Below are 43461 nucleotides of genomic sequence, written 5' to 3' on the forward strand. Positions count from 1 at the left end.
CGGCGGTGAGCCCGAGCAGGCCCACGACCACGAACGGGAGGTTGGACAGGACGTCGAGGCCGTTGGGGATGCCGAGCAGCGTGCGCCGGTCGGCGAACTGATGGAAGGCGGGGTCCTGATGGATCGGCGGCACGAGCAGGAACACGCCGGCCACGACGAGACCCGCGGCGCCCGCCAGCGCGCCCGGCCCGATTCCCCGTGAACCCGTCTTCATCCCCATCTCACGCGGACCTCTCCGTCCCCCGGGTATCATGACGCGGGCCCATCAACGAGGCGACCCATGAACCGCTTCACCCGCACCGATGCACTGCACATCGGCACCCAGCTCGGGATCGACTGGCGGCGCGTGGACGTGGATGAGTTCACCGCCGGCCTGAACGTCGAGCTCGAGCACGGGCAGCGCGATCCGGCGACCGACGTGACGCACGACGACCCGCTCGTCACCGGGAAGATCGCCCTGGCACACCTGAACGAGCTACCCGACTACTACACGCGGCTGGCCAGGATCGAAGCGGAAGCGGTCTCGTAGCCCCCGCCCCTGCGGGCTACATTCCCGGCATGGAGAACCTCCTGGCCGGGGAAGCATCGGCGTACCTCCGCTCGGCGGCGCACCAGCCGGTGCACTGGCTGCCCTGGGGGGACGCGGCGTTCGCCCGCGCCCGCGCCGAAGACAAGCCCATCCTGCTCGATATCGGCGCGGTGTGGTGCCACTGGTGCCACGTGATGGACCGCGAGTCGTACGAGAACCCGAAGCTCGCCGAGCTGATCAACGAGAAGTTCGTCGCCATCAAGGTGGACCGCGACGAGCGCCCCGACGTGGACAGCCGCTACCAGGCGGCGGTGCAGGCCATCAGCGGGCAGGGGGGCTGGCCGCTGACCGTGTTCCTCACGCCGGAAGGCAAACCGTTCTACGGTGGAACGTACTTTCCTCCCGCCGACCACTACGGCCGCCCGGGCTTCGAGCGCGTCCTGCTGGCGATCGCGGACGCCTTCCACAACAAGCACGACGAGGTGAAGCAGTCGGCCGAGCAGTTGCTCTCGGTGATGTCGCAGGCGGAGACGTTCGCCGGGCGCTCGAAAGATTTTTCGCCGGCGGTCGTCGACGCCATCGTGCGCTCGGCGGAGAAGATGTACGACGCGCAGAACGGCGGCTTCGGCTCCGCGCCGAAGTTCCCGCATCCGGCGGCGGTCGAGCTGCTGCTCGACCGCTACGCGCGCGGCGAGACGAAGCTGCGCGACATCCTGATGGGCACGCTGGTGCGCATGGCGCAGGGCGGCGTGTACGACCAGATCGCCGGCGGCTTCCACCGCTACTCGGTGGACGCGCAGTGGATCGTGCCGCACTTCGAGAAGATGTCGTACGACAACTCGGAGCTGCTGAAGAACTACGTGCACGGCTACCAGGCGCTGAACGAGCCGTTCTTCGCAGCGGTCGCGCAGGACATCATCCGCTGGATGGACGCGTGGCTCTCGGACCGGGAGCGCGGCGGATTTTACGGGTCGCAGGACGCCGACATCTCGCTCGACGACGACGGCGACCATTTCACCTGGACGCTGGCGGAGGCGCAGGAGGTGCTGCGCGGCGACGAGCTGGCGGTCGCGGCGCTGCGCTACGACATCAACGAGACCGGCGAGATGCATCACAACCCGGCGAAGAACGTCTTGTACGTGGACGCGTCGCTTGACCAGATCGCGGAGAAGCTGGCGAAGACGCGCGAGCAGGTGGCGGAGATCCTGGAGCGTGCCAAGCAGAAGATGTATGAAGCGAGGACGAAGCGCCCGATCCCGTACATCGACAAGACGGTGTACACGAACTGGAACGCGCTGTGCATCTCGGCGTACCTGGGCGCGTCGCGCATCCTCATGCTCGACGACGCGAAGCACTTCGCGCTGCGCTCGCTCGACCGCATCCTGGCGGAGGCGTGGTCGAACTCGGGCGGGCTCGCGCACGTGGTGGCGTACTCCGATCCGGCGGCGCCGAAGCGGCATGTTCCGGGAATGCTGGACGACCACGCGTTCACGGTGAGCGCGTGCCTCGACGCCTACGAGGCGACCGCGGACCTGAGCTACTTCAACTTCGCGCGCAAGATCGCCGGCCGCATGGTGGAGAAGTTCTTCGACCCCGTGGGCGGCGGATTCTTCGACACCGCGACGGGCGAGCAGGGCGCGCTCGGCGCGCTCAGCACGCGCCGGAAGCCGTTCCAGGATTCGCCGACTCCCGCCGGCGACCCGGCGGCGGCCATCGCTCTGCTGCGGCTGCACGCGTACACCAACGAGGCGAGCGATCGGGACAACGCTGAAGCGACACTTGAGGTATTCGCCGGAATCGCCGAGCAGTACGGCATCTTCGCCGGGACGTACGGGGTGGCGTCGGTGCTGTTCTCGGAGCCGCATACGCTGGTCGTGGTGATCGGGGAGGACCAGCGCGCGCTGGAACTGGAAGCGGCGGCGCTGGCGCCGTTCGCGTTGAACAAGTCGGTGGTACGGATCGCGCACAACGAGGTCGTGCCGCAGAACCTGCCGCCGGCGCTGGCGGAAACGGTGGCGAACCTGCCGGCAGTGAAGGAGTCGCGCAGCGTGGCGGTCGTCTGCTCGAACTTCACGTGCCGCCCGCCGATCGGAGAGCCGGACGAACTGGAGCGGGTGCTGCGGGAGACACTCGCAAGCAGGTAAGTCAAAGTCAAAGGCCGCGGCCGAGGGCGGCCGCGCCACAGAGAACCCAGGTGACGGCGGTCACTGCGGCACGCTGACAAGTTCTGCATCCTCGATGATGGCGAACCATCGAATCTCCCAGGAGAAGCCATCATGACGACAGCGACCCAACATACCTTCCGCACGAACATCGACATCCCCGAGAAGCAGCGGCACGAGATCATCGAGCTTCTGAACCAGCGGCTGGCGGACGCCGCGGACCTGAAGTCGCAGACCAAGTACGCGCACTGGAACGTGAAGGGCATGCACTTCCAGCAGTTGCACGAGCTGTTCGACGAGATCGCGGCGCACCTCGAGGCGCACACCGACCTGATCGCCGAGCGCATCACGGCGCTGGGCGGGGTGGCGCGCGGCACGGTGCGCCAGGCGGCGGCGGATTCGAACCTGCCGGAGTACCAGCTCGAGGCGGTGGACGGCGAGGAACACGTCTCGGCACTGGTGACGCGGCTGGGCAAGTTCGCGAACGAGATCCGCGCGGGCATCGACGCGGCCGACCGCCAGAACGACAAGGCGACCGCCGACCTGCTGACCGAGGTCGTGCGCGAGGCCGACAAGGACCTGTGGTTCCTCGAGGCGCACCTGCAGCACTAGATGAAAACAGGAGGAGAGGAGGAGAGGAGGAATTCTCTTCTTCTTTTTCCGGATCATGCGCCGGCGAAAGCCGGCGCTTTGTTCTTGTGCCGTCGGCGAAAGCCGACTCGCAGTCTCACTGCGCATGCTCCCAGGGCTTACGCCCTGGGCTAACGAATACCGTCCTTCGGACTGGCTTCGTTGCGCCTGCGGCTCGCTTCCCGGAGCCAGCGTTCGTCGCACACCGAGGTTCAGTTCCGCGCAGCGGGACGGCATTCGTTAGCCCAGCACGTCAGTGCCGGGTGCGAAGCAGGGAGAAGATGAGTCGGCTTTAGCCGACGGCACGCCTCCGATAGAATGCTGCCCTTGCCCGGAGGGACCTGTGGACCAGAACGAAGTCTTCCAGCCACCGAAGGAGTTCGCCGAGAAGGCCGCGATCCGCTCGATGGCGGAGTACGAGCGCCTGTACCAGGCCGCAGCCGACGATCCGGAAAAGTTCTGGGGCGAGCAGGCGGAGCAGCTCGCGTGGTTCACCAAGTGGACGAAGGTGCTCGACTGGACGAACCCGCCGTTCGCGAAGTGGTTCGCCGGTGGCACGCTCAACGTCGCGTACAACTGCCTCGACCGTCACCTGGGGACGTGGCGGCGGAACAAGGCGGCGATCATCTGGGAAGGCGAGAACTTCGAGCAGCGCATCCTGACGTACATCGAGCTGCACCGCAAGGTCGCGAAGCTGGCGAACGCGCTGAAGAAGCTGGGGTGCAAGAAGGGCGACCGCTCGATCATCTACATGCCGATGATCCCGGAGGCGGCGGTCGCGATGCTGGCGTGCGCGCGCCTCGGCATCACGCATTCGGTGGTGTTCGGGGGGTTCTCGGCGGAGGCGCTGAAGACGCGCATCCAGGACCTGCAGGCGTCGCTGGTGCTGACGGCGGACGCCAGCCTGCGGCGCGGCAAGGAAGTGCTGCTGAAGCAGAACGTGGACGAGGCTCTCCAGGACTGCCCTTCGGTGAAGCACGTGGTCGTGTACAAGCGGCTGGGGCGGCTGATCGAGATGCGCGAGGGCCGCGACCACTGGTGGGACGACCTCACGCTCGGCATCAGCGAGACCTGCGAGCCGGAGAAGCTCGACAGCGAGCATCCGCTGTTCGTGCTGTACACCTCGGGCACGACCGGCAAGCCGAAGGGCGTGGTGCACACCACGGGCGGCTACCTGACGCAGGTGGTGGCGACGATGAAATGGGTGTTCGACCTCAAGGACGAGGACACCTACTGGTGCACGGCGGACATCGGGTGGGTGACCGGGCACAGCTACATCGTGTACGGGCCGCTGGCGGCTGGGACGAGCGTGCTGATGTACGAAGGCGCGCCGGACTGGCCGAAGCCCGACCGCTTCTGGCGGATCATCGAGAAGTACCGCGTCACCATCTTCTATACGTCGCCAACGGCGATCCGCGCGTTCATCCGGATGGGCGACGAGTGGCCGAACGGTCGCGACCTCTCGTCGCTGCGGCTGATCGGCTCGGTCGGCGAGCCCATCAATCCGGCGGCGTGGAAGTGGTACCACAAGACCATCGGGAAGGAGCGCTGCCCGATCGTCGACACGTGGTGGCAGACCGAGACTGGCTCCATCCTTATTTCTCCGATCCCGGGCGCGACGCCGACCAAGCCCGGCTCGGCGACCAGGCCCCTGCCGGGAGTGGCCGCCGAACTGGTGGACGACGCCGGCAAGCCGGTGAAGAGCGGCAAAGGGTATCTCACGATCTCGAAGCCGTGGCCGAGCATCATGCGGACCATCTATGGCGACCCGGAGCGCTTCCAGGAGAACTACTGGTCGCGCTTCCCCGGGCGCTACTTCGCGGGCGACGCGGCGACGCTGGACGACGACGGGTACATCTGGATCCTGGGGCGCGTGGACGACGTGATCAACGTGAGCGGCCACCGGCTGTCGACGATGGAGATCGAGTCGGCGCTGGTAAAGCACAAGGCGGTGGCGGAGGCCGCGGTCGTCGGCGCGCCACACGAACTGAAGGGCCAGGCGGTGCACGCCTACGTCACGCTGAAGAAGGAAGTGGAGCCGAGTGACGCGATGGGCGACGAGCTGCGGGAGTGGGTGGCGCGCGAGATCGGGTCACTGGCGCGGCCGGAACGCGTGCACTTCGTCGCCGCGCTGCCCAAGACGCGCAGCGGCAAGATCATGCGGCGGCTGCTGCGCGAGATCGTGACCTCGCACCGCGTCGAGGGCGATACCACCACGCTCGAGGACTACAACGTGATCCTCCAGCTCAGCCAGCAAGGGAAAGAGGAAGAAGAGATCCTGGGCGGGAAGAAGGGCTAGTAGGCTTCGTCGAGCACTTCGAGGACGTGCTTGACCTCGAGGTTGAGCCCGCGGCGCGCGGCGCCGGCGCGCAGTTGCAGCATGCAGCCGGTGTTCGCGGTCACCACCACGTCCACGCCGGTCGAAGCGACGTCGTCCATCTTCGAATCCAGGATCTGCATGGAGAGCTCGTGCTCGGTGACGTTGTAGACGCCGGCCGAGCCGCAGCAGTGATCGGGGTGCTGCATCTCGATGAGCTGCATCCCCGCCTGCTTCAGCAGGTCGCGCGGAGCCGAGCGGACCTTCTGCGCGTGCGCGAGGTGGCAGGGATCCTGGTAGGTGACGCGCCCGGGAACCGAGCGGCTGGGCGCGCGCAGGCCGATCTCGGCGAGGTATTCCGTCACGTCGCGCACCTTGGACGCAAACCGGCGCGCGTCGTCGTGGTGCTCCGGATCGTCGGCGAGCAGGTTCGCGTAGTCCTTCATCGTGGAGCCGCATCCCGCTGAACTGGTGAGGATGGCGTCGACGCTCCCATCATCGAGGAAAGCGCGCAGGTTGCGGCGGGCGAGCGTGCGCGCGTCGTCGAGGCGTCCGGCGTGCGCGTGCAGCGCGCCGCAACACCCCTGGGTGGCCGGCAGGAGGACCTCCAGGCCATTCGCCTGCAGCACGCGAATGGTCGCCTGGTTCAGGTCGTCGAAGGCGACGCTCCCGATGCATCCCGCAAGCAGCGCAACGCGGCCGCGCGGGGTGCCCTTGGGCGGGAAGATGTGGCCGAGTCCCTGAAAGGTGAAGCTGTCGCTGACGGCGGGCGCCAACTTTTCGATCTCTTCGACGCCCAGGAACCTCAGCACGCCCGACGAGCGCGCGACCTTAGCGAGCGGCGAGCGCTGGTACCAGCGCAGGCGCCTGGCCCACAATGCAAGCTTCCGGTAGTCCGCGAGCAGGCGCCCGTAAACGAAGTCGCGGATGCGGCGCGCGAGCCACGGCCGGCGGTAGTGCTGCTCGATCTGCGCGCGGGCGCGCTCGACGATGTGCCCGTACTGCACGCCCGACGGGCAGGCGGTCTGGCAGGCGAGGCACCCGAGGCAGCGGTCGATGTGCGTGACGAACGAGTCGCCGATGGGCAAGCGGCCGTCGTCGGCCAGGAGCACCTGGTAGATGCGGCCGCGCGGCGAATCCATCTCGGTGCCGAGCACGCGGTACGTGGGGCACTGCTGCAGGCACAGCCCGCAGTGGACGCAGGTGGAGTAGAGCTCCCACGTAGGGCGGTCGTGGGCGGAGAAGTTGGACTGCTCGGGTTGGCGCGCGATCGGCATTTGTTAATTTGTTAACTTGTCAATTTGTCAATTCGCGGCGACTGTCGTCCTTTGCTCCACCAATCAACAAGTTAACCAGTTACCCAGCTAACCAATCGTCAGACCAGGAATCTCCCTCGATTCAAGATGTCACCGGCATCCATCGCGCGCTTGACTGCCAGCATCATGGAGCGGTCGGTCGGCGTCGAGCCCCAGACGTCGAAATGCTCCTTGGCTTCGATGGGACACTGCAGGACGTAGGCGCTGCCGTCGTGCGGAAGCGCGGCGCGGATCGCGGAGGCGGCGTTGGCGTACTGCATCGCCGACGGCGGGTCGACGGAGAGCGGGATCAGCGCGACGAGGAGCGAGCCGGCGCCGGCGCGTCCCAGCGTGGCGCAGAGGCAGTTCTGCTCGACCGCCGCGTGCTCGGCGCCGGCAAGCGCATGCGCGAGGCCCGCGGGCGGCAGGTTGAGCTGCATCAGCATGGCGTTGCGATGGCGCGTGGCGACGTTGGCATGGAAGTCGCGCAGGCCGCTCCAGAACTCGTCCTCTTCCCTGCCGGTCAGCTCGCGCGCGTCGCCCAGCTCGCGGCGATAGCGGGCGAGCACGGCGTCGGAACCGGAGGCGGTCAGCGCGAGGCGCCAGGCGGTCTCGTGCGCGGGCACGGGCGCCGGCGGGTGGTAGTGGTCGGGATCACGAGGGTCCCCGTGCGGCACGATGTACTCGGTCGCGCGCGGCGAGATGATCTCCAGCCGGATGGGCGTGAGCGCGGATCGCACGATGCGGTCACGAAAAGCGGCCGCTTCGGTGAGCGACGCGAACCGCGCGACGTAGGTCGCGGTCTGGCGTGGGCCCGGGAAGACCTTGAAGCTCGCGCCGGTGATGACCGCGAGTGTCCCGAAGCTGCCGATCATCAGCTTCATCAGGTCGAAGCCGGCGACGTTCTTGACGACGCGCCCACCGCCCTTGCCGACGACTCCGTCGCCGGTGACGAAGTGGATGCCGATGCAGAAATCGCGCAGGCTGCCGTAGCCGTGGCGCAGCGGCGCCGAGGCGTTGGTCGCGAGCAGGCCGCCGATGGTGGCGCGCTCGGCGAAGGCGACGTCGAGCGGCAGGAACTGGTGGTGCTGGGTGAGTTGCGCGGCGACGGAAGCGAGCGTGGCGCCCGCGCCGACGCCGAACGTCAGGTCGCCCGGGTCGTAGTGGATGAGCGCGGAGAGGCGCGAGGTGTCGAGCAGGAATTCCGCGCGCTCGGGCGGATCGCCGACCTGCTGCTGCGTGAAGCCGCCGGCGATGGCGACCGCGAGCCGCCGCTCCGCCGCTTTGCGCAGCACCGCCGCGACCTCTTCCGCGGAACCGGGCGAGACCCTGATCGCGGGCTGCGTGCCCTGGATGTCGTAGCGCAGGAGCGTGGGCACGTCTTCGATGAGGTGTGCTTCGCCGACGATGGCGGCGAGTTCCGAGAAGACGCTGGTATCGGCGGCGGCGGCGCTCATGAGTCCAGTCCGGCGGCGGGATGCCGCGCCGCGTCGGTCTCGCGGCAACTGCGCGCCATGGGAAATATTTTTTGCGGATTGAGGAGCGCGTTGGGATTGAAGGCGTCGTGCAGGCGCTGCATGACGTCGAGGTCGGACGCGGCGAACATGAGCGGCAGGATCTCGCTCTTCTCCATGCCGACGCCGTGCTCGCCGGTGATGGAGCCGCCGACGGAGAGGCAGTACTCGAGGATCTGGCGGCCGGCGACGCGGGTGCGCTCGAGCTGGTCGTGGTCGCGGGCGTCGAACAGGATGAGCGGGTGCAGGTTGCCGTCGCCGGCGTGGAAAACGTTGCCGATGGTCAAGCGCTGCTGCGCGGCGATCTCGGCGATGCGGCGGAGGGTGTCGGGAATGCGCGTGCGCGGGATGACGCCGTCCTGCGTGTAGTACGAGGGCGAGACGCGGCCGATGGCGCCGAAGGCATTCTTGCGGCCGGCCCAGAGGCGCTGTCGCTCGGCTTCGTCCTTCGCGACGCGGGTCTCGCGCGCGAGGCGGTCGCAGACCGCGACCACCGCGGCCTTCTGGCCGTCGACGGCTTCGCGCATGCCCTCGAGCTCGATGAGCAAGACCGCGCCGGCGTCGAGTGGATATCCGGCGTGCACGGCTTCCTCGACCGTGCGCAGCGTCCAGCCGTCGAGCAGCTCGAGCGCCGCGGGCGTGATGCCCGCGGCGGTGAGCGCGACGACGGTCTGCGCAGCGGCGTCGACGGAGTCGAAGATGGCGAGCAGCGTGGCGACGGCTTCCGGCAGCCGCGTGAGCTTCACGGTGATGGCGGTAGCGATACCGAGCGTCCCTTCCGAGCCGACGAAGAAGCCGGTGAGGTCGTAGCCGAGGGTCTCGGCGGACTTGCCGCCGAAGTTCACGACGCGGCCGTCGGCGAGCACGACCTCAAGGCCAGTCACGTGGTTCACCGTCACGCCGTAGGCCAGCGTGTGCGGGCCACCCGAATTTTCCGCCACGTTGCCGCCGATGGTGCAGGCCTTCTGGCTGGAGGGGTCGGGCGCGAAGTAGAGGCCGTGTTTCGCCATCGCCTGCGACAGCTCCCAGTTGACGAGGCCGGGCTGCACGACGGCGCGCTGGTTGGCGACGTCGACCTCGAGGATCCTGTTCATCCGCGAGAAGCCGAGGATGACGCCGCCGGTGCGCGCGAGGGCGCCGCCGCTTAATCCGGTGCCGGCGCCGCGCGGAACGATGGGCACCTTCTCCTTCGCGCAGAGCCGGACGATGCGCGAGACCTGCTCGGTGGTGGTCGGGAAGGCGACGGCCTGGGGCAGGGCGCGCTGCACGCCGCCGTCGTATTCGTAGAGCATCAGGTCGGCGCGGTCGGAGAGGACGGCGTCCTTCCCGACGATCTTCTTCAGCCGCCGGGCGATGGAGAACAGGGCCATGGGGGATGAGTGGGCGGGATTCTACACTGAAAAACAAGCGCCGGCGGGATGGCCGGCGGCCCGCCAGGAACGGCCGACTAGCTCTCGCCCGGCATGGAGTGCATGTAGGCGCGCATCATCTTGACCTCGCCGTCCTTCTCGTCGACCTCGTGCAGCAGCAGGTCGCGCAGCGAGACCAGGCCGAGCAGCTTGGCGCCATCAAGGATGGGCAGGTGGCGGAAGCCATGCTGCTTCATCAGGATCATGCAGTTGTCGAAGGATTCGTCGGCGGTGACGACCAGCGGGTTGGGCGTCATGACGTCGGAGACCTTGGCCTTCTTCGGGTCCTTGCCCTCGACCAGGACGCGCTTCATGATGTCGCGCTCGGAGAAGATGCCGACCAGCTTGCCGCCTTCGAGCACCGGCACGGCGCCGATGTTGCGCTCGACCATGAACTTGGCGACGTCGAGCACGGATTGCTGCCCCTCGACGGTGTACGTCTGGCGGTCCTTCAGCAGTTGCCGGATCGTGCCCATGCTGTACCTCCTCGCCTATCACCCACTGCGATGCATCTTCCCTCCCACCCTTTGCTCCGCCAAAGACGGGCGTCGCAAAGGATGGGGCACCCACAGCCCTGGCTACTCGTCGATGTCGAAGGCGTCGAGGATGCGGTATTCGCGGTCGAGCAGCATCACGCGGCGCATGTAGACGACGCGCTCCAGTTCGCGCGGCAGCGTGGGCAGCTGGCGCTCGCAGACCTCGGGCAGATCGTGGACGCGCCGCTGCAGCCCCGGCGGCAGCGTGCCGTTCTTCTGGAGCTGCTTCTCCAGGCCCGGGGGCAGGTTCTCGCGCTTGGCGAGTCCCGGCGGCAGGTCGCCGGCGTGGTCCTCGTAGCAGGTGCGGACCGTCGCGCGGTCGCGCGCGGTGAAGCTGCGCAACGACGCCGGGTCGCGCTGCTCGACCTCGCGCGCGGAGGCGGGGCGCACGCTGCCCGAGCCGGCGGCGCGGCCGACGACCGCGTCGGTGGCCGTATTCCAGTTCAGGACGGCTTCCGAGTCGACGCTGGCGTTCTTCTTTCCCGTGGCCGCCGCGACGCCGGTGCCGGCCGCCGCGCCCGCGCCCGCGCCGATGGCCGCGCCCTTGCCGCCGCCGGCGATGCCGCCGATGATGGCGCCCAGCGCCGCGCCGCCGCCGATCTTGGTCACGTTGCTCTTGGTGTGCGATTCGCCCTTGATGACGAAGCGCTCGGTGGCGATCTCGGTCTTCTTCGTGCCGGAACCGACCGACGTCAGCTCGAGCTCGAGCACGCCGGGGTCGCTCAGGCGCCCGGACTTGTGGGCCGCGATGACGCGGCCTTCCACGTCGGCGCCGCGCGGCAGCACTTCCCTGCCGCTCACCAGGATGGGGTACTCGAGCGAGCCGCGGAAGGTCTGGCCGGGCTGCGCGGTCTCGCTGGTCAGCTTGTCGATCATGCGGACCGTGATCTGGGTCCCGGCGGGGATGGTGACGGCGCTGGCGGTGCGGCGCTGGGCGGCCGCGAGCGCGGGCACCAGAACAAGGAGTAGGAGGGCAAGCTGGCGTTTCATGCAGACACCTTCCCGACCGTGGAATGGGTACCTATAGCAGGCGCATCGTACTCCCGCCCGCAAGCAGAGTACAAGCCTCAGTCCGCGCCGGTCCGCAGGCCGGCCGGCTCGATGAAGACGAAGTACGACGAGGCCCAGAGCTGCGTGGGGATGCTGCCGCGCGGCCGCGCCGTCAGGATGACGTTGTAGTCGCTGGTCAGGGGCAGGGTCTCCAGCCCCACGGGCGAGGCGCCCGGCTGCACCAGGGCGAGATAGCGCAGGAACTCGTAGATGTCGGGCGCGCCGGAGTAGCCCGGCGCGACGAAGGTGAGCTCGGTGTCTTCCGCGGCGAAGTGCCAGGCAAGCGAGGCGGCGAGCTCGACGGCCGACTCGTAAGCCGCGAGCGTGACCTGGCCAGCGGCGGGATTGTCGAACACGATGCGCAGCTTGCGCTCGTCCTCGCGCGTGTACTCGCGCACCTTCAGCGACATGGACTTCGCGGTCGCCTTCCAGTCGACGTGGCGGGCGGAATCCTCGGGCATGTACTCGCGGATGCGATAGAGGTCATAGCCACGCCCGCGGACGAACGCCTCGAACTCGCCGCGGATCATCGGCAGCACCTCGAAGAGCTCGTCGGTCTGGTCGACCCGCGGGTAGACGATCACCTTCTCGCGCATGGCGATGTGGCGCGTCTTCTCGAGGAAGCTGAAGGGGAAGCGGGTGCGGACGCCGAATTCATCCTGCTGGTACTCGCCGCGCCGCTCGAACAGCAGCTCGACGTCGGCGGAGACCGAGCCGCCGCCGGGAATGTATGCGAAGTACACGGCGCCGGAGTAGATCTGCTGCGGGTCCGGCGGGTCGGGATCGCGCCGCAATGCGAGATCGGGAACGCGGATCCACTGGCGCTCCGGGGGACGGCCGAACGGGAAGCCAAGATGCGACTTCTGCCAGCGCCAGCGACGCTCCGGCTTTTGCCCGCTTTGCCCGGTGAGCACGATGGAGAACGACGGCAGGAAGCGGCGGGTGTTCTGCAGCGTGAAGCGCGCCAGGGTCTTGCGCCCGGCAAACAGCTGCATGGGCAGGGCGAGCTCCAGGTCGAGCCCGCGCAGCACCCCGGCCGAGGCGACACCGGAGACGAGGATGGCCGCCAGCATGGCGGAGACCACGATGAACAGGAGGTTGTTGCCGGTGTTCAGCGCGGCGACGCCGATGAGGAGGATGACGCCCAGGTAGACGAGGCCTTCGCGCGTGACGTCGTAATGGAAGGCGTCGCGGACGCGCGCGACCAGGACGCGCCGCGCCAGGTACGGCACCACCGTGAGCGCCACGAACCCGGCCATCAGCAAGGCAGAAGTCGCGAGCATCGCCGAGACCCAGAGGTGCCCTTGTTCGCGGAAGACGGTGGAGAACAGCGCCGCCATGAACGCGAAGGTGAGCCCGGCAAGCGCGATGAAGAAGCGTATCCAGGCGGCGCGATCCACGTGCCGGAGCTGCGACTTGAAGAAGTCCCACATCCGTATGCGGAGCGTAGCAGCGGGCGGCGCGCCAGGCAACGAGGCTAATCGTCGGCGCGCGAGCCGGCGTGGCGGTCGGAGTGGATCCAGCGGCGCGCCTTTTCGCGCGCGATCTCCAGCGGCCGCGCCAGCTTCGGGAAGCGCTGGTGCAGGCGGTGCAGCAGGTGGTGTGCCCAGATGTACTCGGTCGAGAGGATGACCAGGCCGATCAGGATGAACAGAACGCCCTGCAGGACGGGCAAGAACAGCCCGGCGATGCCGAGCAGGAGGAATCCCCACCCGACCACGAGGACCAGCACGCGCCTGGCTGACATTTTCACGTTGGGGATTGGATGAGGATAGTAGTGCTCAGGAGGCGAGAAAGTCGAGGACGGCGCGATTGAACTCCTCCGGGGCCTCCTCATACGGGAGGTGGCCGACACCCGGGAGCAGCACCAATCGCGCCCGCTCGAGGCGCCGGCGCAGCTCTTCCGCGGACGACGCGAAGACGGCGCGGTCTTCGGAGCCCCAGAGCAGCAAGGTAGGCAGGTGACGCACGCGCTGGAGAAGCGCTTCGTAGGCCGCGAGGTCGGCCTGCCAGGAGTTCAGGATGCCGCGGGCGTGCTCGATGGTGCCGCCGAGCCGGAGCGGCGCGGTGTAGCCCGCGAGCGTGCCGGCGGAGATGCGGCGCTTGTCGGCGTACTGCCGGCCCAGCCAGTAGGACTGGCTCCACGAGAAGGTGCGGATGGCCCAGGGGAGCGCCCAGCCCATGCGCGCCATGAAGGGCACCAGGATGCGGCCGTGCGCCGACCAGGGATTGACGGCGTCGACCAGCAGCAGGCGGCGGATGCGCCGGCCACCCTGCTCCTGGTCCAGCGCGGCGGCGGCAACGGCGACCGCGCCGCCGTAAGAGGTTCCCAGCAGGTCGGCTTCCCTGACCCCCAGCTGGTCCATGAATTCGAGCGCGCGCGCGGCGGCGCCCCGGACGCTGCAATCGAGCTCGGGATCGCGGTCGGAGAAGCCGCAGCCGAGCGCGTCGGGCGCGTAGAGCGTCGCGACTTTGCCGAGCGCTTCGAAGTTGAAGCGCCAGGAGAACGAGTAGCCCAGCAGCCCGTGCAGCAGGACCAGCGGCGGGCCGGAGCCGGCGGTCAGGTACCGCATGCGGCGGCCGGCGACGGTCGCGAAGCGCTCCTCGGCGCAGCGGATCTCAGGCGGACGAGTCATTCTTTGTCGAATGTACAACCGAACCGCGCGGGCGCGCGTCGAAGTGAGTAGATATCGCCTCTGTCGCTTTTCTGTGAGGGGACCTTCCGGTCCCCTCGTTTTCGTTTTCTTCCAGGGTCGCCGCAACGCAGTCGCCTCGTCCGCCACCGCGGACCCGGCTCGGCTGCATCGCCCCTCGGCCTCTGCTCGCGCGATCCGGCGCTCGCTCCGGCCTCACCCTTCTTCCAGGGTCGCCGCAACGCCGTCGCCTTTCGCGACGGCGGACTAGCCGTTGGCGCCGCGGACCCAGGTCGCCGACGACGGGATAATGCGCCCTTCCAGTACTTCGCGCACGCGCCGCTGCAGAGCCGCGGGCGTGAACGGCTTCTCGAGGAAGGCGATGCCGCTCTTGATGTCGGTCCCCTGCAGCGCCTGGTCGGTGTATCCGGACATGTAGAGGACCTTCATGCCGGGACGCTTGCCGGCGACCTTCTGCACCAGTTCGTGCCCGCTGAGCCCGGGCATCACGACGTCGGTGATGAGCAGGTGGATGACGCCGTCGTACTCGATGCAGATCTTCTCCGCTTCGTCGCCGCGGCTGGCGAGCAGCACCTTGTAGCCGGAGGTCACGAGGATGCGGTTGGCGAGCTGGCGCACCACGTCTTCGTCCTCGACCAGCAGGATGGTCTCGAAGCCGACGCGGCGCGTGCCGCTCTCGCTCGGGTCGCCGTCGGCCACCGGCTGGTCGACGCGCGGCAGGTAGATGCGGAAGGTGGCGCCCGCGCCCGGCGAGCTCTCGACCGCGATGTATCCCTCGCTCTGCTTGACGATGCCGTAGACGGTGGAGAGGCCGAGGCCGGTGCCGCGCCCCAGCTCCTTGGTGGTGAAGAAGGGCTCGAAGATGTGGCGCTGCGTCTCGGCGTCCATGCCGTGGCCGGTGTCGGAGACCTCGAGCAGGACGCAGCGGCCCGGGCGGATGCCGAGGTGCTCGCGGGCGAAGGCCTCGTCGATCACGACGTTGCTGGTGGTGAAGGTCAGCCGGCCGCCGGTGGGCATGGCGTCGCGCGCGTTGACGGCGAGGTTGAGGATGACCTGCTCGATCTGGCTGGGGTCGGCGCGCACGGTGCCGACGTCGGGCGCGAAGCGGTTCACGATCTCGATGTGCTCGCCGATGACGCGGCGCAGCATGTTGTCGACGCTGGCCACGATGGCGTTGAGGTTGATGTTGCGCGGCTGCAGCACCTGGCGACGGCTGAATGCCAGCAGCTGGCGGGTCAGCGTCGCGGCTTTTTCCGCGGCTTTCTCGATCTGGCCGACCTCGCGCGCCAGCTGCTCATCCTCTTTCACGCGGTCGAGCACCAGGCAGCTGTAGCCCTTGATGACGGTCAGCAGGTTGTTGAAGTCGTGCGCGATGCCGCCGGCGAGCGTGCCGACGGCTTCCATCTTCTGCGACTGGCGCAGCTGCTCCTCCAGTCGCTGGCGCTCGGTCAGGTCCTGGCTGAGGACGAGCATGGCGTTGTGGCCGGCGAATTGGATGGGCTCGGCGTGGATCTCGACGGTGACGATCTCGCCGTTCTTGCAGGCGTGCTTCCAGACGCCGAACTCGCGGATGCCGGTCTCGTCGGCGAGCGATTCGAGCAGCTTGGGGACTTCGTCGGGCGGCCGGATCTGCGTGAGCCGCATGGAGAGGAACTCGTCGCGCGAGTAGCCGTAGCGGCGGACGGCGGCGTCGTTCACTTCCAGGAAGCGCAGCGTCTCGAGGTCCACCACCCACATGGGGTGGGGATTGGCGGCGAACAGCAGCCGGAAGCGTCCCTCGGTCTCGCGCAGCGCCGTGACGGCGCGCCGCTGCTTGTCCTGGCTGACGGCGAGCCGCAGGCTGTAGCAGGCGAACGAGAACAGCATCAGCAGCGAGGCCAGCACCGTCTGCTCTTTCAGGATCTGGCTGGAGAGGAACAGGACGGTGAACGGGATGAGCGTGGGCAGCAGATGCACGCTGAGCACGGTGCGCACGTTGGGAATGCGCTCGATGACGGGCTCGGGCTCCTGCTGCCGCCAGGTCAGCACGACGATGGTCAGCACCGTGAAGCCCATCGTCCAGCCGGCGCTGGACCAGTGCCCCGACCCCGCATCCCACTGGAAGCGCGCCAGGTTCGCCAGCCCGGTGCATATGGCGTAGGCGAACAGGAACGCCGAGAGCCGCATGAACAGCTCGCGCACCTGGCGCGAGCGGCTCAGCGTGGCGCGCAGCAGGCTCCCGATGATCAGGAATGCGTTGCGCGCGTTGAACAGGATCCCCAGCCGCCGCCACGCCAGCTGCTGCGGCGCCTCCGGGTGCGGCATATAGAAGAAGTACATGTAGGCCGCGAACAGCACGATGCCGAACTGGACAAGATCGAGGGTGCGCTCCCAGTCGATGCGGCGCCGCTCCGGGTCGATCTCCATCAGCAAGGTGAGCGCGATCGGGGTGTAGGCAAAAAAGAACAGGACGTCGGTCCGCGCGCGTATCTGGTCCGGCGTGTCGAACAGGTCGTACCACGTCCAGAATCCCTGCGCGATCGCCCAAGCCGCCATCGACGCCGCAACCAGCCACCAGAAGTGGCGCGCGAAACCGGCCGAGCCGCGCGCCACCGCCACGCAGGCCACCCCTGCCAGCAGGCAAGCGCCGAGCTGGATCAGGTTCGAGGCAGTCGTGCGCGCATATTCGCTGGGCAGCGCCAGGGTCAGCAGCACGTGCGCCCACAACAGCAGCAGCGCGCCGACGAACAGGATCCGATTTGTCCGCTGAGAGACCACGACGGGTGGGGGACAGCCGGAGTCTATGAACATCCGCTGGGAGGGTCAAACGAAATGTTCCGCAAGGGGTTACCGGGCAGGAGCGGCACCGGATTCTTGTATCTCGGCTACGGGAAACCACAAGGTAAATACAAAAAATGGTATGATTTCAAGGTTCTCCTGACGGTAGCCGTCTAAGCCCTGTGGTCCCAGAGAGTTGAAGGGAAGCACTTGTCCCAAAACATGGAAGCCGGCTTGCAATCAAGACAAGGCGCGAACGGGGCTGAGGCCCCGACCGCACGCCCCCGCCGGCCCATGAAGAGCGAGTCGCAGTTCCGCTTTGCCGCCATCCTGCTGGCGGTGCTCACCGTGACGGCGGCGATCTTCGCCTTCATCAACTTCCAGAAAGAGCGCGAGGTCGAGACCGCGACCGACGGCGTGTGGTGGGTGGAGCACGAGGGCTGGCTGCGCGCCGAGCGCATCGAGGCCGGCGGGCCGGCTGACAAGGGCGGCATCAAGGTGGGCGACACGCTGACGGCCATCAACGGCCGCACCGTGAGCAGCGTCGCCGCGGTGCAGCGGCAGATCTACCGCACCGGCATCTACAAGGACTCCACCTACTCGCTGGTCCGCAACGAAGTCCCGGTCGACGTGAAGGTGATCCTGGAGCCGACGGACCGGTCGGTGAACTCCGGGTTGCGGCTGATCGCGCTCATCTACCTGGGCATCGGGCTCTACGTGCTGCTGCGGCGCTGGACGGCGCCGAAGTCCATGCACTTCTACGTGTTCTGCCTGGTGTCGTTCGTCTTCTACTCGTTCAAGTACACCGGCAAGCTCAACGCGTTCGACGAGATGATCTACTGGTCGAACGTGGTGGCGTGGCTGCTGCAGCCGGCGCTGTTCCTGCACTTCTCGCTCACCTTCCCCGAGGACAAGCCGTTGGTGCGGCGGCATCGCTGGACGATCGTGGCGGCGTACGTGCCGGCGGTGGTGCTGCTGGCGCTGCACGTGGCGGCGCTGCTGGTGCTGGCGCCTTCGGCGGTGCTGATGTGGAACCTCGACCGCCTGGCGATGCTGTACCTCGCGCTCTATTTCGTGGCCGCGGCCTTCGTCTTCTGGAACACCTACACCAAGGCCGACACGCCGCTGCTGCGCCAGCAAATGAAGTGGGTGACGCGCGGGACGATTCTGGCCATCGCGCCGTTTACCGCGCTGTACGTGATCCCGTTCCTCATCGGGAACCTGCCGACCGGCCTGCAGAAGGTGTCGGTGCTGTCGCTGGTGTTCCTACCGCTGACGTTCGGCTACGCCATCGTGCGCTACCGGCTGATGGACGTGGACATCATCTTCAAGCGTGGCATGACGTACACGCTGGCCGCGGCGGCCATCGTCGGCATGTTCTACGGCGCGGTGGCGGTGGTGGCCACGCTGGCGCAGAAGGCCTTCCCTTCCACCGGGCCGGCGGGCCTGGTGGCGGCCGTCATCGTGACGGCGCTGCTGTTCGAGCCCATCAAGAATTTCACGCAGCAGAAGCTCATCGACCCGCTCTTCTATCGCAAGCGCTACGACTACCGGCGGACGCTGATCGAGTTCGGCCGCGAGCTGAACTCCGTCACCGACCTGGCGAAGATGCTCACCATGGTCATCGACCGGCTCTCGCGCACGCTGCTGGTCGACAAGCTGGCCGTCTTCCTGGAAGACGACGGGCACTTTTACATGGCGCGCTCGTTCGGCATCGGGAACGTCGGCGCGCTCGACCTCGGCTTCCTGGCGACGCACCAGGAAGAGTTCGCCACGGGCCACCTGTTCTACGACAACACGCGGCTGGTGCCGCGCGAGACGCCGACCGAGCAGGAGACCATCGCGAAGCTCGACCTGAACTACTACATCCCGTGCACCATCCAGAACCGCGTGATCGCGGTGCTCGGGCTGGGCAAGACGATGGAAGGCGACTTCCTCTCGTCCGAAGACGTGGAGCTGCTCGAGACCCTGGCCGGGTACATCGGCATCGCCATCCAGAACGCGGTGCTGTACGCCTCGCTGGAGCAGAAGGTCAGCGAGTACGAGCGGCTGAAGGAATTCAACGAGAACATCGTGGAGTCCATCTCGGTGGGCGTGCTGGCGGTGGACCTGGAAGACCGCATCGAGAGCTGGAACTCGCAGATGGAAGTGATGTACGCGATGCCGCGCGTCGAGGTGCTGGGCAAGCCGCTGAGCGAGGTCTTCCCTGCTGCCTTCAACGAGGAGTTCTACCGCGTGCGGCAGAACGCGGGCATCCACAACCTGTACAAGTTCCGGCTGCAGACGCCGGCGGGCGACGCGCGGGTCACGAACGTGGCCATCGCGCCGCTGGTGACGAAGAAGTTCCACGTCATCGGCCGGCTCATCATCGTCGACGACATCACCGAGCGCATCGGGCTGGAATCGCAGCTCACGCAGGCGGAGAAGATGTCGTCCATCGGCCTGCTGGCCGCGGGCGTGGCGCACGAGGTCAACACGCCGCTCGCCGTCATCTCCAGCTACGCGCAGATGCTCGCCAAGCAAGTGGCGGGCGACGAGAAGAAGAGCAGCCTGCTGGAGAAGATCACGGCGCAGACCTTCCGCGCCTCCGAGATCGTCAACAACCTGCTGAACTTCTCGCGCACTTCCGGCACCGAGTTCTCGGACATCAGCCTGAACAAGGTCATCGGCGACACGCTCTCGCTGCTCGACCACCAGATGAAGGTGGCGAAGGTGAAGGTGGTGCACGAGCTCGCCGAGGACCTGCCGCTCATCCACGGCAACGCCGGCAAGTTGCAGCAGGTGTTCCTGAACCTGTTCCTGAACGCGAAGGACGCGATGCCGCACGGCGGCACGCTGACGGTGAGCACCGCGAACGGCTCGGGCGTGAACGTCGCGATCAAGGACACCGGCACCGGCATCGAGCCGGAGAACCTGCGGCGCATCTACGACCCGTTCTTCACCACCAAGAACAACGTGCGCGAAGGCGAGCGCCGCGGCACCGGGCTGGGACTGGCCGTGAGCTACGGCATCATCCAGGAGCACGCCGGCAAGATCCACGTGGAGAGCGAGCCGGGCAAGGGCACCACGTTCTATCTGGAATTCCCCATGGTCCGCAAGGCCGTGGGCGTTTAGTCGGGAGAGAGTATGTCGAATGCTGCCGTTCTACCGCGCCGCGCGAGCACCGAACAGGTGTCGGGCGTGGGCGCCATCCTGATCATCGACGACGAAGCGGCCATCCGCGAGTCGCTGGAGACGCTGCTCGACCTGGAAGGCTACGCGGTCGAGAGCGCCGAGACCGGCGAAGACGGGCTGAGCGCGCTGGCCGCGCGCCCCTTCGACCTGGTGCTGCTCGATTTCGCGCTGCCCGACATGAACGGGCTCGAGGTGCTGGCCGAGATCCGCGAGCGCGACCCGCAGCTCTCCGTCATCATGATCACCGCGTACGGCACGGTGGAGAACGCCGTGAAGGCGGTGCAGGCGGGCGCCACCAACTTCATCCAGAAGCCGTGGGACAACGAGAAGCTGCTGGCGGACGTGCGCGCCGCGGTCGCGCGCCGCAAGGCGGAGGAAGAGAACGTCCAGCTCAAGCGCGCGCTCAAGCAGCGCTACAACTTCGAGCACATCGTGGGCAAGAGCGAGCCGATGCTGAAGATCTTCGACCTGGTCGGCCAGGTGGCGCCCTCGCGCTCCACCGTGCTCATTCAGGGCGAGAGCGGGACGGGCAAGGAGCTGATCGCGAAGGCCATCCACGCGAACTCCCCGCGCAAGGACCGCGCGTTCGTGCCGGTGAACACCGGCTCCATGCCGCCGGACCTGCTCGAATCCACGCTCTTCGGCCACGTGAAGGGCGCGTTCACCAGCGCCATCGCGTCGAAGAAAGGCCTGTTCGAGGTGGCGCACGGCGGCACGCTGTTCCTCGACGAGATCGGCACCATGTCGCTCGACACCCAGGCGAAGATCCTGCGCGTGCTGCAGGACAAGAAGTTCATGCACCTGGGCGGCGTGCAGGAGATCCAGGTCGACGTGCGCATCATCGCCGCCACCAACGTGGACCTAAAGAAGCAGGTGGACGAGGGCAGGTTCCGCGAGGACCTTTACTACCGGCTGAACGTGATCTCCATCGAGCTGCCGGCGTTGCGGCAGCGCCGCGAAGATGTCGCGCTGCTCACTCACCACTTCCTGGAGAAGTTCTCCAAGGAGAACGGGAAGCACGTGCACAACATCACCACGGACGCGCTGCGAGCGCTGATGGACTACAACTGGCCGGGCAACGTGCGCGAACTGGAGAACGTGATCGAGCGCGCGGTCGTGCTGGCGCCGGGCGAGAGCGTGACCAGCGACCTGCTGCCGGCGGGCGTGGTCGGGCGCGACGTCGTGGGCAAGATCCTGGCCGACCGGCCGGACGCCTCGCTGTTCGAGATCATCGAGGAGTGCGAGCGGCGCGTCATCGGCGACATGCTGGAGAAGTGCAACGGGAACCAGACCGACGCCGCCGAGCGCTTCCACATCCCGCTCTCGACCCTGAACCAGAAGATCAAGCGGCTGAACATCGAGATCAAGAGGAAGGCGAAGGAAGCGTAGGGGTGTTTCCGGGTCCCGGTTTCCAGTTTCCCGCGTCGAGGGGAGGCTGATTGCTGACTGCGGTCCTCGCGCTGTGGTTTCTGCAGCTCCCCGCTGCGCATAAGCTCCCAGCGCCCGTGTGTCCGCACGAGATGGTGCCGCGGTACTGGCTCCAGCCCGTCTATCCCAGAGACGCGGTGAAGAAGAACTTCGGCGGCAAAGTGCGGCTGGAAGCGCTGGTCGCCGCCGACGGGCACGTGAAGAAAGTCGTCACGCTCTCCGGCGACGAGGATCTGGCAGACGCGGCGGACGACGCGCTGAAGGAATGGAAGTTCCAGCCGTGCATCGTGGATGGCGCCGCCCGCGAGGTGGCGGCGGCCATGGAGTTCGATTTTCACGCCGAAACCTGGCACGTGACCTACTCGGCGACGCTGCCGCCCTTCCCCAAGGACCCGAACCATCGGGAGCAGGCGCTGCGACGAGTGCGTGTGAATCCGGGAGTGACTTCGGGCAACGTGCGTTACCGTCCGAAACCGGGATATCCGCTCAAGGCGGACCTGCTTCGCATTCAGGGCGCCGTTCTACTTCGGATCGTCATCGGCAGAGATGGTGGGGTCGAGGTTCTCGAAGTGGAGAGCGGTCCGCCCGAACTGGCGGAGGAAGCGGTCCATTCCGTGCGCCAATGGCGCTACAGACCTTATCTCCTCAACGGCGAGCCGGTCGAGGTTGAAACGGCCGTTACGATCCGCTTCCGGATCCAGGATTGAGGTAGTTCCAGCTTTTACGCACCTCTGCTACACTCCCCCTTCCGCATGGAACTCATTTCCCCGGTCGATTTCGCCAAGCAGACCGTATTGGCGGTGCAGGACTATTCCCAGCTCGCCTGGCGGTCGGTGTCGAACGTCTTCCGCAAGCCGCGCTACGTCGCGGACACCCTGCAGCAGATGGACTTGATCGGCGTGGGCTCGCTGCCCATCGTGGTGCTGACGGGCTTCTTCACCGGCGCGGTGCTGGCGCTGCAAGGCTCGAACACGCTGCAGCGCTTCGGATCGCTCTCGCTCATCGGGCAGCTGGTGTCGATCTCGATGGTGCGTGAGCTGGGCCCGGTGCTGACCAGCCTGATGGTCGCCGGCCGCAACTCCAGCGGCATGGCTTCGGAACTCGGCTCCATGAAGGTGACCGAGCAGATCGACGCCATGCGCGCGCTCGGCACCGACCCGTCGAAGAAGCTGGTGACGCCGCGCGTGGTCTCCACCGTGAGCATGCTGTTCTTCCTCACCGTCATCTCGGACCTGGTCGGCCTGGCGGGCGGCGCCATGGTCTCCACCCTGATGCTGGGGCTGAACTCCTACGAGTACTGGAACAAGGCGTGGCAGTCGCTGGTGTGGCAGGACGTGGCGATGGGCCTGACCAAGCCCATCATCTTCGGCTTCATCGTGGCGACGGTGGGCTGCTACTACGGCATGGCCACCAAGGGCGGCACGCAGGGCGTGGGCCGCTCGACCACGCAGGCGGTGGTGGCGGCCTCGGTGCTCATCCTGGTCGTCGACTTCTTCTGGACGCGCCTGCTCATGACCATGCTCGGCGGCGGTTAAACGTGTCGCTCACCGCGCCCATTCCCGGCAACCTGGCTGCGCAGGACACGCAGCACGTCGCCATCGTGTTCGAAGACGTCGCGCTCGCCTTCGACGACATCGTGGTGCTCGACGGCATCTCGTTCGAGCTCAAGCGGGGCGAGACCAAGGCCATCTTCGGCGTCGCGGGCTCGGGCAAGACCACGCTGCTCAAGCTGGCGCTCGGCCTGATCAAGCCCGACCGCGGGCACATCTGGGTGCTGGGCCACGACGTCACCGAGATGCGCGAAGAGGACCTGTTCGACCTGCGCCGCAAGGTCGGCATGGTGTTCCAGGAAAGCGCGTTGTTCGACTCGATGACCGTGCGCGACAACGTGGCGTTCCGCCTGATCGAGGAGGGCGGCATCGCGGACGACGAGATCGACAACCGCGTGCGCGAGGTGCTGCGCTTCGTGGAGCTCGAGCACACCATGAAGATGCTGCCTTCGGAGCTCTCCGGCGGCATGCGGCGGCGCGTCTCCATCGCGCGCGCCATCATCTCGCAGCCGGAGGCGATCCTCTACGACTCGCCCACCGGCGGCCTCGACCCCATCACCTCCACCACCATCGTGGAGCTGATCGTGAAGCAGCGCGACGTCTACCGCACCAGCTCCCTGCTCGTCACCCACCGCCTGCAAGACGCCTTCGTGATGGCCACCAGCTACTACGACACCCAGGCCAACGAGATGAAGACCATCCAGGCGGGGCAGAACATCGACGTCCGCACCAGCTTCCTCATCCTGCGCGACGGCAAGATCATCTTCGACGGCGACGCCGCCGAGCTGGCCGCGACCCGGGATGAGTACATCAAGGAGTACATCGCGTAGAAGCAGTTGCGAGCTCCGAGTCGTGAGTTGCGAGCAAAACCAAGAGGCCGGCGAGTCGCCGGCCTCCGGTTCTTCCTGGGCGTTTTACTGAGCGGCGGCCTTGGCCGGCTGGGCGCGGCGGCTGGCGATCATCCGGCGCGCGCGCTCGACGCGGGCGCGGCGCTCGGCCGTGGCGTTCGCCACGCGCTCGATGTGCTGCCCGAACAGCGGGCTCATGCGCTCGCGCATGATGGGAAAGAACGACCCGTACTTGGCGTAGAGGAAGAAGAGCTCGCCCGAGAAGTCGTCGAACAGGTCCGGGTGGACGATGCCGCGGTCAGCCAGCGCCGCCGTCTGCTCCCAGTAGGAGAAGACCATGCGGAAGTAGGTCTGCTCCTGGGTGCCGAAGTTGAAGGCCAGGGAGGCGAACTCTTCGTCGGTGGTCGGCGTCCACTGGAAGAGGATGAAGTTGCGAGCGTCGCGCAGCTTCTGATCACGACGTTGCTCGTAGGTGCGCAGCATGAGATCGGCGTCGAGGTGCGTCGCCGGGCGGGACTTGGGGGCAGATTTCGACTTCGTCTTCTTCGCCATGAGTGTCTCCTCAGTTCAGGACAGGTTTGCGGGCTGCGATTCTATACCGGAGCCGGTTCCGGGACCGGACGGGAATAATCGCATTTCACGGATTCCTCTGCCTCGTCGGCGGATCTCTTCTTTTTCCGCTTCGGAGTCTCGTCCTCGTCGGCGCCCGTGCGCTTGTTGTTGGGGCAGGCGAGGACCGTGCCGCTTTTTAGTCTCTTTTCAACAAGATACGGGCTGCCGCACTGCGGGCACTTCTCGTCGACCGGCTTCCAGTTCGAGGTGAAGTCGCACTTCGGGTAGTTCGCGCAGCCATAAAAGAGGTTGCCGCGGCGGCGCGCCTTCTTCTCCACGATCTCGCCCGTCTTGCACTTCGGGCACTTCACCCCGATGAAGTTCTGCTTGATGTACTTGCAGTCCGGGTAGCCGGAGCAGGAGACGAACTCGCCGTAGCGCCCGTGGCGCAGGATCATGCCGCGTCCGCATTGCGGGCACTTCTCGTCGAGCGGGATGTCGGGGACCTTCTTCTGCTGGTCGAGGCGGCGCGTGGTCTTGCACTCGGGATAACCGGTGCAGGCCATGAACTGGCCGAAGCGCCCGCGCTTCAGGACCATCAAGCGGCCGCAGTTCTCGCAGTATTCCTCCTGCGAGGTCTCCTGCATGTCGGCCGAATCGAGGTCGGGGAGGTCGATCGGGTTCTCCTTGGTGAAGGTGCAGGAGTTGGGATCGTCCTTGGCATACGCGCTGCACGCGAAGAAGGAGCCGTGCTTGCCCCACTTGATGACGAGCGGCGAGCCGCAACGCTCGCACTTCTCCTCCGTGGGCTTCTCCATCCGCTTGATGTTCTCCATGTGCTTCTCGGCGTAGCGGAGGTCCTTCGCGAACTTCTTGTAGAACTCGGCGAGCGCGTCGGTCCACTTCTCCTTGCCCTCTTCGATCTCGTCGAGCTCTTCCTCGAGGCGCGCGGTGTATTGCAGGTCGAAGATGTCGGGGAAATTGGCGACCAGCAGGTCGGTGACGACGAACCCGATCTCGGTGGGCGCGAACTTGCCGCCGAACTTCTGCACGTAGCCGCGGTCCTGGATGGTCGAGATGATGGCCGCGTAGGTGGACGGCCGCCCGATGCCCCGCTCCTCCAGCTCTTTCACGAGCGACGCCTCGTTGTAGCGCGGCGGCGGCTCGGTGAAGTGCTGCTCCGGCTTCAGGCCCTTGAGCTCGAGCTTCTGGCCCGGCTCGAGCGGCGGCAGCTTGTGGCGCAGCTCCTCGTCTTCCTCGGTCTTGCCTTCATGCGACTCCTCGTAGACCTTGAGGAAGCCTTCGAACTTCAGGACCGAACCGGTGACGCGGAAGGGATAGGTCTTGCTGCTCTTCGCGGTGGCGTCGATGTCGACCGAGGTCTGGTCGAAGACGGCGGGCGTCATCTGGGACGCGATGAAGCGCTGCCAGATGAGCTTGTAGACCTTGAACTCGTCTTCCTGCAGGTAGCGCTTGATGGAATCCGGGGGGCGCATCGCGGAGGTCGGGCGGATGGCCTCGTGCGCCTCCTGCGCGCCCTTCTTCGACTTGAAGAAGTTGGGCGACTCGGGCAGGAAGTTCTCGCCGAAGTTCGACGCGATGTACTCGCGCACCTCGCCGAGCGCGTCGTTGGAGACGCGCGTGGAGTCGGTGCGCATGTAGGTGATGAGGCCGACCGAGCCTTCGTCGCCCAGGTCGATGCCTTCATACAGACGCTGCGCGATCATCATGGCGCGCTTCACGCTGAAGCGCAGCTTGCGCGAGGCGTCCTGCTGGAACTTGGAAGTGGTGAAGGGCGGCGCGGCCGAGCGGCGGCGCTCCTTCTTCTCTACGTTGCGGACGACCCAGGAGGCGTTCTCCAGGTCGGCCTGGATCTGCCTGGCACGCTCCTCGTTCGGGATCTCGTTCTTGTCGGGATTCGCGCCCACGAAGCTGGCGTCGAACAGCGGCGGCTTGGCGGCGTGCAAGTGCGCGTCCAGCGTCCAGTACTCGACCTTCTGGAAGGCCTTGATGTCGCGGTCGCGCTCGACGATGAGCCGCAGCGCGACCGTCTGCACGCGGCCGGCGGAGATGCCGCGCCGCACCTTGTCCCACAGCAGCGGCGAGATCTGGTAGCCGACCAGCCGGTCGAGCACGCGGCGGGTCTGCTGCGCGTCGACCAGGTGCTGGTCGATCTCGCGCGGATGCTGGAAGGCTTCCTGAACCGCCTTCTTCGTGATCTCGTTGAAGGTGACGCGGTGGACGGGGATGCCGTTCTTCTTTTTCTTCTTGCCCGCGCCGTCGGTCAGCTCTTCCGCCAGGTGCGCGGCGATGGCCTCGCCTTCGCGGTCCGGGTCGGGCGCCAGATAGATGGCGGACGCCGACTTGGCCAGCTTCTTCAGCTTGCCGAGGACCTTCTCCTTGCCCGGGATGACGATGTATTCGGTCTCGAAATCGTTCTCGACGTCGACGCCGAGCGTCTTCTTGGGCAAGTCTTTCACGTGCCCGAGCGAGGCTTCGACGTCGAACTCGCGACCGAGATATTTGTTGATCGTCTTCGCCTTGGCCGGCGATTCGACGATCACGAGTGCTTTGGCCAACTTGTCTCCTTGGGGATTGAAACTAGCATGAGTGGGGTGAAAATCAGAAATCGGCTACTCGAACGACACTCCTTCCTCGGAGGTCATCCTGAGCGAGTCCGCCGCGGCGGACGACCTCGCTCAGGATGACCTCCGTAAAGGGGTCAAAAACTCTTTACAAAGTTCTTCCCCGGCAATTGCCGGATCTTGCCGCTCAGTTCCAACTCGAACAGCGCGGCGAAGATCTCGGACGATGAGACGTCCGGCTCCAGGCGCTCCACTAATTCGTCGATGTGTGTGGATTCGTCGGGCTTCAGCAGCGCATAAATGCGGCGCTCGGCGGGACCAAGGGCTTGGTCGTCCTCGAATAGAGATGCGGTGGAGGGTGGTTTGGATTCAGAAGTCTCGGGAACGAGCTGTTGCTGAAGCTCCGCCGGCAGCTCTTCCCACACGTCTTCCCAGGTAGCAGTGAGCTTGGCGCCCTGCTTGATGAGCGTGTTCGGTCCCCAGGAATTCTTGTTGGTCACGTTGCCCGGGACGGCGAAGAGGTCGCGGTTCTGCTCGAGCGCGCAGCGCGCCGTGATGCGCGTGCCGGAATACTCGCCCGCTTCCACTACCAGCACGCCGAGGGAGAGGCCGCTGATGATGCGGTTGCGGATGGGAAAATTCTGCGGCGCGGCGAACGTGCCCATGGCGAACTCGCTGAGGAGCGCTCCGCCCAGCCCGAGGATCTGCTCGCTCAGCTTGCGGTTCTCGCGCGGGTAGAGCACGTCGACGCCGGTGCCGAACACGGCCACCGTCTTCCCTTTCGCGTGGATGGCGCCGCGGTGCCCGGCAGTGTCGACGCCGCGCGCCATCCCGCTGAAGATGACCAGGCCGCGATGGGCGAGGTCCTGCGCCAGGCGCTCCGCCATGCCGATGCCGTACGGCGTGGGGTGGCGCGTGCCGACCAGCGCGATGCCGGGGCGCGACAACACTTCCGCCTCGCCGCGCACGTAGAGCACGACCGGCGGGTCGTAGATCTGCTTGAGCCGCGGCGGATAAGCCGGGTCGCTCAGCGCGAGCAGTTGGGCGCCCGCGGCGACCGCGCGCACCATCTCCTCCTGCGCCAGCTCTCCGGACTTTCCGGTCGCGATCGACTGCGCGGCCGCGGCCGGCAAGCCGGCAGCCTCGAGCTCGGTCAACGAAGCATGGAAGATGTTCTCGATGGAGTCAAAGTGCTCGACCAGCTTGCGGGCGCGACTCGGGCCGAGCGTCGGCGTGAGGGCGAGCGCCAGCCACAGGCCGGCGGCCCGGGAGGTCGTGCTGGCGGTCTGAAGAGCCGCCGTCTCCATGATCGTTGCGGAATCTAGCAGGGTCTTGGCGGCCTGTTTGTGACGGCCATCACGCAAGAGTGTGGCGCGGGCGCGGCCCACGCGGCTCACCTGCATCGTTGCACGATATATAATGACGCCATCGTGCCTCCCCGCAGCTCCCAGGGTCCTGCTAGAATCTCCCGTCCGCGTATGGCTGACCGGCTGCGCATCTCCGCCATCTCTTTCCTGAACACCGCGCCCCTGATGTGGGACTTCGACCACGGGGAGCTGCGGCGGCGCTTCACCATCCACTACACGGTGCCGTCGGCGTGCGCCGAGGAGCTGCGGACGGGCGTGGCGGACATCGGCATCATCCCGGTCATCACCTACCACACCATCCCGGACCTCTCGGTGCTCCCCGGCGTGTGCATCGCGGCCAAGGGGCCGGTGCGGTCGATCTTGCTGATCAGCCGCAAGCCGCTGGACCAGATCCGCACGGTCGCGGCCGACAGCTCCTCGCGCACCTCGGTGGCGCTGGCGCGCGTGATCTTCCGCAAGTGGTTCGGCGGACAGCGCACCTTCACCGCGATGGAGCCGAAGCTCGACGTGATGCTGCAGAACGCCGACGCCGCGCTCATCATCGGCGACAACGCTCTCACGGTCGATCGCTCGCAGTACCTGTGCTACGACCTGGCGGAAGAGTGGACGCGCCAGACCGGCAAGCCCTTCGTCTTCGCCTTCTGGGCGGTGCGCAACGCCGCGCTCGCCGGGCGCAACGATTATCCGGACTTATCCGAACTTTTCCGGAGCTCGCGCGACCACGGCCTGGAGCACACGGCGGAACTGGCGCGCGAGTGGGCGCACCGCGTCGGCATCAGCGAAGACGCCGTCCGCAGCTACCTCACCGAGAGCATCGACTACCGCCTCGACCGGGAGAAGCTCGACGGCATGCGGCTGTTCCTGGAGTACGCGCTCGAGACCGGCGTGCTGCCGGCCGTGCGTCCCTTGCAGATGCTGGGCGAGGCCGGGCGGGCGAGCGCGTTGGCGGGGCTCGCGCCGCTCGCGGCGCTCGGCTCGCTTTTCCACGTATTCAACTGAACGCCGGCGTTTCTCGTGCTACGATGGAGCCCACTCGAGCAGAGAGAGCTGTGAGAATCCTCGCCACGATCGCGCGCGACCGCCTCCAGGTGATGCTGGTGGTCCTGGTGTTGCTGGCGGTGCTCGCCATGTTCGTCTCGCCACAGCTCGAGCTTCCGGAGAGCGCCTTGCGGGCCGCACGGCTCGCCGCGGTCACGCTGGGCACGCTGCTGGTGCTGGCGCAGACGATCGTGCGGATGCTGCGCCGGCCGGGCGCCGCCGTGGCCATCGAGGCACGAGCCGCTGAGCCGTTGCCGCCAGTCCTTTGCCCGAAGAGCTCCGCTGCCCTCCTGAGCACCGTCGTCCTCCTCTGCTAGCTCCGATCGATTCGGCAAGACGCTGAATCCAGATCGGAGGTTCCCCTTGGCAAGTCCGCATTTGCTTTCCAGGATCGACGGCTTTTTTGAGACTCTCGCCGGCAGCCGCGAGCGCGCGCTGCTGGTCGATTATGACGGCACTCTCGCCCCCTTCCGGCAGGAACCGCAGCAGGCGTTCCCCTATCCGGGGATCATGGAGCTGCTCGATTCCCTCCGCAGCACCACGGGCACGCGGCTGGTCATCGTGACGGGCCGGCCGACGGCGAAAGTGCTGCCACTGCTCGGCCTCAACCCAGCGCCGGAGATCTTCGGCGTCCACGGGCTGGAACGGCTGCTTCCCGACGGCTCGCGGCGCGTGCACGCGCTCGAGCCCGCCGCCGTGCTTGCCCTGGCCGAAGCCGGCTCGGAACTCGCCCGCGCGGGCGCTGGCTCCCTGCTCGAACACAAACTGGGAGCGCTCGCGGTCCACTGGCGTGGGTTGTCGGAGCGCGCCCAGGCTCAGACCGAGAGCACTGCCCGCAAGATCCTGCAACGCTATGCGCGACAGGGGCTTGTGCTGGCGCCCTTCGACCACGGTGTAGAGCTGCGCCTGAGCCGCCCCAACAAGGGTGACGTCGTCCAGACCATCCTGGAGGAAGCGCCCGGGGCTGCCGTCGCCTACCTGGGCGACGACGTGACCGACGAAGACGCCTTCCGCGCCATCCGCGGCCACGGCCTGGGCGTGCTGGTGGCGAAGATGCACCGCAAGACCGCCGCCACCGAGTGGCTGCAGCCGCCCGAGGGACTCACGCAATTCCTGCACCGCTGGCTGCACGTTTGTGGAGGTGACGCATGAGCGCCAAGTGCCGGCTTCTGCTCGTCTCCAACCGCCTGCCGGTGAGCGTCGAGCGCGGCGCAACGGGCGTCACGGTGCAGCGCTCGAGCGGCGGGCTCGTCCGCGCCCTCGGTTCCCTGCTGCGGCCGATGCAGGTCGCGTGGATCGGCTCCTGCGACGGCCCGCCGGATGAGGAGGTCGCCGCCGCGCTCGCCGCGCATCCCGAGTCCTTCGGCTGCGAGCTGACGCCGGTCTTCCTCGACGCGGAAGAGCGCGCGCTCTTCTACCAGGGATTCTCGAACGAGGTGGTGTGGCCGCTGTTCCACGACCTGCAATCGCGCTGCAACTTCGATCCGCGCTACTGGCGCAGCTACCGCTCGGTGAACCAGCGCTTCGCGCGCGCGGTGCTGGCGCGGCTGCGCGTCGCCGCGCCGCCGCTGGTCTGGGTGCACGACTACCACCTGATGGACGTGGCGCGCGAGCTGCGCGCCGCCGGCGTGCGCTCGCGGCTCGCATTCTTCCAGCACATCCCGTTCCCCGCGCCCGACATCTTCGCCAAGCTGCCGTGGCGCGCGGAAGTGCTGACCTCGCTGCTGGAGTACGACCTGCTCGGCTTCCAGACCGCGCACGACGTGCGTAACTTCACGGCGTGCCTGCGGCGCTACCTGCCGGGCAGCCGCGTGCGCCGCACGCACGGCGTCCTGAGCGCGACGCTCGACCACCGCCGCGCCAACATCGCGCACTTTCCCATCAGCGTGGACTACCGCGCGTTCTCCGCGCGCGCGGCCACGCGCCAGGCCGGCGCGCGCGCCGAGCGCGTGCGCCTGGAGCTGGGGTGCGAGCACATCGTGCTGGGCGTCGACCGGCTCGATTACACCAAGGGCATCCCCGACCGGCTGCGGGCTTTCGACGACCTGCTGCGCCGCTCGCCCGAACTGCATCGCAAGATCGTCCTGCTGCAGATCGTGGTGCCCAGCCGCGAGGAGATCCCCGAGTACCACGGCCTGCGCTCCGAGATCGAGCAACTGGTGAGCGAGATCAACGGGCGCCACAGCCAGCCCGGGTGGGTGCCGGTGCAGCACTTCTATCGTCACCTCGAACCGGACGACCTGCTGGCGTATTACCGCGCCGCCGACGTGTGCCTGGTCACTCCCCTGCGCGACGGCATGAACCTGGTCGCCAAGGAGTACTGCGCCGCGAAGGTGGACGGCAATGGCGTGCTGGTGCTGAGCGAGTTCGCGGGCTCGGCGGCGCAGCTCGCCAACGGCGCGCTGCTCGTCAATCCCTATCACACGGAAGCCGTGGCCGACGCCATCGCGCGCGCCTGCCACATGCCGGCGGAGGAGCGACAGCGGCGCATGCGGCACATGCGCCACCTCGTCCGCCGCTTCGACGTCTTTCGCTGGGCTGAAGCCTTCGTGTCGGCTGCCGCCGACCGCTCCTCTGCGGCGGCCGACGATGTTCTGCCTGGCATCGCACGACTGGCTTCGGCAGCCGCGCCCTTGCATTGAGGGCGTTGCTGGCCGCGCTCCCTTTCTGACCCCTCGGGGAGCGCGGCCTTTTTTGAACTGGACGCGGCAGGTTTGGCCGGCTGCGCTCTTCCCCGCTAAAATAGCTGTTTCAGCATGAGTCTGACCCAACAACAGGTTGAGACGACTTGCGGGCGTGAGGCCGCCACAGCGGCCGGGAGCCCGCAGCCGAGATCCCGAGCGCAGCGAGGGACCTCTACCAGATGAGTCTCACGCGCCAGCAGGCTTTGGACCTTTTCCGCTCCGACGACCTGGTCGGCATCGGGATGGAGGCCGATTCCCTCCGCCGCAAGCTGCACCCCGAGGGCGTGGTCACCTACATCATCGACCGCAACATCAACTACACGAACCTCTGCACCGAGTACTGCACCTTCTGCGCCTTCTACGCGCCCATCAAGGGGCCGGGCCGCGCCAGGGGCTACGTGCTCGACTTCCAGCAGATCTACGACAAGATCCAGGAGACGGTGGAGTTCGGCGGCACCGGCGTCCTGATGCAGGGCGGCCTGCATCCCGACCTGAAGCTCGACTGGTACGAGCAGATGCTGCGCGGCATCAAGCAGCGCTTTCCGCAGATCCACCTGCACTGCTTCTCGGCGAGCGAGATCATCCACTTCGCCGAGCTGAACGGGCTTTCCATCCGCGACACCATCGCGCGCTTGCGCGACGCCGGGCTCGACTCCATCCCGGGCGGCGGCGCCGAGATCCTCGACGACGAGGTGCGCCACAAGGTCGCGCGCCTGAAGTGCCTCACCGAAGACTGGCTCAACGTCCACCGCACCGCGCACGCGCTCGGCATGCGGACGACCGCGACCATGATGTTCGGCGTGGGCGAGACCTTCGAGCATCGCGTGAACCACTTCCAGCACGTCTACGACCTGCAGCAGGAGACCGGGGGCTTCACCGCGTTCATCCCGTGGACCTTCCAGCCGAAGAACACCGCGCTCGGCGGCCGCGGCTGGGACGAGGCCACCTCGGTCGAGTACCTGAAGACGCTCGCCATCGCGCGGCTGTTCCTCTCGAACATCGAGAATGTGCAGTCGAGCTGGGTCACGCAGGGCCTGAAGGTCTGCCAGATGGGACTGCGTTTCGGCGGCAACGACGTCGGGTCGGTGATGCTGGAAGAGAACGTGGTGCGCGCGGCAGGGACGACGAACTGCACGACCGAGGAGGAGCTGCGCCGCATCATCCGCGATGCCGGCTTCCGCCCCGCGCAGCGGGACACGCTGTACACGAAGTTCTTCCTGAACTAGGCTTTCTCCGACAGGTGGCGCTCTCATGCGCTTCTGGATATCGCTCGCACTGTTGCTCGGCACTCTCCCTTCTCCGGGGCAGGATGGCCCCTCCAAAGCGGTATGTGAGGTCCGCGGCGTGGTCGTACGCGCCTCTGACGACGAGCCGCTGCCACGCGCCAAGGTAAAGCTCGGTTCGTTGACCGGAAGGCGCGACGAAGGGTCGTCCGAACGCGAGCGCGAGAGCACGAGCGCGGAGGATGGCAGCTTCGAATTCCGCGACCTGCCTTGCGGGCGCTACGCGCTCTCGGCCGAGCGCACCGGCTTCTTGCGCGCCGACTTCGGGGAGCGCGGGCCAGACCGGCCAGGCGCGCCCCTCACCCTGACCGCGGGCGAAAAGCTGCGCCCGGTCAAGCTACGGCTGACGGCCGCGGCGGCTATCACCGGCCGCGTCGTCGACGCCGATGGCGAGCCGGTCAGCCGCATGCAGGTCGTTGCCCTGCGCATGTTCCGGCGCGGCGGCAAGCCGCAGGAAGACTCGGTCGCATTCGCGCAGACCAATGACCTGGGAGAGTACCGGTTGCACACCCTTCCGCCGGCGCGGTATTACGTGCGTGCCGGCGGTTCTGAGGGCAACGGAGCCTTCGGGTGGAGCATGAACTTCGCCGCTCCCCAGGCCGGGAAGCCCGCGCGCCTGGTCAACGTGCCTACTTATTTTCCCAGCGCCACGCAATTAGAACAGGCGAGTCCGCTGGAGCTCAAAGCCAGCGACGAAGTGCGGGCCGACATCCAGCTCCAGCGCGCGGCCGCGCTGGCGATCCGCGGCCGCGTGATCGGCGGCGGAAAGCAGACCCAGGTCATAGCGCTCGCGCGCGAGTCCGAGGCCAAGACCGCCCAAGTAAGGCCGGACGGGAGCTTCGAGATCGCGGACCTCATACCCGGGGAATACGTGCTGATGGCGATGTCACCTGCTGAAGGATCCTCCGACGAGAGCGACTGGGCCGCGGTGCGCCGAGCGTTTCAGCAAGTCAGTGTGACTAACTCCGACCTCGAAGGCGTGACAATCACCCTCGAAGCCGCCGGCCGGTTCTCTCTCGCGGGGAAGGTCGTATCGCGGGATCCGAAGATCGACCTGAGCAAGGTCTTCATCCAGGCGGCCCAAGACGACGACACGGTCGAGCTCAGTGCGCGCAATTATTTCGGATTGCGGCAACCTGCCTTCGCCCGCGCGAAGCGCGACGGCACCTTCGTCCTCAAGAACCTAGCGCCGGGTGAATACCGTGTGGGGGTCTATGAGATCGGCAGGGTTGGCGGCAGCTGGTATCCCGAGTCCGTCCGCCTGGGAAGCATCGACGTGCTGACTTCCGGATTCCGCATTACCAACGCGAACCCGCAAGGCACGCTCGAGATCGTGCTCAACGATGCCGCGGGGAGCATCACTGGTACCGTTACCGATGCCGACGGCCAGCCGCTAACAGGCGTCACAGCCGTTGCCGTTCCGGCTGCGCCGCTTCGGAAGACCGTCAACCAGCGCCGCGGCACGACCGACCAGAACGGCCGCTTCCTCCTCGAGTCGCTCAGGCCGGGGCAGTACACCGTCCTAGCCGTGGACGGTTCGGAATGGACGGTCGACTTCGGGGATGCTGATTTCCTTGCGCGTTATGAATCGCAAGGCAAGCGCGTGACCGTGGGCGAGCGGCAGACGGTCTCGGTCGAGCTCCGCTCCATCACGGTCGAGCCGGAGTAGGTAGCCCGCACCTCGTCCGTAACGGCGGCGCCGCCTACGTCCTGTACAATCTTTGGTTTACCTGTCCCGTTCGGGGCGGACCAGCCGGAGGAGTTCCGCTGCAACTACTGGCCACAATCTGGAGCTACGGGTGCGCCTGGGCGGCGTCCCTCTACCTGTGGGCGGCGCAGAACAAGGGCGCCTGGGAGACCATCAAGCGCACGGTCAGCCGCGTGGTCACCAACCCGTTCGTGGTGTACGAGGGCGGCAAGAGCCGCCCGCTCTACCAGCTCGACGGCTTCGACCTCTCCATCCTGCTTCCCTACTTCGCGGTGATGATCGTGCTCGCGACCTACGGCATGCACCGCTACCAGCTCGTCTGGATGTACTACCGCAACAAGCGGAACAAGACGACCGAGCCGCCGGCGCGGTTCGCGGAGCTGCCGCGCGTCACCATCCAGCTGCCCATCTTCAACGAGCAGTACGTGGTCGACCGGCTGGTGGACTCGATCTGCAAGCTCGACTACCCGAAGGACAAGCTCGACATCCAGGTGCTCGACGACTCGACCGACGAGACGGTCGAGGTCGCGCGCGCGGTGGTGGAGCGCTACGCCGCGGTCGGCAATCCCATCACGCATCACCATCGCACCAACCGCGAGGGCTTCAAGGCGGGCGCGCTGCACGAGGGCCTGAAGACCGCGGAGGGCGAGTTCGTCGCCATCTTCGACGCCGACTTCGTCCCGCCGGAAGATTGGCTGATGAAGGTCGTGCACCACTTCACCGATCCCAAGGTCGGCATGGTGCAGACGCGCTGGACGCACCTCAACCGCGACTACTCGTTCCTCACCAACGTCGAGGCCATCCTGCTCGACGGCCACTTCGTGCTCGAGCACGGCGGGCGCTCGCGCTCGCGCGTCTTCTTCAACTTCAACGGCACCGCCGGCATGTGGCGCCGCCAGGCCATCGACGAGGCCGGCGGCTGGGAGCACGACACCCTCACCGAGGACACCGACCTCAGCTACCGCGCGCAGCTCAAGGGCTGGGAGTTCAAGTACCTGCAGGACGTCGAGTGCCCGGCGGAGCTGCCCATCGAGATGACGGCGTTCAAGGTCCAGCAGGCGCGCTGGGCGAAGGGCCTGATCCAGTGCGCGAAGAAGGACCTGCCGAAGGTCTGGCGGTCGAACGCGCCCTGGCGCGTGAAGCTGGAAGCGTTCTACCACCTGACGGCGAACATCTCGTATCCGCTGATGATCCTGCTCTCGGTGCTGCTGTTGCCGGCGATGGTCACGCGCTTCTACCAGGGCTGGTTCCAGATGCTCTACATCGACCTGCCGCTGTTCCTGGCGTCGACCTTCAGCATCTCGTCGTTCTACCTGGTGTCGCAGAAGGAGCTGTTCCCGAAGCAGTGGCCGCGGACCTTCCTCTACCTGCCGTTCCTGATGGCGCTCGGCATCGGGCTCACGCTCACCAACACGCGCGCGGTGATGGAGGCGCTGTTCGGCTACCAGACCTCGTTCAAGCGGACGCCGAAGTACCGCGTGCAGAAGAAGGGCGACGCCGTCCTGGCAAAAAAGTACCGGCGGCGGCTGGGCATTGTGCCCTGGATCGAGCTCGCCGTGGGCTGCTACTTCGCGCTCACCGTGTGGTACGCCCTCGTCAACCAGAACTACATCACGGTGCCGTTCCTGGTGCTGTTCGTCTTCGGCTACTGGGCGACCGGGCTGATGTCGCTGCTGCAGGGCCGCTTCGAGCGCGCCACCGGCCGCGGCACCGCCGAGCTGCACGAGAAGCCGTTCCCGGTCGGCGTCTGATGTCACAGACCGGCATGTTCGCCTTGCTGGGCGCGATGCTCGTGCTCGGCTTCCTGGCGAATCGCGCCTTCCAGATCACGCGCGTGCCCGACCCCATCGTGCTGATGATCGCCGGCGTGCTCGCCGGCCCGGTGCTTCACCTGGTGGGCGAAAATGCCTTCCAGCCGGTCATCAACGTATTCGGTACCCTGGCGCTGCTGCTGGTGCTGTTCGAGGGCGGGCTCGAACTCAACGTTCGCGAGACGATGCGCCACTTCCCCGGCGGGTTTGTGCTCGCATTCCTCGGCTTCGTCATGTCAGCTGGAATGGTGGCCCTGGTCGCGCGCTTCGCCATCACCGGCATGGGCTGGAGCGGCGCGCTGCTGATCGGCGCCGTGCTGGGATGTACGTCCAGCACCGTCGTCCTCCCTATCCTGCAGCAGGTGCGCGTGCACGACTCCACCAGGGTCGTGCTGCTGGTGGAATCGTCGCTGGCGGACGTCATCGCCGTGGTCGGCGTCGGCATCCTGGTAGACGTCACCAGCCTGGGCGGAGCGCTGCTGGGCTCCCTGCTGGGCGGCTTCCTCTCCAAGGTGCTCATCTCGCTGGTCACCGGCGGCGTGGCTGGGTTCCTGTGGTCGCGCGTCTTGCCGCGGCTGCTGCGTGCCAGGTTCTGGTACGTGCTGACTTTCGGCGCGGTCCTGCTCGTCTATGCGGGAACCAGATCGATCGGCGGCAGCGGGCTCATCGCCGTGCTCTGCTTCGGGGTGACGCTCGGCAACATCCGGCCGGTCACGCGCACGCTCGCCGACGCCGCCGCTTCCGAGCGCCTCTCCAAGGAAGCGTACCTCCAGGTGCTGGCATTCCATTCCGAGCTGGGGTTCCTCATCCGGACCTTCTTCTTCTTCGTGCTCGGTACGCTGGTGCAGCTCGCGGATGCGGAGTTGCTGGTCGCCGCGCTGGGCATGTTCGCGGCCATCGTGGTGGCGCGCGCTCTCGCGGTGCAGGCCAGCCGCTGGTCGTGGCAGGTACCGCGCGAGGACCGCAGCCTCGTCTTCTTCATGATGCCGCGCGGGCTGGTGACCGCGGTACTGGCGGTGCAGGTCATCGAAGCCCGCGGCGCCGATTTCGAATGGCTTTCTCCCATCGTGTTCCTCATCATCCTGCTCACCAGCGCGGTCGTCGTGCTGGGCACGTGGAGGGCGTCCGCGGCGCAGGCGGGGCTTGCCTCCACCGCCCCAACGCTGTAACTTTTTCTCCTGCGGTGCCTCTCATGCCCATGCGTCGCCTTTCCATCGCCGCGCTTCTGCTCGTTGCCGCCACCGCCTACGCGGGCGACAACCTCAAGCTCAATCCCAAGCTCGACTACGACTCCGATTCGCTCGACGGCCCGCTCATCTCGGGCGAGCGCATGACCGAAGGCCTGGTCAAGGGCAAGGTCAACTACATCCTCATCGTGGGCGAGGGTTGATGGAATTCCAAGCGGCAGGCTCGCCGCTCCGTCACGCTCTATGAGAAGTACAAGGACCGCGTGAACTTCGTCGTCATCGACATGGACACGCACCTCTCCAACGACCAGCTCCAGCTCGCGCGCCGCTACTATAAGGGACTGATCCCGCACGTGGTCGTCACCGACCGCTTCGGCAAGCCGGTGTACGACGACTCCGGCGAGGTCGAGGAGAAGACCATCATCAAGTCCATCGAGAAGGCGCTCTCGAAGTAAGGCTCCACCACAAAGGACACGAAGGCTTCACGAAGGGCTTCGTGCGACCTTTGTGTCCTTTGTGGTATCGCTTTTCGTTACAATCGGCCTTCGCCATGAGAGCCACTCGAACGCTTGTCATCGCCCTCCTTCTGCTTTCCCCGTTAGCCGCCGCGATCGAGCGGCAGCCCAACGCCGACTACCGCGCGCGCCGGCAGAAGCTCGCGGACGCCGCCGGCACCGGCGTGGTCGTGATGTTCGCCGCCACCGAGGCCGAAGGTCCGAACGCGCTCTACGGCTTCCGGCAGGACGACGACTTCTACTACCTGACCGGCTGGTCGGAGCCGGGCGCGGCGCTCCTCATCGCGCCGGCAGCGAAGGCGGTGGGCGAGAACAAGGAGCGCCCCTACACCGAGATCCTCTTCCTGCCGGCGCACAACGCGACGCAGGAGAAGTGGACCGGCCCGAAGCTCGGCCCGGAGAACCCGCGCGCGAAGGAGCTGACCGGCTTCGACGACGTGAAGGTGCTCGACCAGATGCGCGACGAACTGGTGCGCCTGCTGCCGGCGCCGCGCGCGACCGTCTACTCGGACCTCGCGGCCTGGGACGAGAGCCGGCCGGCGACCATCCCGCTGCAGTGGCTGCGCCGCGCGAACTCGTTCCCCAACTACATCAGCTTCGAGGACGCCGCGCCGCTGGTCGCGCGCCTGCGCATGACCAAGGACGCGGGCGAGCTCGCGCTCATCAAGAAGGCGACCGACGCCTCCGTCGCGGCGCACCTGGCGACCTTCCAGGCGATCAAGCCGGGCGTGACCGAGCGCGAGATCTCCGCGCTCATGCAGTACGAGTTCGGGCGGCGCGGCTGCGAGCGACCCGCGTACGCCCCGATCGTCGGCTCGGGCCTCTACTCGACCGTGCTGCACTACTCCGCCGACTCCCAGACCATGCAGGCCAGCGACGTGGTGGTGATGGACGTGGGCGGCGAGTACTCGATGTACGCCACCGACATCACGCGCACGCTGCCGGTCTCCGGCAAGTTCACGGCGCGGCAGCGCGAGATCTACGACATCGTCTACGGCGCGCAGCAGGCGGCCATCGCGGCCTTCCAGCCGGGCAAGTCGGCGCTCAGCGGCCAGAGCCCGAACTCGCTCTACAAGGTCGCCTACGACTACATCAACACGCACGGCAGGGATTCGCACGGCCAGCCGCTGGGCAAGTACTTCATCCACGGGCTCGGGCACCACGTCGGCCTGAACGTGCACGACGCCAACGACCCTTCCGTGCCGCTCGACAAAGGCATGGTGTTCACGCTCGAGCCCGGCATCTACATCCCGGAAGAAAAGCTGGGGATCCGGCTGGAGGACATCTTCTACGTCGACGCGAACGGCAGGCTGGTGAACATGAGCGCGGCCATCCCGCGCACGGCGGAGGAGATCGAGAAGGCGATGGGAAAGTAAGTCTTCAGACCTCAGACTTCAGCCTTCAGGGATGTGAGGGTTTCCTGAAGACTGAAGTCTGAAGACCGACGACTTTTGTTAGACTATGCACCTTATTCATGCTGGCGCTGTTCATCATCCTGCTGCTCTCGCTGGTCGCGATCCTGGGCACCACCATCGCGCTGTACCTGCGAGTGCGCCGGCAGTTGCAGGCCTCCGAGACCGCGTTGCGCGAAGCGCTGCACGAGCTGGAGCATGAACGAGAATCGACCAAGGTCTGACGCTATGAATCGAGCCGCCGAGAAGATCGCTCCCCGCACCCACGTGGAAGTCCCCAGCCTGCTGCTGGACGCCGGCCTGGTGGTCGCCGCCAGCGCGCTGGTCGCGCTCGCCGCACGCTTCAGCCTGCCGCTGCCGGGGACGCCGGTGCCGCTCTCGCTGGTGAACTTCGCGGTGCTGCTGGTCGGCCTTACGCTGGGCGCCAAGCGCGGCTTCGCGGCGCTGGTCCTGTACTTGGCGGAAGGCGCCGCGGGATTGCCCGTGTTCAGCCCGGCCGGACCGGGCGGCATCCTGCAGCTCCTCGGTCCCACCGGCGGCTTCCTGATGTCGTACCCGTTCGTCGCGCTGCTGGCGGGCTGGGCATTCCGCGCCGGCAAGCGGGACTTCAAAGGCGCGCTCATCGGCGCCACCGCGGGCGAGCTGCTGCTCTTCGCTCTGGGCGTGAACTGGCTGCTGCTGCTGTTCCGCGTGCCGCTCTCCCAGGCGGTCGCGTGGGGCCTGTATCCATTCTTCGCGGCGGAAGTGCTGAAAGTCGTCGCGGCCGCCGGGCTCGCGAGCCGCTGGAGTTTGCGCAAGTAGCCCCTCCTGATAGAGACTGAATAAGACCCTCCCATGCCCTCGGCAACTTCCACCAAAGTGCGCGACATCTCGGTAGCGCACTCGCCCGACTCCGACGACGCCTTCATGTTCTACGCGCTCGCGACCAACAAGGTCCGCGTACCGGGGCTGAAGTTCAACCACACGCTCACCGACATCGAGACGCTCAACCGCAAGGCGCGCGAGGGCAAGGGCTTCTACGACGTCACCGCCATCAGCTTCCACGCCTATCCTTATATCCAGGATAACTACGCGCTGCTGCCCTCGGGCGGCTCGGTCGGCGAAGGCTACGGCCCGATGATCATCGCCTCCAAGGCGCTCTCGGCCGAAGAGGTCACGAGCAGGAAGATCGCCATCCCCGGCACGCTGACCACGGCGTACCTCGCGCTCAAGCTGTTCGCGCCGCAGGTCGAGACCGAGGTCGTGCCGTTCGACCAGATCATGCCGCAGGTCGAGGCCGGCAAGTACGAAGCCGGGCTCATCATCCACGAAGGCCAGATCATGTACGACCGTCACGGCCTGCATAAGGTCGTGGACCTCGGCAAGTGGTGGCGCGACAGGACCGGGCTGCCGCTGCCGCTGGGCGGCAACGCCATCAAGCGCTCGCTCGGCAAGGAGACCATCGCGCAGGTCTCGAAGGCCCTGAAGGACTCCATCCAGTACGCGCTCGACCATCGCGACGAGGCGCTGGAATACGCCATGCAGTTCGCGCGCGACCTCGACCGCTCGCTCGCCAACCGGTTCGTCTCCATGTACGTGAACGAGCGGACGGTGGACTACGGCGAGGAAGGCCGCCGCGCCATCAAGCTGCTGCTGGACGAGGGGCACAAGGCGAAGATCATCCCGCACAAGGCCAAGGTGGATTTCGTGGAGTAGAGGCGCCCGCTTCTACTTGTGCTTCTCGAGCAGGCTGGTGTCGGAGACGTAGTACTTCCCGATCAGGATGCCGATCTTGACCGCCGAGTCCGCGTCGAGGTCATTGAACTCGAAGCCGGCGCAGCCGTGTTGGAAGTAGCAGAAGGTGGCGTGCACGTGGATGTTCAGGTCTTCGTGCGGGTCGACGATGACGAAGCTCTGCTTCTTCTCGGTCTTGAAGTGCGTCTCGTCGGTGGTCGTCATGAGGAAGCCGCCGCGGCCGAGCTGGCGCACCTCGCCCTGCTTCGCGCCCTTCGGCGTGGTGACGTAGACGCCCGACTTCGCATCGACGTCGATGCGCTCGAAGCGGCGCCGCTCGTGCTTCAGGTCTGCCTGGCTGGTCATTGCAGTTTCTCCGGGAACGGCTGGACCGGATCGATGTCCACCGGGATGTCGGTGACGGTTTGCAGGGCGGATTTTAGCTCACTTGGCATGGAATCGTACTTCTTAAACCACGCCTCGGCGCGGGCGCGGTCGCCGGTGGCCTCGATCTCCAGCAGCTCCTTGGCGAGCTTCTCGATGGCGCCCGGCATCTTGGCGTAGTCGATCTCGTAGCGGCCGTCCTTCATGCGGCGGATAGCGCCCTGCTCGCTCAGGTAGTTGAACTCCATCATCTCGGCGCGGCCGTGCGCCTCCGCGATCGAGAAGCGCACCGTGCGGAAGATGCCGGCAACATGCGAGGCGTAAATCTCCTCCAGCCGGTCCTTGGGCATCTTGCCGTTGTCCATCAGCCACTTCAGGCCGAACAGCCCGGTGACGTCGGCCTTGGCCTCTTCCAGCCCGGAGAACGTCGGCCCGATGGCTTTGCGGATATCGAGCTGCGCGCCGTTGACGCGCGCGTACGCCGGTCCCAGCCCGTGGCAGATCTCGTGCATCACCACGCCGGCCAGGTAGCCTTCCGCCGACGCCTGCGCCGCCTGGTCGGCCCGCATCAAACGCTTGCCGATGGGCAGGATGACTTCGTGCACGCGCGCGTCCATGTAGTTCTTGAAGAAGATCTTCTTGGTCCCCTTCTCCTGGTGGATGCGGGGGTCGTTGGGCAGATTGTCGGCCACGGCCTGGTAGCCGTGGCGCAGATCGCCGGCGCGGTACGGCGTGTCCATCACTTCCATCGGCGTGATCTGGCCGCGCTTCGACGGCCGGTCCTCGGGCGCGAGCGGCAGAGCGTCCTGGATGTCGGGCACGAACTTCTGGTACGTGGCGAGCTTCGCGCTCTCCGCCTCGTTGCGGACCAGCACCGCGGCGCCGTAGCTGGTCTTCACGCCCAGCACGTCGTCGAGATAGGTCTCGTAGGGCGCGAAGATGATGTCGAACTTCGGGTTCTTCAGATCGAGCCACGCGATGTCCGAGGCGTAGTAGTCATCGGAGAGCAGCGCGTCGGCGCGCAGCCGCAGGAACTTGGCGAAGTCGGGCTCGTCGGAAAGGTCAGCGGCCTCGCGCAGCGCCTTCGCGGCGGGCTCGAGGAAGTCGCGGTAGGCGATCTTGTACGGGACGCCGATCAGCTCATCGCCCTTGCGGCGGATCACGGTGGTCCCGCTGTACAGCTCGGCGCTCTTCTCGGGATGCTGGGCCACGTACGCTTCAAGTTCGTCGCGCGTCAGGCCGTCGGGCATGAGCGCGCGCCCGGGGGCGAACTTCGCGCCCTTCACGAACGGCTCGTGCTCCGCCAGCAGGTCGAAGCGGCTGCCCATGATGCGCAGCATCCGCGCCAGCTTCTTGCTGGTAGCGTCGG

The 43461-nt window shown here is 66.8% G+C and carries 38 protein-coding genes; 23 read left to right on the forward strand and 15 right to left on the reverse strand.

Features of this window, described 5'->3' with window-relative positions:
• The coding region (locus tag VLA96_09265) for a hypothetical protein (GenBank protein ID HSE49381.1) at positions 1-220 on the reverse strand (220 nt) is incomplete at its 3' end.
• 60 nt (positions 221-280) lie between these two features.
• Between VLA96_09265 and VLA96_09270 the strand changes: the two genes are divergently transcribed.
• The 4 genes from VLA96_09270 to acs all read left to right on the forward strand — a co-directional run bounded on the left by VLA96_09270 (position 281) and on the right by acs (position 5620).
• Positions 281-529, forward strand: coding sequence for a DUF5661 family protein (locus VLA96_09270; GenBank protein HSE49382.1), 249 nt, complete (start codon positions 281-283; stop codon positions 527-529).
• Positions 530-558: 29 nt separating this feature from the next.
• A complete protein-coding gene (locus VLA96_09275) occupies positions 559-2673 on the forward strand; it encodes a thioredoxin domain-containing protein (GenBank protein HSE49383.1) in 2115 nt (704 codons plus the stop codon).
• Positions 2674-2805: 132 nt separating this feature from the next.
• Positions 2806-3303 (forward strand): DNA starvation/stationary phase protection protein Dps, encoded by a 498-nt coding sequence (gene dps / locus VLA96_09280; GenBank protein ID HSE49384.1) that lies wholly within the window; start codon positions 2806-2808, stop codon positions 3301-3303.
• Positions 3304-3664: 361 nt separating this feature from the next.
• Positions 3665-5620 carry an acetate--CoA ligase gene (gene acs / locus VLA96_09285; GenBank protein ID HSE49385.1) on the forward strand — a complete coding sequence of 652 codons (1956 nt, stop codon included), beginning with the start codon at positions 3665-3667 and terminating at the stop codon, positions 5618-5620.
• Here acs and VLA96_09290 read toward each other — a convergent pair.
• The 9 genes from VLA96_09290 to VLA96_09330 form a co-directional block, all read right to left on the reverse strand.
• Positions 5617-6915, reverse strand: coding sequence for a heterodisulfide reductase-related iron-sulfur binding cluster (locus VLA96_09290; protein ID HSE49386.1), 1299 nt, complete (start codon positions 6913-6915; stop codon positions 5617-5619). The genes acs and VLA96_09290 overlap by 4 nt on opposite strands.
• Before the next feature lie 98 nt (positions 6916-7013).
• The gene (locus VLA96_09295) at positions 7014-8390 is read right to left on the reverse strand and encodes an FAD-binding oxidoreductase (protein HSE49387.1); all 1377 of its coding nucleotides are present in this window, start codon (positions 8388-8390) and stop codon (positions 7014-7016) included.
• Positions 8387-9817 (reverse strand): FAD-linked oxidase C-terminal domain-containing protein, encoded by a 1431-nt coding sequence (locus VLA96_09300; GenBank protein ID HSE49388.1) that lies wholly within the window; start codon positions 9815-9817, stop codon positions 8387-8389. The genes VLA96_09295 and VLA96_09300 overlap by 4 nt, the downstream gene beginning before the upstream one ends.
• Before the next feature lie 77 nt (positions 9818-9894).
• On the reverse strand, positions 9895-10332 hold the full coding sequence (locus tag VLA96_09305) for a CBS domain-containing protein (protein ID HSE49389.1): 438 nt from the start codon (positions 10330-10332) through the stop codon (positions 9895-9897).
• Positions 10333-10434: 102 nt separating this feature from the next.
• On the reverse strand, positions 10435-11382 hold the full coding sequence (locus tag VLA96_09310) for a hypothetical protein (GenBank protein HSE49390.1): 948 nt from the start codon (positions 11380-11382) through the stop codon (positions 10435-10437).
• 77 nt (positions 11383-11459) lie between these two features.
• On the reverse strand, positions 11460-12875 hold the full coding sequence (locus VLA96_09315) for a DUF58 domain-containing protein (GenBank protein ID HSE49391.1): 1416 nt from the start codon (positions 12873-12875) through the stop codon (positions 11460-11462).
• Positions 12876-12919: 44 nt separating this feature from the next.
• A complete protein-coding gene (locus VLA96_09320) occupies positions 12920-13189 on the reverse strand; it encodes a PGPGW domain-containing protein (GenBank protein ID HSE49392.1) in 270 nt (89 codons plus the stop codon).
• Between the two features lie 34 nt (positions 13190-13223).
• A complete protein-coding gene (locus VLA96_09325; protein ID HSE49393.1) occupies positions 13224-14078 on the reverse strand; it encodes an alpha/beta hydrolase in 855 nt (284 codons plus the stop codon).
• Positions 14079-14342: 264 nt separating this feature from the next.
• The gene (locus VLA96_09330) at positions 14343-16853 is read right to left on the reverse strand and encodes an ATP-binding protein (protein HSE49394.1); all 2511 of its coding nucleotides are present in this window, start codon (positions 16851-16853) and stop codon (positions 14343-14345) included.
• Positions 16854-17147: 294 nt separating this feature from the next.
• Here VLA96_09330 and VLA96_09335 point away from each other — a divergent pair, with 294 nt between their 5' ends.
• The 5 genes from VLA96_09335 (at position 17148) to VLA96_09355 (ending at position 23835) form a co-directional block, all read left to right on the forward strand.
• Entirely contained in the window at positions 17148-19967 is a 2820-nt protein-coding gene (locus VLA96_09335) for an ATP-binding protein (GenBank protein HSE49395.1), read from the forward strand.
• Positions 19968-19979: 12 nt separating this feature from the next.
• Positions 19980-21416: a sigma-54 dependent transcriptional regulator gene (locus VLA96_09340; protein ID HSE49396.1), complete on the forward strand. Its 1437-nt coding sequence runs from the start codon at positions 19980-19982 to the stop codon at positions 21414-21416.
• A 116-nt stretch (positions 21417-21532) separates the two neighbouring features.
• The gene (locus tag VLA96_09345) at positions 21533-22162 is read left to right on the forward strand and encodes an energy transducer TonB (GenBank protein ID HSE49397.1); all 630 of its coding nucleotides are present in this window, start codon (positions 21533-21535) and stop codon (positions 22160-22162) included.
• Between the two features lie 45 nt (positions 22163-22207).
• Positions 22208-22990, forward strand: a complete 783-nt coding sequence (locus tag VLA96_09350) for an ABC transporter permease (GenBank protein HSE49398.1) — start codon at positions 22208-22210, stop codon at positions 22988-22990.
• Between the two features lie 2 nt (positions 22991-22992).
• Positions 22993-23835 carry an ATP-binding cassette domain-containing protein gene (locus VLA96_09355; protein HSE49399.1) on the forward strand — a complete coding sequence of 281 codons (843 nt, stop codon included), beginning with the start codon at positions 22993-22995 and terminating at the stop codon, positions 23833-23835.
• 84 nt (positions 23836-23919) lie between these two features.
• On the opposite strand, the gene VLA96_09360 is transcribed toward VLA96_09355, so the two are convergent.
• From VLA96_09360 to dprA, 3 genes are all read right to left on the reverse strand, one after another.
• Entirely contained in the window at positions 23920-24405 is a 486-nt protein-coding gene (locus VLA96_09360) for a hypothetical protein (GenBank protein ID HSE49400.1), read from the reverse strand.
• Positions 24406-24446: 41 nt separating this feature from the next.
• Positions 24447-26984 (reverse strand): type I DNA topoisomerase, encoded by a 2538-nt coding sequence (gene topA, locus VLA96_09365; GenBank protein HSE49401.1) that lies wholly within the window; start codon positions 26982-26984, stop codon positions 24447-24449.
• Between the two features lie 143 nt (positions 26985-27127).
• A complete protein-coding gene (dprA, locus tag VLA96_09370; GenBank protein HSE49402.1) occupies positions 27128-28297 on the reverse strand; it encodes a DNA-processing protein DprA in 1170 nt (389 codons plus the stop codon).
• A gap of 171 nt (positions 28298-28468) precedes the next feature.
• Between dprA and VLA96_09375 the strand changes: the two genes are divergently transcribed.
• The 14 genes from VLA96_09375 to VLA96_09440 all read left to right on the forward strand — a co-directional run bounded on the left by VLA96_09375 (position 28469) and on the right by VLA96_09440 (position 41690).
• Positions 28469-29356 (forward strand): menaquinone biosynthesis protein, encoded by an 888-nt coding sequence (locus VLA96_09375; protein ID HSE49403.1) that lies wholly within the window; start codon positions 28469-28471, stop codon positions 29354-29356.
• 50 nt (positions 29357-29406) lie between these two features.
• Complete coding sequence (locus VLA96_09380; protein HSE49404.1) at positions 29407-29712, forward strand: hypothetical protein; 306 nt, start codon at positions 29407-29409, stop codon at positions 29710-29712.
• Between the two features lie 46 nt (positions 29713-29758).
• A complete protein-coding gene (otsB, locus tag VLA96_09385) occupies positions 29759-30547 on the forward strand; it encodes a trehalose-phosphatase (protein ID HSE49405.1) in 789 nt (262 codons plus the stop codon).
• Positions 30544-32037, forward strand: a complete 1494-nt coding sequence (locus VLA96_09390; protein HSE49406.1) for a trehalose-6-phosphate synthase — start codon at positions 30544-30546, stop codon at positions 32035-32037. Before otsB ends, VLA96_09390 begins: the two co-directional genes overlap by 4 nt.
• A 221-nt stretch (positions 32038-32258) precedes the next feature.
• Complete coding sequence (gene mqnC, locus VLA96_09395) at positions 32259-33305, forward strand: cyclic dehypoxanthinyl futalosine synthase (GenBank protein HSE49407.1); 1047 nt, start codon at positions 32259-32261, stop codon at positions 33303-33305.
• A gap of 25 nt (positions 33306-33330) precedes the next feature.
• A complete protein-coding gene (locus VLA96_09400) occupies positions 33331-35031 on the forward strand; it encodes a carboxypeptidase-like regulatory domain-containing protein (protein HSE49408.1) in 1701 nt (566 codons plus the stop codon).
• Positions 35032-35243: 212 nt separating this feature from the next.
• Positions 35244-36821 carry a cellulose synthase family protein gene (locus tag VLA96_09405; protein HSE49409.1) on the forward strand — a complete coding sequence of 526 codons (1578 nt, stop codon included), beginning with the start codon at positions 35244-35246 and terminating at the stop codon, positions 36819-36821.
• Entirely contained in the window at positions 36821-38050 is a 1230-nt protein-coding gene (locus tag VLA96_09410; GenBank protein HSE49410.1) for a cation:proton antiporter, read from the forward strand. Before VLA96_09405 ends, VLA96_09410 begins: the two co-directional genes overlap by 1 nt.
• A 29-nt stretch (positions 38051-38079) precedes the next feature.
• Positions 38080-38271, forward strand: a complete 192-nt coding sequence (locus VLA96_09415) for a hypothetical protein (GenBank protein HSE49411.1) — start codon at positions 38080-38082, stop codon at positions 38269-38271.
• A 60-nt stretch (positions 38272-38331) separates the two neighbouring features.
• Positions 38332-38523, forward strand: a complete 192-nt coding sequence (locus VLA96_09420) for a hypothetical protein (protein HSE49412.1) — start codon at positions 38332-38334, stop codon at positions 38521-38523.
• 95 nt (positions 38524-38618) lie between these two features.
• A complete protein-coding gene (locus VLA96_09425; protein HSE49413.1) occupies positions 38619-39959 on the forward strand; it encodes a Xaa-Pro peptidase family protein in 1341 nt (446 codons plus the stop codon).
• 98 nt (positions 39960-40057) lie between these two features.
• On the forward strand, positions 40058-40219 hold the full coding sequence (locus tag VLA96_09430; protein ID HSE49414.1) for a hypothetical protein: 162 nt from the start codon (positions 40058-40060) through the stop codon (positions 40217-40219).
• A gap of 4 nt (positions 40220-40223) precedes the next feature.
• A complete protein-coding gene (locus tag VLA96_09435; GenBank protein ID HSE49415.1) occupies positions 40224-40796 on the forward strand; it encodes a biotin transporter BioY in 573 nt (190 codons plus the stop codon).
• A 33-nt stretch (positions 40797-40829) separates the two neighbouring features.
• Positions 40830-41690, forward strand: coding sequence for an MqnA/MqnD/SBP family protein (locus VLA96_09440; protein HSE49416.1), 861 nt, complete (start codon positions 40830-40832; stop codon positions 41688-41690).
• 12 nt (positions 41691-41702) lie between these two features.
• Here VLA96_09440 and VLA96_09445 read toward each other — a convergent pair whose 3' ends face one another.
• Positions 41703-42074 (reverse strand): hypothetical protein, encoded by a 372-nt coding sequence (locus VLA96_09445; protein HSE49417.1) that lies wholly within the window; start codon positions 42072-42074, stop codon positions 41703-41705.
• A partial coding sequence (locus VLA96_09450; protein ID HSE49418.1) for a hypothetical protein occupies positions 42071-43461 on the reverse strand: 1391 nt, incomplete at its 5' end. The genes VLA96_09445 and VLA96_09450, both read right to left, overlap by 4 nt.

The organism is Terriglobales bacterium, from assembly GCA_035457425.1.
Lineage (GTDB): Bacteria > Acidobacteriota > Terriglobia > Terriglobales > Acidobacteriaceae > JACPNR01.

What these genes read in the sequence shown, in the direction of transcription:
- VLA96_09270 (HSE49382.1), top strand. Translation starts at nt 281, where the DNA reads ATGAACCGCTTCACCCGCACCGATGCACTGCACATCGGCACCCAGCTC.
- VLA96_09275 (HSE49383.1), top strand. Translation starts at nt 559, where the DNA reads ATGGAGAACCTCCTGGCCGGGGAAGCATCGGCGTACCTCCGCTCGGCG.
- dps (HSE49384.1), top strand. Translation starts at nt 2,806, where the DNA reads ATGACGACAGCGACCCAACATACCTTCCGCACGAACATCGACATCCCC.
- VLA96_09290 (HSE49386.1), bottom strand. Translation starts at nt 6,915, where the DNA reads ATGCCGATCGCGCGCCAACCCGAGCAGTCCAACTTCTCCGCCCACGAC.
- VLA96_09295 (HSE49387.1), bottom strand. Translation starts at nt 8,390, where the DNA reads ATGAGCGCCGCCGCCGCCGATACCAGCGTCTTCTCGGAACTCGCCGCC.
- VLA96_09300 (HSE49388.1), bottom strand. Translation starts at nt 9,817, where the DNA reads ATGGCCCTGTTCTCCATCGCCCGGCGGCTGAAGAAGATCGTCGGGAAG.
- VLA96_09305 (HSE49389.1), bottom strand. Translation starts at nt 10,332, where the DNA reads ATGGGCACGATCCGGCAACTGCTGAAGGACCGCCAGACGTACACCGTC.
- VLA96_09310 (HSE49390.1), bottom strand. Translation starts at nt 11,382, where the DNA reads ATGAAACGCCAGCTTGCCCTCCTACTCCTTGTTCTGGTGCCCGCGCTC.
- VLA96_09315 (HSE49391.1), bottom strand. Translation starts at nt 12,875, where the DNA reads ATGTGGGACTTCTTCAAGTCGCAGCTCCGGCACGTGGATCGCGCCGCC.
- VLA96_09320 (HSE49392.1), bottom strand. Translation starts at nt 13,189, where the DNA reads ATGTCAGCCAGGCGCGTGCTGGTCCTCGTGGTCGGGTGGGGATTCCTC.
- VLA96_09325 (HSE49393.1), bottom strand. Translation starts at nt 14,078, where the DNA reads ATGACTCGTCCGCCTGAGATCCGCTGCGCCGAGGAGCGCTTCGCGACC.
- VLA96_09335 (HSE49395.1), top strand. Translation starts at nt 17,148, where the DNA reads ATGAAGAGCGAGTCGCAGTTCCGCTTTGCCGCCATCCTGCTGGCGGTG.
- VLA96_09340 (HSE49396.1), top strand. Translation starts at nt 19,980, where the DNA reads ATGTCGAATGCTGCCGTTCTACCGCGCCGCGCGAGCACCGAACAGGTG.
- VLA96_09350 (HSE49398.1), top strand. Translation starts at nt 22,208, where the DNA reads ATGGAACTCATTTCCCCGGTCGATTTCGCCAAGCAGACCGTATTGGCG.
- VLA96_09360 (HSE49400.1), bottom strand. Translation starts at nt 24,405, where the DNA reads ATGGCGAAGAAGACGAAGTCGAAATCTGCCCCCAAGTCCCGCCCGGCG.
- dprA (HSE49402.1), bottom strand. Translation starts at nt 28,297, where the DNA reads ATGGAGACGGCGGCTCTTCAGACCGCCAGCACGACCTCCCGGGCCGCC.
- VLA96_09375 (HSE49403.1), top strand. Translation starts at nt 28,469, where the DNA reads ATGGCTGACCGGCTGCGCATCTCCGCCATCTCTTTCCTGAACACCGCG.
- VLA96_09390 (HSE49406.1), top strand. Translation starts at nt 30,544, where the DNA reads ATGAGCGCCAAGTGCCGGCTTCTGCTCGTCTCCAACCGCCTGCCGGTG.
- mqnC (HSE49407.1), top strand. Translation starts at nt 32,259, where the DNA reads ATGAGTCTCACGCGCCAGCAGGCTTTGGACCTTTTCCGCTCCGACGAC.
- VLA96_09400 (HSE49408.1), top strand. Translation starts at nt 33,331, where the DNA reads ATGCGCTTCTGGATATCGCTCGCACTGTTGCTCGGCACTCTCCCTTCT.
- VLA96_09410 (HSE49410.1), top strand. Translation starts at nt 36,821, where the DNA reads ATGTCACAGACCGGCATGTTCGCCTTGCTGGGCGCGATGCTCGTGCTC.
- VLA96_09415 (HSE49411.1), top strand. Translation starts at nt 38,080, where the DNA reads ATGCGTCGCCTTTCCATCGCCGCGCTTCTGCTCGTTGCCGCCACCGCC.
- VLA96_09425 (HSE49413.1), top strand. Translation starts at nt 38,619, where the DNA reads ATGAGAGCCACTCGAACGCTTGTCATCGCCCTCCTTCTGCTTTCCCCG.
- VLA96_09430 (HSE49414.1), top strand. Translation starts at nt 40,058, where the DNA reads ATGCTGGCGCTGTTCATCATCCTGCTGCTCTCGCTGGTCGCGATCCTG.
- VLA96_09435 (HSE49415.1), top strand. Translation starts at nt 40,224, where the DNA reads ATGAATCGAGCCGCCGAGAAGATCGCTCCCCGCACCCACGTGGAAGTC.
- VLA96_09440 (HSE49416.1), top strand. Translation starts at nt 40,830, where the DNA reads ATGCCCTCGGCAACTTCCACCAAAGTGCGCGACATCTCGGTAGCGCAC.
- VLA96_09445 (HSE49417.1), bottom strand. Translation starts at nt 42,074, where the DNA reads ATGACCAGCCAGGCAGACCTGAAGCACGAGCGGCGCCGCTTCGAGCGC.